The sequence below is a fragment of the Flavobacterium sp. GSA192 genome, from assembly GCF_006386525.1.
GTDB classification, from domain to species: Bacteria; Bacteroidota; Bacteroidia; order Flavobacteriales; family Flavobacteriaceae; genus Flavobacterium; species Flavobacterium commune.
The window spans coordinates 1-57,671 of record NZ_VAHC01000006.1; the positions used below are offsets into that span (position 1 = coordinate 1).

General features: G+C 34.4%; 49 protein-coding genes and 1 tRNA gene (1 of these 50 running past the window's edge). 15 read left to right on the top strand and 35 right to left on the bottom strand.

The annotated features are described in order from the left end of the window. Window positions 1-397: 397 nt before the first annotated feature. Window positions 398-1,075 carry a DUF4294 domain-containing protein gene (locus FDM27_RS12765; protein WP_071185609.1) on the bottom strand — a complete coding sequence of 226 codons (678 nt, stop codon included), beginning with the start codon at window positions 1,073-1,075 and terminating at the stop codon, window positions 398-400. Window positions 1,076-1,157: 82 nt separating this feature from the next. On the opposite strand from FDM27_RS12765, the gene FDM27_RS12770 reads away from it, so the two are divergent. Further along, window positions 1,158-2,246 (top strand): M42 family metallopeptidase, encoded by a 1,089-nt coding sequence (locus tag FDM27_RS12770; protein ID WP_140486980.1) that lies wholly within the window; start codon window positions 1,158-1,160, stop codon window positions 2,244-2,246. An 82-nt stretch (window positions 2,247-2,328) separates the two neighbouring features. Here the strand turns inward: FDM27_RS12770 and FDM27_RS12775 are convergent, their stop codons facing one another. The 7 genes from FDM27_RS12775 to FDM27_RS12805 all read right to left on the bottom strand — a co-directional run bounded on the left by FDM27_RS12775 (window position 2,329) and on the right by FDM27_RS12805 (window position 17,629). Continuing rightward, window positions 2,329-3,285, bottom strand: coding sequence for a phosphoribosylaminoimidazolesuccinocarboxamide synthase (locus FDM27_RS12775; RefSeq protein WP_140486982.1), 957 nt, complete (start codon window positions 3,283-3,285; stop codon window positions 2,329-2,331). Between the two features lie 345 nt (window positions 3,286-3,630). Beyond that, window positions 3,631-4,461, bottom strand: coding sequence for an HAD family hydrolase (locus FDM27_RS12780; protein ID WP_140486984.1), 831 nt, complete (start codon window positions 4,459-4,461; stop codon window positions 3,631-3,633). A gap of 189 nt (window positions 4,462-4,650) precedes the next feature. Next, window positions 4,651-7,554: a sugar-binding domain-containing protein gene (locus FDM27_RS12785; protein WP_140486986.1), complete on the bottom strand. Its 2,904-nt coding sequence runs from the start codon at window positions 7,552-7,554 to the stop codon at window positions 4,651-4,653. 159 nt (window positions 7,555-7,713) lie between these two features. After that, window positions 7,714-10,062, bottom strand: coding sequence for a beta-galactosidase (locus FDM27_RS12790; RefSeq protein ID WP_140486989.1), 2,349 nt, complete (start codon window positions 10,060-10,062; stop codon window positions 7,714-7,716). A gap of 313 nt (window positions 10,063-10,375) precedes the next feature. After that, window positions 10,376-12,805: a beta-galactosidase gene (locus FDM27_RS12795; RefSeq protein WP_140486991.1), complete on the bottom strand. Its 2,430-nt coding sequence runs from the start codon at window positions 12,803-12,805 to the stop codon at window positions 10,376-10,378. A gap of 31 nt (window positions 12,806-12,836) precedes the next feature. Continuing rightward, window positions 12,837-16,136: a DUF5107 domain-containing protein gene (locus FDM27_RS12800; RefSeq protein WP_140486994.1), complete on the bottom strand. Its 3,300-nt coding sequence runs from the start codon at window positions 16,134-16,136 to the stop codon at window positions 12,837-12,839. A 44-nt stretch (window positions 16,137-16,180) separates the two neighbouring features. After that, window positions 16,181-17,629 carry a sugar porter family MFS transporter gene (locus tag FDM27_RS12805; protein WP_317133613.1) on the bottom strand — a complete coding sequence of 483 codons (1,449 nt, stop codon included), beginning with the start codon at window positions 17,627-17,629 and terminating at the stop codon, window positions 16,181-16,183. 83 nt (window positions 17,630-17,712) lie between these two features. Between FDM27_RS12805 and FDM27_RS12810 the strand changes: the two genes are divergently transcribed. Then, entirely contained in the window at window positions 17,713-18,591 is an 879-nt protein-coding gene (locus tag FDM27_RS12810; protein ID WP_140486998.1) for an AraC family transcriptional regulator, read from the top strand. A 143-nt stretch (window positions 18,592-18,734) separates the two neighbouring features. On the opposite strand, the gene FDM27_RS12815 is transcribed toward FDM27_RS12810, so the two are convergent. From FDM27_RS12815 to FDM27_RS12820, 3 genes are all read right to left on the bottom strand, one after another. Next, window positions 18,735-21,017, bottom strand: coding sequence for an NADP-dependent malic enzyme (locus tag FDM27_RS12815; protein ID WP_140487000.1), 2,283 nt, complete (start codon window positions 21,015-21,017; stop codon window positions 18,735-18,737). A 128-nt stretch (window positions 21,018-21,145) separates the two neighbouring features. Further along, window positions 21,146-21,304 carry a hypothetical protein gene (locus FDM27_RS16085; RefSeq protein ID WP_181161679.1) on the bottom strand — a complete coding sequence of 53 codons (159 nt, stop codon included), beginning with the start codon at window positions 21,302-21,304 and terminating at the stop codon, window positions 21,146-21,148. A 19-nt stretch (window positions 21,305-21,323) separates the two neighbouring features. Then, window positions 21,324-21,494 carry an IS3 family transposase gene (locus tag FDM27_RS12820; RefSeq protein ID WP_140487002.1) on the bottom strand — a complete coding sequence of 57 codons (171 nt, stop codon included), beginning with the start codon at window positions 21,492-21,494 and terminating at the stop codon, window positions 21,324-21,326. Window positions 21,495-22,069: 575 nt separating this feature from the next. Between FDM27_RS12820 and FDM27_RS12825 the strand changes: the two genes are divergently transcribed. Further along, window positions 22,070-22,154: transfer RNA gene (locus tag FDM27_RS12825), tRNA-Ser, on the top strand. 280 nt (window positions 22,155-22,434) lie between these two features. Further along, window positions 22,435-23,745, top strand: a complete 1,311-nt coding sequence (locus FDM27_RS12830; RefSeq protein ID WP_140487005.1) for a site-specific integrase — start codon at window positions 22,435-22,437, stop codon at window positions 23,743-23,745. Between the two features lie 47 nt (window positions 23,746-23,792). On the opposite strand, the gene FDM27_RS12835 is transcribed toward FDM27_RS12830, so the two are convergent. Then, window positions 23,793-24,110: a hypothetical protein gene (locus tag FDM27_RS12835; RefSeq protein WP_255510535.1), complete on the bottom strand. Its 318-nt coding sequence runs from the start codon at window positions 24,108-24,110 to the stop codon at window positions 23,793-23,795. Then, entirely contained in the window at window positions 24,094-24,372 is a 279-nt protein-coding gene (locus FDM27_RS12840) for a DNA-binding protein (protein WP_140487007.1), read from the bottom strand. Before FDM27_RS12840 ends, FDM27_RS12835 begins: the two co-directional genes overlap by 17 nt. A 764-nt stretch (window positions 24,373-25,136) precedes the next feature. On the opposite strand from FDM27_RS12840, the gene FDM27_RS12845 reads away from it, so the two are divergent. From FDM27_RS12845 to FDM27_RS12880, 8 genes are read left to right on the top strand one after another with little or no spacing between them, the layout of a single operon-like run. Beyond that, window positions 25,137-25,529 (top strand): single-stranded DNA-binding protein, encoded by a 393-nt coding sequence (locus FDM27_RS12845; protein ID WP_140487009.1) that lies wholly within the window; start codon window positions 25,137-25,139, stop codon window positions 25,527-25,529. A 42-nt stretch (window positions 25,530-25,571) separates the two neighbouring features. Continuing rightward, entirely contained in the window at window positions 25,572-26,666 is a 1,095-nt protein-coding gene (locus tag FDM27_RS12850) for a DUF932 domain-containing protein (RefSeq protein ID WP_140487012.1), read from the top strand. Further along, a complete protein-coding gene (locus tag FDM27_RS12855) occupies window positions 26,653-26,856 on the top strand; it encodes a hypothetical protein (RefSeq protein WP_140487013.1) in 204 nt (67 codons plus the stop codon). The genes FDM27_RS12850 and FDM27_RS12855 overlap by 14 nt, the downstream gene beginning before the upstream one ends. A 3-nt stretch (window positions 26,857-26,859) precedes the next feature. Then, complete coding sequence (locus FDM27_RS12860; protein ID WP_026713445.1) at window positions 26,860-27,396, top strand: PRTRC system protein E; 537 nt, start codon at window positions 26,860-26,862, stop codon at window positions 27,394-27,396. A gap of 16 nt (window positions 27,397-27,412) precedes the next feature. Further along, window positions 27,413-27,631 carry a PRTRC system protein C gene (locus FDM27_RS12865; RefSeq protein ID WP_026713446.1) on the top strand — a complete coding sequence of 73 codons (219 nt, stop codon included), beginning with the start codon at window positions 27,413-27,415 and terminating at the stop codon, window positions 27,629-27,631. A 17-nt stretch (window positions 27,632-27,648) separates the two neighbouring features. Beyond that, on the top strand, window positions 27,649-28,809 hold the full coding sequence (locus tag FDM27_RS12870) for a hypothetical protein (RefSeq protein ID WP_140487015.1): 1,161 nt from the start codon (window positions 27,649-27,651) through the stop codon (window positions 28,807-28,809). 10 nt (window positions 28,810-28,819) lie between these two features. Continuing rightward, window positions 28,820-29,533: a PRTRC system protein B gene (locus FDM27_RS12875; protein WP_140487017.1), complete on the top strand. Its 714-nt coding sequence runs from the start codon at window positions 28,820-28,822 to the stop codon at window positions 29,531-29,533. Continuing rightward, window positions 29,530-30,336 carry a PRTRC system ThiF family protein gene (locus FDM27_RS12880; protein ID WP_140487019.1) on the top strand — a complete coding sequence of 269 codons (807 nt, stop codon included), beginning with the start codon at window positions 29,530-29,532 and terminating at the stop codon, window positions 30,334-30,336. The genes FDM27_RS12875 and FDM27_RS12880 overlap by 4 nt, the downstream gene beginning before the upstream one ends. Window positions 30,337-30,784: 448 nt before the next feature. Here the strand turns inward: FDM27_RS12880 and FDM27_RS12885 are convergent, their stop codons facing one another. From FDM27_RS12885 to FDM27_RS12980, 20 genes are all read right to left on the bottom strand, one after another. After that, window positions 30,785-31,060: a molybdenum ABC transporter permease gene (locus FDM27_RS12885; RefSeq protein WP_140487021.1), complete on the bottom strand. Its 276-nt coding sequence runs from the start codon at window positions 31,058-31,060 to the stop codon at window positions 30,785-30,787. 158 nt (window positions 31,061-31,218) lie between these two features. After that, complete coding sequence (gene traN / locus FDM27_RS12890; protein ID WP_140487408.1) at window positions 31,219-32,112, bottom strand: conjugative transposon protein TraN; 894 nt, start codon at window positions 32,110-32,112, stop codon at window positions 31,219-31,221. A 40-nt stretch (window positions 32,113-32,152) separates the two neighbouring features. Further along, entirely contained in the window at window positions 32,153-33,472 is a 1,320-nt protein-coding gene (gene traM, locus FDM27_RS12895) for a conjugative transposon protein TraM (RefSeq protein ID WP_140487023.1), read from the bottom strand. Then, on the bottom strand, window positions 33,459-33,746 hold the full coding sequence (locus FDM27_RS12900) for a nitrogen regulatory IIA protein (RefSeq protein WP_140487026.1): 288 nt from the start codon (window positions 33,744-33,746) through the stop codon (window positions 33,459-33,461). Before FDM27_RS12900 ends, traM begins: the two co-directional genes overlap by 14 nt. A 20-nt stretch (window positions 33,747-33,766) precedes the next feature. Further along, window positions 33,767-34,204, bottom strand: a complete 438-nt coding sequence (locus FDM27_RS12905; RefSeq protein ID WP_140487028.1) for a hypothetical protein — start codon at window positions 34,202-34,204, stop codon at window positions 33,767-33,769. A gap of 11 nt (window positions 34,205-34,215) precedes the next feature. Then, complete coding sequence (gene traK / locus FDM27_RS12910; RefSeq protein WP_140487030.1) at window positions 34,216-34,839, bottom strand: conjugative transposon protein TraK; 624 nt, start codon at window positions 34,837-34,839, stop codon at window positions 34,216-34,218. A 20-nt stretch (window positions 34,840-34,859) separates the two neighbouring features. After that, a complete protein-coding gene (traJ, locus tag FDM27_RS12915; protein ID WP_140487032.1) occupies window positions 34,860-35,852 on the bottom strand; it encodes a conjugative transposon protein TraJ in 993 nt (330 codons plus the stop codon). 2 nt (window positions 35,853-35,854) lie between these two features. Continuing rightward, entirely contained in the window at window positions 35,855-36,487 is a 633-nt protein-coding gene (locus FDM27_RS12920; protein ID WP_140487035.1) for a DUF4141 domain-containing protein, read from the bottom strand. Between the two features lie 24 nt (window positions 36,488-36,511). After that, the gene (locus FDM27_RS12925) at window positions 36,512-39,010 is read right to left on the bottom strand and encodes a TraG family conjugative transposon ATPase (protein ID WP_140487037.1); all 2,499 of its coding nucleotides are present in this window, start codon (window positions 39,008-39,010) and stop codon (window positions 36,512-36,514) included. Then, on the bottom strand, window positions 39,007-39,339 hold the full coding sequence (locus tag FDM27_RS12930; RefSeq protein WP_140487039.1) for a DUF4133 domain-containing protein: 333 nt from the start codon (window positions 39,337-39,339) through the stop codon (window positions 39,007-39,009). Before FDM27_RS12930 ends, FDM27_RS12925 begins: the two co-directional genes overlap by 4 nt. Window positions 39,340-39,350: 11 nt before the next feature. Further along, on the bottom strand, window positions 39,351-39,656 hold the full coding sequence (locus FDM27_RS12935) for a DUF4134 domain-containing protein (protein ID WP_140487042.1): 306 nt from the start codon (window positions 39,654-39,656) through the stop codon (window positions 39,351-39,353). A gap of 405 nt (window positions 39,657-40,061) precedes the next feature. Beyond that, window positions 40,062-41,966, bottom strand: a complete 1,905-nt coding sequence (locus tag FDM27_RS12940; protein WP_140487044.1) for a class I SAM-dependent DNA methyltransferase — start codon at window positions 41,964-41,966, stop codon at window positions 40,062-40,064. A gap of 3 nt (window positions 41,967-41,969) precedes the next feature. Then, the gene (locus tag FDM27_RS12945) at window positions 41,970-42,680 is read right to left on the bottom strand and encodes a hypothetical protein (protein ID WP_140487046.1); all 711 of its coding nucleotides are present in this window, start codon (window positions 42,678-42,680) and stop codon (window positions 41,970-41,972) included. A gap of 3 nt (window positions 42,681-42,683) precedes the next feature. After that, a complete protein-coding gene (locus FDM27_RS12950) occupies window positions 42,684-43,736 on the bottom strand; it encodes a hypothetical protein (protein WP_140487048.1) in 1,053 nt (350 codons plus the stop codon). After that, window positions 43,726-46,044 carry a sensor histidine kinase gene (locus tag FDM27_RS12955; protein WP_140487050.1) on the bottom strand — a complete coding sequence of 773 codons (2,319 nt, stop codon included), beginning with the start codon at window positions 46,042-46,044 and terminating at the stop codon, window positions 43,726-43,728. The genes FDM27_RS12950 and FDM27_RS12955 overlap by 11 nt, the downstream gene beginning before the upstream one ends. Before the next feature lie 27 nt (window positions 46,045-46,071). Next, window positions 46,072-46,851 (bottom strand): nucleotidyl transferase AbiEii/AbiGii toxin family protein, encoded by a 780-nt coding sequence (locus tag FDM27_RS12960; RefSeq protein ID WP_140487052.1) that lies wholly within the window; start codon window positions 46,849-46,851, stop codon window positions 46,072-46,074. Further along, window positions 46,848-47,657 (bottom strand): type IV toxin-antitoxin system AbiEi family antitoxin, encoded by an 810-nt coding sequence (locus tag FDM27_RS12965; protein ID WP_140487054.1) that lies wholly within the window; start codon window positions 47,655-47,657, stop codon window positions 46,848-46,850. Before FDM27_RS12965 ends, FDM27_RS12960 begins: the two co-directional genes overlap by 4 nt. 195 nt (window positions 47,658-47,852) lie before the next feature. After that, window positions 47,853-48,485: a conjugal transfer protein TraD gene (locus tag FDM27_RS12970; protein ID WP_140487056.1), complete on the bottom strand. Its 633-nt coding sequence runs from the start codon at window positions 48,483-48,485 to the stop codon at window positions 47,853-47,855. Between the two features lie 3 nt (window positions 48,486-48,488). Next, a complete protein-coding gene (locus FDM27_RS12975) occupies window positions 48,489-48,926 on the bottom strand; it encodes a DUF3408 domain-containing protein (protein WP_140487058.1) in 438 nt (145 codons plus the stop codon). 3 nt (window positions 48,927-48,929) lie between these two features. Then, window positions 48,930-49,697, bottom strand: coding sequence for a ParA family protein (locus FDM27_RS12980; RefSeq protein WP_140487061.1), 768 nt, complete (start codon window positions 49,695-49,697; stop codon window positions 48,930-48,932). Between the two features lie 645 nt (window positions 49,698-50,342). On the opposite strand from FDM27_RS12980, the gene mobA reads away from it, so the two are divergent. Then, a complete protein-coding gene (mobA, locus tag FDM27_RS12985; protein WP_410503847.1) occupies window positions 50,343-50,810 on the top strand; it encodes a conjugal transfer protein MobA in 468 nt (155 codons plus the stop codon). A 154-nt stretch (window positions 50,811-50,964) separates the two neighbouring features. Here the strand turns inward: mobA and FDM27_RS12990 are convergent, their stop codons facing one another. Beyond that, window positions 50,965-53,391 (bottom strand): DEAD/DEAH box helicase family protein, encoded by a 2,427-nt coding sequence (locus tag FDM27_RS12990; protein WP_140487063.1) that lies wholly within the window; start codon window positions 53,389-53,391, stop codon window positions 50,965-50,967. 6 nt (window positions 53,392-53,397) lie between these two features. Then, window positions 53,398-54,132: a hypothetical protein gene (locus FDM27_RS12995; RefSeq protein ID WP_140487065.1), complete on the bottom strand. Its 735-nt coding sequence runs from the start codon at window positions 54,130-54,132 to the stop codon at window positions 53,398-53,400. A gap of 275 nt (window positions 54,133-54,407) precedes the next feature. Here FDM27_RS12995 and mobB point away from each other — a divergent pair, with 275 nt between their 5' ends. Further along, complete coding sequence (gene mobB, locus FDM27_RS13000) at window positions 54,408-55,718, top strand: conjugal transfer protein MobB (protein ID WP_140487068.1); 1,311 nt, start codon at window positions 54,408-54,410, stop codon at window positions 55,716-55,718. A gap of 116 nt (window positions 55,719-55,834) precedes the next feature. Continuing rightward, window positions 55,835-57,671, top strand: the 5' portion of a protein-coding gene (gene mobC / locus FDM27_RS13005) for a conjugal transfer protein MobC (protein ID WP_140487070.1). 164 nt of this gene lie beyond the right edge of the window; the window shows 1,837 of its 2,001 coding nt (coding positions 1-1,837); it begins with the start codon at window positions 55,835-55,837; its stop codon lies off the right edge, out of view.

A 57,671-nucleotide genomic window follows, 5' to 3' on the forward strand; every position in this document is an offset into this window, starting at 1 on the left:
ATTTTAAAGAACGTCTGCGCTGTTGCGGGTGCAAAAGTAGAACCTTTATTCGTTTTGACAATAACTTTTCGAAACTATTTTGAAAGTATTTTTTAATCAACTGAAAACGTGGTTTTTATTTTTTAGCTTTTGTAGGATTTTGGAGTTTATCAGAAGTTGTTTCGCAGAGATACTCAAAGAAAACACAGAGATTCGCTAAGAGCTTTATCTAACAATTATAGCAACCAATATCATTTTAACCGCACAACCCTAGCCCCGATAGCAGCGGCATCCTCTTGTGGTAGCGACAGCGGACACAAGAGATATAGCGGATAGCGGGAAAGAGCTTCAAAATAAAAAAGCTTACACTGTAATATAAATATAGTGTAAGCTTCTTATATAAGGTATGATTAGATTTTTAAGGTTTAGCAGACAATTTAGATTCCCAATACTCATTTAACTTATCCACATCTACAGGAGTTGCTGCCGGCTGGTTTGGTAATCGACCGGTTTCAAAGGCTTCTTTGAGAATATTTTCTATTAAATAATCCTCGTTAGATTCAAAAGGTGCATATTCAGATTTCAAATTGATATCAAACATACTCGCTGCTGTATTAGACCAGAAAGCTTTCCAGCCACTTTTCAATTTCTTAATCAATTCATAAGTCGTTGTTCCTGTCTGGCGATGGATTAGCTTTACTAAAATTCGTCCCTGACTACGAGACAATTTTTTAAGCCTAGCTTCAAACTCATTAGTAAGATAGTCTTCAACTATTTTAAAATACCTTTTCTTTTCTCTTTCAGATGTAAGACGATCCATCCCTTTATTCAAATTCACCAGTCTATCAGCAGCTAATTTAGCATAAGGATAGGTTCTGTAAACACGACTTTGCAAAATGAGGTATTGCTTTTTAGCTTCAGGATCGAGTTTTTCATTTGAAATAATAATCTCAGGCAGTCTTATTGTATCACTTAATACACTGTCTTTTTCGGTCAGCACATATCCCATAGCATTGGGGTCATAAGGTACTACTCCCTGACTAAAACCATAAAATGATACAAATAAAAAGAATATTAAAAAATAAACAGATTTCATAAAGACAATATTTTGATGTAAAATTATACAATATCTATGCAACTGTAATAGCAAATTTATATTTTAGCGAAAAAATATTTTTATGAGTACAAAATCAATACTGAACAATGATTCAATGGCTTTTTTAGAAAGCTACCTTAATAATGCTTCGCCAACAGGTTACGAAAGCAGTGGACAAAAGATATGGATGAAATATCTTAAGCCGTATGTTGATACTTTTATGACCGACACCTACGGAACAGCTGTAGGAATCATCAACCCGGACGCTCCTTTTAAAGTTGTAATTGAAGGTCACGCCGATGAAATTTCCTGGTATGTAAATTATATTACCGAAGACGGTTTGATATACGTAATTAGAAACGGAGGTTCTGATCACCAAATTGCACCTTCAAAACGTGTAAACATTCATACTAAAAATGGTATTGTAAAAGGTGTTTTCGGTTGGCCAGCTATACACACCCGAAACAGAGACAAGGAAGAAAATCCAAAAATCAGCAATATCTTTATTGATTTAGGTTGCGAAACTAAAGAACAGGTTGAAAAACTAGGTGTTCATGTGGGGTGTGTGATTACTTATCCCGACGAATTTATAGTTTTAAACGAAAACAAATTAGTTTGTCGAGCTATCGATAATCGCATGGGTGGTTTTATGATTGCTGAAGTTGCCCGACTTTTGCATGAAAACAAAGTAAAATTACCTTTTGGATTGTATATTACCAATGCCGTTCAGGAAGAAGTAGGTTTGCGTGGTGCCGAAATGATTACACAAACCATAAAACCAAATGTTGCCATTATTACTGATGTGTGCCACGATTCTACTACTCCAATGATTGATAAGAAAATCGAAGGCGAAACAAAAATTGGTAAAGGCCCGGTTATTACTTATGCTCCGGCTGTACAAAACAATTTGAGAGACTTAATTATTACTACTGCCGAAGAAAAAGAAATTCCTTTTCAACGTCTGGCTTCTTCACGCGTTACAGGAACCGATACTGATGCTTTTGCCTACAGTAATGGCGGAGTGGCTTCGGCTTTGATTTCTCTTCCGTTGCGTTACATGCACACCACAGTCGAAATGGTACATAAAGAAGATGTTGAAAACGTAATCAAATTGATTTATGAAACGATACTTAAAATAGAGAACAATGAAACTTTCTCTTATTTTAAATAATACCGTTTCTAACAATTCATAAAAAAAGTCGCAATTTTCTATTTTTGAAATTGCGACTTTTGATTTTTAATTCTTTTCGAAATTATTTTTGGCCTGATAAATAAGCCAAAACATTCTTTTCGATTCTTTCATTGATGTTCGAAATATCAGCTTTTACAAATTTTTCTCCAATGATATTTTCATATAATTCAATATATCTGTCCGAAACCGTTTCGATATAAGCATCCGTCATTTCAGGAATTTGTTGTCCTTCTTGTCCTTGGAAACCATTTTCAATTAACCAACGACGTACAAATTCTTTCGATAATTGTTTTTGCTCTTGTCCGTTGTCTTGTCTTTCCTGATAACCTTCGGCATAAAAATAACGGGAAGAATCCGGAGTATGGATTTCGTCAATCAATACAATTTTTCCTTCTTTTGTTTTTCCAAATTCATATTTAGTATCCACTAAAATCAATCCGCGGCTGGCAGCAATTTCAGTTCCTCTTTGAAACAAAGCTCTGGTATATTTTTCTAAAACTAAATAATCTTCTTCACTTACGATTCCTTTAGAAAGAATGTCTTCTCTGGAAATATCAGCATCGTGTTCTCCATTATCGGCTTTTGTAGTTGGTGTGATAATTGGCTCCGGAAATTTATCATTTTCTTTTAGACCTTCGGCCATCGCTACTCCACAAATTTGCCTTTTTCCAGCAGCATATTCGCGTGAAGCATGACCTGATAAATAACCTCTAATAACCATTTCTACCTTGAAAGGCTCACATAAATGACCTACAGCAACACTTGGATCCGGAGTAGCAATCAACCAGTTTGGAACAATATCCTGAGTCAACTCCATGAATTTAGTAGCAATTTGGTTTAGGATTTGTCCTTTATACGGAATTCCTTTTGGTAAAACAACATCAAAAGCCGAAAGCCTGTCGGTTGCCACCATTACTAATAATTCGTCATTAATATTATAAACTTCTCTTACTTTTCCTCTGTAAACTGATTTTTGCCCTGGAAAATTAAAATTAGTAGTAGTGATTGTATTGCTCATTTAGATACGTATTTCGTTGATTTTATAAGAATGCAAATTTAGGATTATTTTAGACAGAAAAACAAAGAAAGTGATGTTTACTTTTGTGGCTTTTTTTGCCACAGATTAACACGGATTTTACAGATTTAAAATTCTGTTTTTCTAAATAATTTAACCACAAAAGTCACAAAGTTTTTTAACCGCAAAGAGCACTAAGGTTTCGCTAAGTTCACAAATAAAAAATTTGTATTAATCTATAGTTAAACAACTTAACTAAAAGATTCACAAAGCTTTGCGGTCTTTGCGCTGAAGAAAACACAAATCTCTGTATTCTTTGCGGTTAAAAAAACAATCATTACTTCATGTTTATTTAGACAGCAAACTCACATTATTCAATATTTTGTCAGCCAAATAATTAGCAACACCATCTTCATGATTTTTTAAAATTACTTCAAGGTGAGACAATTTATTTTTCAAACTATCAGGAGCATTACCCATCAATAAACCTTTAGCTGTAGAGGTTAGCATTCTTTCGTCATTATAACCATCTCCAAAAGAAACTGACTGATGAAATTGATAGTTTTCCATTTCTAAAATACGGGCAATTGCCACACTTTTATCAACTGATTTATCCATAAATTCCAAACAATGCGGCAAACTAAAAGCATGACTAAAAATATCAGGATGTTTCTCCAGAATCATTTCTCTTAACTCAATTAATTTCCCATGACTTTCGTGAGTAAAAAATATTTTAATTACGTCAAAATCGGTTACTTCTTTATAGTTTACCAATTCAGGAACATAATTCAGTTCTGTTTGAAATTCTAATAATTTATCATTGTGTTTATTGGTTTGCCAAACATTTTCTTTAAAAAGAACGGTAGTAAATTCGGCAGGAATATCCATTTCCAAAACCGATTTCACAGCCTCACTTTCCATGTTAGTGGCAAAAAGCAATTCTTTATTTGGTGCATGAATTCGGGCTCCGTTAGAAGTTACTAAATAAATAGGGAAACCTAAAGTTTCAATTATAGGCATGGCGTCTAAATGATGACGACCTGTAGCAACAATAATTAAATAATTCTGATTGTATAATTCTCTAAAAACCTCTTTGGTGTAATCTGAAATTCGGTGGTCACTGTTTAATAATGTTCCGTCTAAATCACTAATGATTACTTTTATATTTTCTTTTATCATATTCTCTTTCACTCTAATGTATTGCAAAAATATTGAAAATACACGGAAAACTCCCCCTAAACCAATTGAAATAACAGCAAATTAACGTATTACTAATTTTGACTTGACTGACTTTCCTTAAAATTTTCCATAAAAAAACTACGACTTAAAGTTAAAGTCGTAGTCCTTTATATTGCTATTGCTATTGTTTTACTTCACCTTATTCTGATTCGAATTGGGCTTCAACTCATCAGGGCTATCTTTTGTATAAGTTTGAAATTGTTCTTTGGATGGACTGACAAAAATATCCTGTATCACATCAAGAGTCAATTGATTTTTAGGGTTGAATTGATCTGAATTCATATAGTTTTGCAGTGAGAAAAACAATTCTCTCGAAGCGGGTTTATCTTGAACATCCGGTCCTAAATTAGCACTGCTCACTATAATTTTTCCTTTTCCCACTTGTGCTTCAAATACCAAAGCCAGTCTTCGGTTCATAAACCAGGTATCAATAGGTTGAATCAACGGACGAAAATCAGCCGGAAAATCTTCTAAATTCATCACCTGAGCACGGTTTTGAATATCCCACCACTGTAAATCACTATGGAAACTAGTTGGAAAATCAGCAAAAGCGGGACTTTTATCCTGAATTAGCATTCCTGTAACATGCGGCGGACGCATTTTAAACCAGGACGTATTCCAGAAAACGGGTAGAAAATGCATTTCTACTTCTTTCCCTTTCACCACTTTTCCTGATGCATTCAAAAACACCTTTCCACCATTATTCAGCACTTCTTTTGCTTTCGCATCTAACACATTTGTATAATAAACAGAAGAAGATATTTCAGGTTTTCTATTTGGATACACCCAAAAATCCCAATCGTTAGCAAAATCAGTACCATCTACTTTTACTTCTAATTTTAGTTGGGAAGCTGCTGTTATTTCGCTTAAAGCAAAATCAATATTGCCTGCAAAAATTCCATTTCCATTTTCGAATGTTTTAGGATCGAATTTTCCGGAAGAAACAGTTGCTCCTTTTTCGTTTTTAATGGTCCAACTAATTACTGCATTTTGCAATGGCGTTTTACCCGAGTGAAAAAGAACAATTTCAGCCTTAAAAGTTTCTCCATTATTGTAAACAAATTTTGGAATCTTAGCCAAGGGGACAGTTGAATTAGTAAATCTCGAATATTCTTTAGCTGTAACATATCCTTTTTCCTGAAAAAAAGCATCCAGCACTCCTACAAGAGCTGTTCCCTGACCTGGAAAATCCTGTAAACCTAAGGCTTGAAAACCTGCATAACCCGGCGTTCTTAACATTTTTTCGATTTCGCCTTTATAACATAAAACCTGTAATTTTCCGGAAGCATTTAGGAAATCTTGAGACTGATCGGCCATATTATGATCAGCTAAATCCTGACGGAACATCTCAAAGTTTTTAGCTCTGTAAACTCCTGTATATTTTTGAATTTCTTCGAAATTTGGAAAAACACAATACTGACCAATTTCATGTGCTACAAAAGGAACTTTAAACGGTGCAATTCCGGCACTAAAATCTGATTCGGTTTCCGGCATTTTTTTCCATTCTAAACCTCTTACACCACCACGCGACTGATATTCAGCATTAGGAACTACAGGCCAGCTTCCGCCTACTGACATTCCCGTATAGACTCTTCTGCTATCTTTTGCTTTCCAAAAATCAACAAAAGCATTCAGATATTTCACCTGATTTCCTGCTGGCTCATTTCCAGCTGATAACATCGTAAATGAAGCGTAATTACCATATTCTTTAGCCATTCTGGTTGTTTCATCATACAAAAACTGATCAATTGGCTGCCCCAACCCTATTTTAGGTCCGTGATTAGGCCAACTTGGTCCTTCCGGCTGTAAATAAATCCCAACCACATCAGCTGCTATAAAAGCCGCTTCCGGTGGACACCACGAATGAAAACGAACGTGATTTAACCCATAGGATTTGATTTTTCGAAAAATTTTATCCCAGGCATCTACTGTAGTTGCGGGATAACCCGTCAACGGAAATTCACAGTTATGCAAAGTTCCTCTCAAAAAAACAGGATTTCCATTGATTAAAAATCGGTTTCCTTCAATTTTGAATTCACGCATTCCAAACTGAACTTCTTTATTGTTTTCTATTCCTTTTCCAACCAAATTTACATCCAAATGATACAAGGCAGGATCAAATTCGTCCCAGCTCAGCATCCCTTTTCCAAAAGGTAATTCGATTTCAATAGTTTTAGCATCTGATTGAGCTACGACTATTTTACTCTCTATTTCCTTCGTTTTATCCGATTTAGAACTGTTGAAACTCTTTGCTGAAATAGCTATTTTTCCGCTAAAAATAGTTGGAGTACTATTATTGATTGTAATTTTTACTCGCGCTTTTCTGTTTTTTACATCCGGATAAATTTGTACATCATCTATATAAACGGGAGCAATTGCTTCCAAAGCTATTTTACCAATAATCCCGTTCCAGTTTCCCTGTGTATGATCAGTAATACTGTGCGAATCAGGTCCTACATTTAGTTCTTTGATGCTGTTGTTTATTCGAATAGAAATACGCTGTTTTCCTTCGGTCAAATAAGACGTTAAATCATACACATGCGGTGCCACTAAAGAGTTTTGCAATCCTACTTCTTTATCATTTACCCAAACTCTGGTTTCAATATGTGTTCTTTCTAAATGAAGAATAATGCGTTTGCCTTTCCATTTGGCAGGAATGTTCACTTCTTTTTGGTACCAGGCAGCTCCAACATAATGTTTTGCCGGTGTCAGCCAAAAAGGAATATGGATATTTCCCGGTTGACGGTATTTTTTTAAACTCGGTCTGAAATAAAAGGAACTATCATAAATAGATCCTGTCCACTTCGTTTTTAAAGTGATTTCGTCTCCTTTTAAAAATTCAGCCATCGAACCCGGTAACTTGATATTATCCGAAAGATTTCTGTTGTACCATTTTCCGGTAATTCCTTCGTCATTTCGATCAATTTCAAAATGCCAATTGCCATCCAAATTGATTACTTCGTCTTTTCCTTTAAAACTGCTTAAAGAAAATAGAATTGCCAAAAAGAAACAGACGTAATTTAATTTTTTCATAGTATTGTGTATTATTTTTAGTGCTACAATTAATCTTGTGAACATTTATTTTTTTAAACCATTAAGAAATTTAAGAAGGTTAAAAACACTGTAACTCTTCATTTACTTAATGAACTTAATGGTTTAAATCTTTTTATTTCATACAAATTTTATAGAACCTTATTTTTTAATTGTAAATGAGCTTGGTTTAATATAAAAACGATAGGTTTTTACATTTCCATTGGTACTTTTATCAGTTCGCGGCAGGTATTTAAATCCTTTAATTTTAACGCTTTCTTCCATGTTTACAACAAGCTGATGCGGATGTGGCGTTTTTGAAACCGTCCAGGCAGTCGACCAAAAAGTAGATTCTTGTTGGTCAAATATTTTTTCAGCCGAATAATTTCCTACCGAGACTTCTTCGCTATCTGCATAGGCAATTTTCCATTTAGAACGATTGACCGGCAAACCATCAGTGCCAATTAATTCCATTTCAGCAATACTGCTGCTGGTATCTTTAGGATTGTGAGAATTTAAGGCTTCAAAACAAAAATACTGCCCTTCGAATTCTTTTTCGAAAATGACTTCTTTCCAACCCTGACCACTGCTTAACTCTCCTTCGTTAACAGGTGTTTCAGCAGATAAATCCAAAGTTTCTCCTTTTTTACGGTGCAAAAGTGATTCGTCTACAACTATTTTGTCTAAAACAGGAACCGTTACTCCTGTAACCTGAGCTTGTTTTGGAGTTTCTAAATCAAGAATGATAATCTCATTTTTTCCTTTTTTCAACCAACATCCAGGCATAAACAAGGTTTGTTGTGGTCCAATTTTCCAATAACGACCAATATTATATCCGTTTACCCAAACCATTCCTTTGCCCCAAGAACTCATATCGATATAAGTATCGCCTACAGCATTCAATTCGAAAGTAGCTTTGTACCAGGCCGGACCATTAGCTTTGGCTTTTTTGAATTTCATTTTCTTCTGAAAATCATAATCTACCGGAAAATTAAAAACTTCCCAATTAGTCAGATTAGTAGCGGTTGAGCCGACTAGCATTTCTACTTTTTCAGTAATTCCTTTGCGGTCAATAATCGTTTTTCCATAATTAACCCGCCCTAAAGCATCTACTAAAATATCCAGAACATCGCCTTTTTTTGCTGCAGGTATTTTTAGGATGTTCTGATCTTTACGACGATCTAAATTTCCTATCAGTTTTCCATTGATATAAATAGCTGCCCAATCATGCAAATCACTAATTTTTATATCAAATGAAGTAGCACTTTCTGGCAATTTGGTACGATACAAAATGCGTCCCCAACCCTGATCAAAATTTTCCATTGGTTGGATTAATTCCGATTTATTGGCTTTTGGAAGATTTTCAAAAAGCGATGCCGATTCATTAAATGTAATTTTAGGAATCGAAATCATCGGATAATTAGCTGGTGGTTCCGGAATGGTTTCACCCGGATTCAGATAATTTTTCATTAAATCACGCACCGCATAAAACTTGTCTGTAGGTTGTCCTGCTTCATTAATGGGAGCATTGTAATCATAAGAAGAAACCATCGCACCAAAAGGAGGTGAATTTGCTCCGCCCCATTGCCCAAACGAAGTTCCACCATGCGCCATATACAAACTAAAGGATATATTGCGATCCAGCATGTCTTTTAAACTGCCTATAAAACTGCTGATGGAGCGGGTTTCATGCGCTCTACCCCAGTAATCAAACCAACCTGTCCAATATTCGCTGCACATGAGCGGCGCTTTCGGATAAATTTCTTTATACTTTTCAAACTGTTTGTCAATATTCGAACCAGCACCAAAATTCAATGCCGTATAAACTCCCTCGACATCGTATTTGAAGAAATTAGAACTCCAGTCGCAACGGAACAATTGAACCTTGTCAAATCCTGAAGCACGTACAGCATCTTTAATTTGATTCATATAACCCATATCATTCCCAAAAACACCATATTCATTTTCGACCTGAACCATGATGATATTTCCGCCATTTTGAATTTGGTACGGAGCCAATTGTTTCCCTACTTCTTTCAAATATTTTAAAGAACGTTCCATAAAATAGGAATCATTAGACGTTCGCACCTGAAGATCTTTCTTTTTCAATAACCACCAAGGCAAACCGCCCATATCCCATTCTGCACAAACATAAGGTCCGGGACGAACCACACAATACATTCCGTTTTTTTGAACGAATCGCACAAATTCGGCTACGTCTTTTTGTCCTGTAAAATCAAATTGATCCGGTTGTTGCTCGTGAAAATTCCAAAAAAGATAAATACAAATGGTATTCATCCCCATGGCTTTACACATTTGAATGCGTTGTTCCCAATATTCACGCGGAATTCGGGGAAAATGGATTTCACCAGCACGCACTAGAAATGGTTTTCCGTTTAATAGAAATGTTTTTTCTCCAGCCTCAAAAGTTCCGGCTTTTCCAGCAGTTTGCGCTTGAGTTGCCAAGGTCATTAAAAAAGCAATAGCAAGAATTATTTTTGATATTTTCATATATTAATAGTAATCTTTTTTTTTCAAAAATACATTTAGCAACTATCAAACCAAAATTAAAGATGAGTTAATTTTTGATTGTATTTATTTGATTCAACCCTATATAACATTTGGAACATAATACTGATGTTGGAAATTAACAGTTCGCTCCTCTGGAGCTTGTTTAGCTTACTCAATTTTGCTACAAACAGTAAGTCCCGATGGGACTAAAACAGCTCCGTTAACAGTAAACGGTTTGTAGCAGATAGCATTTTTTAAATAAAGTTCCAAAGGAGTGAGCTGTTTTTTACTTATGATCAGACAATAACAATTTCTATTTTAACTCAACATCTACCTTATATTCAACTGAAATTTGAGGCTGTTTTACTTCCAGAAAGCTTTTTTTATCACTAAAATCAGGCAATACTTTTTTGTCCAGATAACTCAAATAGGGAGCGTCTTTTTGCATGGGCATAAAATAAAAATACATGTCGGTTGTTTTTAAAGCTTCCTGATATCTTTTTAAACCTATTGTCCAGGGCTTGCTGGTATAAAGATCGTCTGTTTGCAACTCACCGTTCATCATACAAATTCCGCGATCACCACGGTAATCAAAAGTGATGAAAACATCATTTATTTTCGATAAATCAAGACTGCCTGCTTTTAACACAAAATGACTGTTATCAGCCTGAATCAATTGAATACCGGCAGCTACTTTAGGTACACTCACTTGCCAGGCACTGATATTTTTAATTGCTGATTTTCCTTTGGTCACTTTTCCATCCACCGAAGTAACATTGGCGGAAGCCGGAAAAGTATAAAAATCAATTTGTTCCTGATTATTACTAACCAACGTTATTTTTCCGGTATTATCTAATACTACTGCCTCACTTACCACTAATTTTTGATTATTATTTTCACCAATCAAATATGCTTTTTCTGCTTCACTTTTGGGTAAAACTAAAAAGGAAACGCCGTTTATTTCGAAAGTATTTGTTTTTCCAGCTGTACAAACTATAACTGTGTTTCCATTCCTGGTTAAGGTTTTAATTCCATTTACCTTTACTTTACCTTTAAGTACAATTTCAGGAGCAATACCATCAACAGAAACCATCATATTGTACTTTTTATTCGTATTTGTAAAACTACAAAATGGCTGTACCATTGCCATACGAATCGCAATTCCGTCATAATTAACATTAAAAGGAAAAATCGCCGAACTGCCCGATTTTAATGTAAAAGTTCCTGTCTGAGGAAAAGTTATTGCACCGGATTGGGTAGTAATATCAATTTTTAAATCTTTTAAATCTTTCGTTTCTAAATGATCCTGAAAATTATGCATGAACAAATAACCTTTGTCGCCATCTCCCCTTACCACATAACGCAAAGTACTGGTATCAGTTGCTTTGATACTGTCATTAGTCGAAGGCAATATTGGGTATAAAGGTGCTAAATCGTTACCATAGCTTTTCAAAAAGTAATTCATCAATTTTAAAGGGTAATAGCCGCTGCTTACATTTCCAAATTCGCCAATTGGAGCCTGATAATCATACGATTTATTATGAAGTCCCGCACCTTCGGTAAAAAAATAATTCCCAATAGAAGGTGTAGTTCCCCCATGATACATGTAAAACCCAAGTCCGTTAGTGCCACTTCCCACCGTACGAACCATCATAGGAAGAAAACTTTCACCCGGAACACGTGGACGTCGTGAATAAGTAACCGCCATTCCGGTTCCTAATTCGGCTGCCATAGATGGATATAAATTTACATCGTAACTCACTGGAGAATAATCGGGCTTTTGATGTATATTTTTAAACAAATAAAATGGCGACGGACTATTTCCAGCTGTCCAAAACGGATAAGCATAACCCGCCATAACCGGAATAGACCCTTTTTCGACAATAGTAGCATAACCCCAACCTGTAGCCGTATAAATAGGTGCTATTAAACCCGCATCAATGGCCAGTTTTTTTAGTGTTTTCATGTGGTCACGCCCTACATCGGCAAATTCATTCCCCATGGTATTGATACCTACTCCATCCTGAATAATCTTTTTATCACGTCCTGCAACAGTGCGCTCTTTAGGAGCATCCTGATAAGTAAATCCCCAAGGAGCTGTAGAATGCTGGTATTCATTTTCTAATTGCACACCAATAATAGGACCTCCGTCTTTAAACATAAGTCCTTTTAACTGTTTGCCTATTTCCTGATACAAGCGGTTGGTATAAAACAAATAGACCTGATCATTGCTTCTTACATCAATAGGACGACCGTACAACCAATCCGGTAAACCGCCATTACGAATTTCGCCATGAGCGAAAGGGCCAACACGCATGAGCACTTCCAAACCATTTTTGGCACACAATTCCGTAAATCGACGAACATCGAGATCTCCACTCCAGTTGAAAGTACCTTCCTTGAATTCATGCATGTTCCAAAACACATAAGTAGCTACAACGGTGATCCCACCGGCTTTCATTTTCTTTAGCTGCTCGTCCCAATATTGATGCGGATAACGACTAAAATGAAACTCCCCAATAACCGGAATAAAAGGTTTTCCATTACGTTCCAGATAAAAACTGTTTACGTCGATTTTATCACCTTTAGCATTACTTCCACCCAAATCAAGATGACCGCGCTTTACTTCGGTATTCACTTTAGTAATATCAATCGAATAATTCGTTTGTGCCGATATCGAAAAAGTACCTAAAACAACATAAGCAATACTCAATAGTGATTTCGAAATTTTATTTTTTTTCATAAATAGGAAATTAAATGTATTTGCCAAATTCTTATGCAATTTCTGAATTAATTACTGTACATTCATTAACTATTGACAAATGCTGTTGAACTCCCTGATGGTTTACATCCATTTTCGCTGCTTCGTTCAGATGTATTTTTGTTTTAGCTATTTCGCCTAATCCAAAATTACCTAAACCAAGCATGTAATGACAATGGATTTTATTGCGGAAAGTTAAATCATCCTCCCAAATCAATAAGTCAGGCAATGATACTGCAAAATAATCCAGTTTGATAATTTCGTTCAAATGTTTTGTTCCAAAAGCAATCAATTTGTCAAATCTCGTATTCGCTTCTTCAACTAATCCTAATTTTAATAATGCCAATCCCTGATAAAATATTTTATCCGGTTTTTGATCGTTATAGAAAATGGCTGCGGCTGGTTCTGTATTTCCGTCTTTAGCCAGCTCCCAATATTTTTTAGCTTCATCTATTTGTTCCAAAGCTTCATAAGCACAGCCCAACCAATAATGAAAATCATTTTCCTGAGCACCATATAATTTTCCTTCACCCAAATTGTGTGGATACTCCAGACATTCGTCCAATAATTTTATAGCACTACCAAATTCTTTTTTTGCCAATAATTGTTTGGCTAATTCTACTCTTGCCAATTGGTATTGCGCCGGAACTTTTCCTTCGCCACCTTCCCAAGGATGAAAAATACGATTGTCAATTAATGCAATCGCTTTTGCATAATCCCCTAATTGGTTACACAAAGTAACGTATTCCAAATAAACATCATCACGTTGTTCTACCAGACTGAAATATTTTTCCAAAAAGGCCAATCGCTCTGCGTGTGGTTTGCAAAGACGCTTGTACAATTGATCCAACTCCATCAGGATACGGGAATCAGTCGTATCTAATGAAAAAGCTTTTTCCAGATATTGAAGTGCTTTTTCTTCCTGTTGCAATTTATTAAAATAAGCCAAAGAAAGATTTCTCACCACCGTAGGGAATGTACCGTCAATTTCAACAGACTTTTCCCAACTTGCAATAGCTTCAGAATATTGACGTTTGTCATACCATAAATTCCCTAAATAATAAGGTGCTTTGGAGTCAGTTGGATTTACTTTTTGTGCTGTTTCCAATGCTGAAATTGCTTCCAGACGATTAGGAAAACAATATTCAGGTGCATGATTGGCGGCTGTTTCAAATGCTGCTTTAGCATCTTTGTTGGCTAAATGCAACGCCCAACCAATATAGTAATAGGTCATTGGAGTTGTTGGACATACTTTGATTCCTTCTTCCAATAATTGAACAGCTTCATCATACATTCCTGCAGCAATATAATCCAATGCCACCACTTCATAATTATGAATTTCGCCACGCATTAACTTATTCATTTCTTCCAAAGTAGCAGCCGAATTTGAAATAAGGTATTCTTCGAAACGACATCCAAAATTGAATAAGTCAATTTTCAACGAATCTTCTATCAGTGACAAGGCTTCTTTTACGTTTCCTAACTTTCGTAAAATTGCCGTTTTTAAGGTACGTGCTTTGTGGTTGTGCCAGTTGCGGGTTAAAGACTTATCAATTTCATATAATGCATCAGTCAGATTATCTTGAACACAAGAAATTTGTGCGCAACCAAAATATCCGGCATCCTGCATGGCAGCATTCCAACATGATTTATAAAATGCAGCGTAGGCTTCCTTGTTTTTTCCTTGGTACTGTAAAGCAAGCCCTAAATTATAGCGAGGTTCTCCATCATACGGATTTGGGTTTCGCTGTAATTGGGTATCTATGGCCGCCTGGAAATACTTTTCAGATTCAGCAAATTTCCCACGACGTAGCAACCAAAGTCCCATTGCATTATTATTTCTAACGTCAGAAGGATCTCGTTTCAAGGCTTCCTGATAATAATCGATAGCCAGATAAGTAGCATGACGGTATTGTTCTAAATGCAATCCTGTAAGATACAACTGCTCACAAGTAGGCGTTTCTTCAGGAGAAAAAGCAGCTTTTGCCGCTTCAGGAGTTGCTGTCGCTTCTTGTTCTTCTGCTTTTATACTTAACAATTCTCTGCCTTTTTCAGAATAAACGACTAACTTTAAATCGATAAGAGCAATGTCACCAACTGAAATTTCACGTTCAAAAACATGCTCTGGACTCAAGTCTAAAGTTTCTTCAAAAAAAGCTTCTAGTACTACCTTTGCATTTTTCTGTAATGAAGTAGCAAAAATCTTTACAATGGCTTTGTCTCCTGCTTTATCAATATTTAAAAGCAAATCCTGAGAGGCATTTTTCACTACACCCAGTTCGCGATAAGGCAGGAAATATTGAGTAAAAGTTTTTTCTTCATAAGGTTGCATCCAAGTAAAATCTGGCTGATTATCAGTATAAACCCCTGCCATCAATTCGATATAAGGTCCGTCTTCATCGGTAAGATTTCTGTCCCAGGCTTTTCCAAAATCACCATTCCCCCAAGTCCATTGTTTTTTTCCCGGTGAAATATGATGATTGGCCACATGAAGTACACCTGCCTGGGTATCATTCTCATAACCTCCTACAAAGTTAAAATCAGAGTTGATAGCCATATAAGAAGTCGGAACTGGAATATTTCTATAGTTTGAAATATCAACTCCAGCCGAATAATCTATTTTATAATAAGTTCCTGTTGCAATAGGGAATGTCGAAACATCACGTTTTCCATGGTCAAAAACCGCATGTACATCCGGTGGAAAAACCGACTGATAATGTTCGTTCACCGCCACAGCAGGATTTGCCCACCACAAGAACGTTTGCGGAACAGGTGTTGGATTGTATAATTTCCCTTTAATTTCTAAATAGGCTTTTCCCGGATGTAATGTAAATCCGGCCATCCCTTTTTGGTGGAACATTTTTTCGTTTTCACTCACCCAAACGGTAATACTACCATCGGCATTATTTTCAATAGTATGATCTACCGGTAAAAAAGTACTCGGACGGTGGTGTTGCGGCCAGTTGAATTCGATTCCTCCTGAAATCCATGGTCCTGTAAGCCCCACCAAAGCAGGCTTAATCACCTGATTGTAATAAATAAAATGGCGTTTTTTGATTTTGTCATAAGCCATTTGCACACGACCACCCAACTCGGGTAATATCATCACCTTGATATATTCATTTTCTAAATAAACGGCTTGATAGCTTTTATCTTTTTTCTCATCTTCAATTTTCTCCACCACAGGATACGGATAAACTACTCCGCTACTTCCCTGATATACTCTTTTTTCAAGAAAAATAGGATTCTTTTCTGCTTTCCCAATTTCATAAGTAGGAATAATTACCTCCTCTTGCCAAGCTTTAACACTCATCTTTTATATTTTTATAATTACTTAATTTTATTTTTTGCCATAAATTACTTCACCAATTCACTTTCAATTTCTTCCAATGTTTTTCCTTTTGTTTCCGGTAATTTTACCAAAATGAACAAAAATCCAAGAACACAAATTCCTGCATACACCCAGAAAGTACCGGCTGCACCGAGCGATTCATTAAGTAACGGAAAAGTATAAGTAAGAATAAAACAGGCTATCCACAAGGCAAAAGTTGCCAAAGCCATAGCTGCTCCACGCACACGATTAGGAAAAATTTCAGAAAGAATAACCCAGGTAATAGGTGCCAATGACATCGCATAAATAGCAATGGCTACTACAACCAACGAAAGAACAGCCACACCTTTCAATTCAAAATAAAACGCAGAACCTAAAAGTAAATAAGTAATCGCCAAGCCCGATGCCCCTAGAACCATCAGTTTTTTTCTTCCCCATTTGTCCACTGTAAACATAGCAACCAAGGTAAATACCAGATTTACCGTTCCGGTAATCACAATATTGAACAAGGTATCGCTTACGCCATAACCTGCAGCTGTAAAGATTTCTTCGGCATAATTAAAAACGGTATTGATTCCACACCATTGCTGGAAAACAGCCACCACAATTCCAATCAGTAATACATCTCTGAATTTAGGATTGAAAAGTGCCTTAAAATCAACTTTTTCAGTAATATCATCTATAGTTGCCTTTATATTAGTCATTTCTTCTCGGGCATACTCTTCACCGCCAATTTTATTCAGCGTTGGGAAAGCCTTATCCTCTTTTCCTGCTTTCATCAACCAACGGGGACTTTCGGGAAGCGTAAATACCAATAGAAAAAACACTACCGAAGGTACTGCACAGGCAAAAAACATCCATCGCCAACCCATTTGTCCGTTCCATGAATCACGAATAAATGCATCACTCACTCCTGCTGGAACTTTATCGGCAATCAACAGATTGACAATTTGCGCTGCAAGAATACCTATTACAAGTGTCATTTGGTTTAAAGAAACAAAACGTCCCCTTAGATGAGATGGAGCCACTTCGGCAATATACATCGGTGAAAGTGCTGACGCCAGACCAATTCCCACACCACCAATTATTCGAAAAATAACAAATACCCAATAAGTCGATGCTAATCCTGTTCCTAATGAAGCTACTGTAAACAAGAAAGCCGAAAGTAATAGCGGCCATTTTCGACCAAACTTATCACTAATTACTCCAGATACTACCGCTCCAACAATACAACCAATCAAAGCCGAACTCATAGCCCAGGCTTGTAAATTAGCCGATGTGGTAATATCAAAAAAGCGTTCATAAAAAGGTTTGGCTCCGCCTATAACAACCCAGTCGTAACCAAAAAGTAATCCTCCCATTGCCGAAACCATAGATATTGCAAACAAATAGGAATTATTAAATTGCTTATTTTTATTTATCATAAAATTATATTGTGATTGAATTAATACTAAAACAAAAATACATTTACGAATTCATCTACAAATGGATTATTTATTGAAATAAATGGATTATCTTACGACCATGTTTCAATATACATAGAAATACCAATTTTATAATGAACAATCTACCGAAAACAAAAATTAAAGAAGGCTTCTTAGGACAAACCATGGTGGTCCTCTCTCCGGAACAAAAAGAAAAAGCACAACAACAGCCTTTTTTCCAAAATCTGTTTCCTGATGCTATTGGTTATTTTCCTAATGCCAAACATCATAATCGCTCCAGAAAAAATGGTATCGAAGAATACATTTTTTTATACTGTCTTGAGGGAGAAGGCTGGGTTAGAATCAATAAAAAAACAATTACATTAACTCCTAATACCGCATTTATTATTCCAAAAAACACAGCACACAAGTACGGAAGTTCATCAAAAGATGCCTGGAGTATCTATTGGATTCATTTTTCGGGAAATTATGCAGCCACACTGTATAAGCGTTTTTCGGTATCTAACCAGGAAGCCGTCAAAATTGCATTCGATGAAAATCGAATTATAGTATTGAACGAAATAATAAAACTATTAGAAAATGATTTTGATGATGAAAAAATTGAACTCACACACTTCAAATTAATTGGTCTCTTAAGTTCTTTGTGCTATACAAACACTCTGGAAAACAATATTGATGATGCAATAAGTCACTCTATTATTTTTATGAAAAAAAATTTGAACGAAATACTAACTATTGAAGCATTAGCTAATCAGGCTTGTTACTCCATTTCCAGGTATTCGGAACTGTTCAAACAAAAAACTGGATATTCTCCTATTCAATATTTCATTAGATTAAAAATACAAAAGTCCTGCGAATACCTTCATTTCACCAATCTTAATATTAAAGAAATAGCTAAAGAAGTAGGCTTTGATGATCCTTATTATTTTTCACGTTCCTTTAAAAACCAAATTGGCTTATCTCCTATGCAGTATAAAAAACTGAACTATTAAAAAGCAAAAGGCTGTCCGAAAATAACTTTCAGGACAGCCTCTCCAAATCTGATTAAGCAAAAATTGAGATTTGAAAAAAGAGCAATAATACGACAAAATGAAGCTTTTTTCGAAAGCTATTTTTTTTGTGAATAGCCATGTTATTAAGCTTTTCTTGTTTTTTCACGCTCCTGGGCATCAACTACAGCTACAGCAGTCATATTCACGATTTCGTTCACGCTTGCACCTAATTGAAGAATATGAACCGGCTCATTTAATCCCATCATAATAGGTCCAATGGATTCGGATTTATTCAATTCCTTCATCAGTTTATAAGTGATATTAGCCGATTCTAAATTTGGAAAAACAAGCGTATTTACTTTTTTACCTGCTAATTTTGAAAAAGGAAAAGTCTTTTCTAACAATTCGGTATTCAAGGCAAAATCAGTTTGAATGTCTCCATCCACTACTAATTCAGGATTGTTTTCATGCAAAATGCTTACTGCTTTTCTAACTTTAGCAGAATTAGGATGAGTTGATGAACCAAAATTAGAATACGAAAGCATTGCAATAACAGAATCAAAACCAAAAGTGGTCGCAACATTTGCCGTCATTTGGGCAATATCGGCTAATTCTTCTGCTGTTGGTTCGATATTAATAGCTGTATCAGCTAAAAACATTGGTCCTCTTTCGGTTGCCAAAATATTAACCGTAGCTACTTTTTTCACATTAGCAGCTCTTCCAATCACTTCAAAAATAGGTTTTACAACTGTTGGATAGGCTCTGGTATAACCCGAAATCATTCCGTCAGCGTCACCTTCAAGAACCATCATAGCCCCAAAATAGTTGCGCTCTCTCATTTTTGACTGAGAACTGTATAAAGTGGCTCCGCTTCTTTTTCTGTTGTTCCAATATTTCTCAGCATATTGTGTTCTTTTGTCCTTAGATTCAGCATCTTTAGAATCAATAATCACAACATCGGCATTAAAATCCAACTCTTTTTTAAGCTCTACAATAGTTTCTTTATTACCTAATAAAATAGGAATAGCAATTCCTTCTTCATAGACAATTTGGGCTGCTTTTAAAACATCTAATTGATCTGCTTCGGCAAATACAATCTTTTTAGGATTTGTTTTTGCTCTATTGTGAAGCATACGAACTACCTTATTATCATTACCTGAACGCAATAACAATTCTTCTTTGTAATTATCCCAATCTTCAATAGCAATTCGGGCTACACCTGAATCCATTGCCGCTTTAGCAACAGCCGGAGGAACTGAATAAATTAATCTTGGGTCAAAAGGTTTAGGGATGATGTAATCTCTACCAAAAGCCAGACGCGTTTCGCCATAAGCAATATTCACCTGCTCAGGAACAGATTCTTTTGCTAATTCGGCCAAAGCTTTAACGGCAGCCATTTTCATAGCCTCGTTAATTTTTGTTGCTCTGACATCCAAAGCACCTCTAAAAATATATGGGAATCCCAAAACGTTATTCACCTGATTAGGATGATCTGAACGTCCTGTTGCCATGATAATGTCTTTTCTGGTTTGCACCGCCAGTTCATAAGCAATCTCAGGATCTGGATTTGCCATAGCAAAAACAATCGGATCTTTTGCCATAGACAACAACATCTCCGGATTAACAACATCAGCAATAGATAGACCTATGAAAACATCGGCATCGACCATAGCTTCTTCCAAAGTATCAATCTTTCTGTCTGAAGCAAATTCTAATTTCTCCCCAGATAAATTTTCTCTGTCACTTCTAATTACCCCTTTACTGTCTAACATCACAATGTTTTCAGCACGGGCACCAAAAGCTTTATATAATTTAGTACAAGAAACAGCGGCAGCTCCAGCTCCACTGACTACAATACGTACTTCTTCTATTTTTTTATTGGTAATTTCCAAGGCATTCAATAAGGCAGCAGCCGATATAATTGCGGTTCCATGCTGATCGTCATGCATTACAGGAATATCCAATTCTTCTTTAAGTCTTCTTTCGATTTCAAATGCTTCCGGCGCTTTAATGTCTTCCAAATTAATTCCTCCAAAAGTAGGCGCCATGATTTTTACCGTTTCAATGAATTTATCCACATCCTTGGTATCTAATTCAATGTCGATACTGTCAATGTCAGCAAAAATTTTAAACAATAACGACTTTCCTTCCATTACGGGTTTAGAAGCTTCCGGACCAATATCTCCCAATCCCAAAACAGCAGTTCCGTTAGATATTACTGCAACTAAGTTTCCTTTAGCGGTATATTTATAGACGTTATTGACATCAGCAGCAATTTCTAAACAAGGCTCGGCTACTCCCGGAGAATAAGCCAATCCTAAATCACGTTGTGTGGCATAAGGTTTTGTAGGTACTATTTTGATTTTTCCAGGTTGTGGTTCTGAATGGTATAATAAGGCGTCTCTTCTTAATTTTTCTTTACTCATAAATTCAATTATAAAATTTAATAAATCTTAATTCTAATTTGTCTTTTGATTGTGTAATAATTATTAACTCGTATAAAAATAACTATTTTAAAAATGCCTCCCAACATTTAAAAAATAGTTTCTCTAATTTAGAACAATACCGGTTCTAATGTTGGTCCGGAAGCCACTAAACGTTTTCCTTCTTCGGTATCCGTATAGCGTTCAAAATTCTGGATGTAACGGGAAGCCAAATCTTTTGCTTTTTCTTCCCATTCATCAACATTAGTATAAGAATCTATGATATGCAAATAAAAACTGCATATTAAATTAAGCTACATTTTTGTAATTAATTTGATTGTTAAATTCTTCGATTTTTTTGTAATTCAAAACAGAATGTCTTCTTTTTCGATTGTACCAAATTTCAATGTATACAAAGATTTCTAGTTTCATTTGTTCTTTAAAAATCAGTCTGTTTCCATAAATCAATTCCGTTTTCAAAGATTTAAAGAAGCTTTCAGCTACAGCATTATCCTAACAATTTCCTTTACGGCTCATACTGCGGTTTATTTTTTTATAAGAATCAAGAACATTTACAAACTTTTTGCTGGCATATTGAACACTCTGTCTGAATGAAAAATCAAACCTCTCCAATATTCGGTTTTTAACTGCCATTTTCCAAGCTTTAAGAGAGGGTTCCTTTTTACTCATTCCATCGCTCAAACTCCAACGTATAATTTTTCTGTCATATAAATAAATCCACAATAGTAGTCAAATATAGAAATCCTTCTTTAGTTTGGATGTCATGTCTATAGTTTAATTTTTTCCAATCCAACAATTTCTCTAGCTATCACCATTATTCTAAAACAATAAAAGAGTACAAGTCTTTATATTTCAAAAAAAAACAAATTAATTTTATTAGGTTTTTCTACTAGTTTTCAACCAGTTAAAACTCAATTAAAAAATTACAGTCCTTTTTTAGAAGAATAAGTTCTTAGGTAATCATTAAATATTTTTTTTATCAATAAAAACCTCCTATATTTGCACTCGCAATCACAAAATGATAGCAACATACAGGAGAAATGGCAGAGCGGTCGAATGCGGCAGTCTTGAAAACTGTTGACTGTAACAGGTCCGGGGGTTCGAATCCCTCTTTCTCCGCTGAAGGCTAAAAAAGAGACTTTTCAAAGTTTTCAAAAAAGCCTAAAAAAGCGGTAAACCCTGCAAATCAAACGATTTGCAGGGTTTTTTCTTTTATACCACTTTTCAATATTTATAAAATCACGCAAAATCTATATGGCACATTCGTGGCACAGCGTGAAATTTTAAAATTGTGCCACAAAATTTCATCTTATGTCCCGTTATCATAGGGGTTAAGCTGGTTTACATCTTGTCTAAATTAAGTTATAATTCTACATTTACTAATCTAATAAGTTGAATTATGCTAGAGAAAAGCTTTGGGCTAATTTTCTTTTTGAAAGTACCCCGCCATGAAAGTAACATTAGAACCGTTTATTTCAGGATTACCGTTGACGGTATCCCAAAAGAAGCATCAACCAGACGCCAATGGGACATTGAGCGCTGGAACCAGAAAACAGAGAGAGCAATAGGAACAAAAGAAGATGCAAAATCGCTGAATTTTTTTCTGGATTCACTCACTACGAAAATCCATGAAATCAAAACAGAAATTATGTATACAGGAAAACCCATAACCTCTCAAAAGATTATGGATCATGTTATGGGAAGAATAACACCCAGAGCTCGGGTGCTGGAAGAATTTCAAAAACACAATGATGAAATGAAAGCGCTAATTGGTAACGGATATACAGAAGCCACACTAGAGAGATTCAATATCACTAAAAACCACGTTACAGCTTTCATTAAATTAAAATATAATGCCAGTGATTTTGAATTTGCTGATTTAAATTTTGAATTTATAAAAGATTTTGAGTTCTATCTCCGTACAGTTAGGAAATGCGCAAATAATACCACACTTAAATACATTTCCAACTTCAAAAAAATTGTAATACGAGCCATCGATAAAGAAATCATTATTAAAGATCCATTTAAGAGTTTTAAAGGAAAGAAAACTAAAATTATAAAGAAGCCTATTTCTGCTAAAGAATTAGCTGAACTTGAGAGACATCAATTTTCAACAGACAGACTTAATACTGTGCGTGATATTTTTGTTTTCCAATGCTATACGGGACTTGCTTACATTGATGCTTTTCAGCTTCAGAGAGCCGACATAAAAGATGGTGTTGACGGAAATCAATGGATTTTATATGAAAGACAGAAAACAAATTCTACGGCAAGAATTCCGCTTCTTCCAAAGGCTATCAAAATTCTTGAAAAATATAAAGATCATCCCTTATGCCTTAAGCGCGGAACCGTACTACCTGTTTCTTCAAATCAGAAAATGAATGAATACCTTAAAGAAATTGCTGAATTATGCGGTTTTCCCTTCACGCTCAATACGCATATGGCACGCAGAACATTTGGAAGTACAGTAACATTAAATAATAACGTCCCTATTAATGTTGTAAAGGAAATGTTAGGGCATTCATCAGTGAAACAGACGGAAGCTTACGCTATCACAGAACAAGCTACTATAGGTCGGGAAATGACACTTCTGAATAAAAAACTAAAGCTTGAAAAAACTGAAATATCACAGGAAGATTTAACTACACTGAACAGATTGGAGAATGAAATAGAATTAATTAAAGAGAAATATAATATTTCATCCTTCTAAACATAGAACCAATAAAATTTGACACTATACTAAAAAAAGGAAAGAGGTTATCTATCAGATAACCTCTTTTGATTTAATTCAACTTCACTTCTATAACCTGGGTGGTAGGAAGGTTTATATTTAATATACCCCAACTCCTGAAGCTGTTTAAAATATTTATGATAAGTTGGAATTGTACTAATATGTGACAATAACATAATTTTACGTCGGCTGACTCTAATCCTATGTCTTTCCTTCTGCCTATATCCCAAACTTAAAATTGCTGTTAAAATAGCTAAATGCCAAACATTTAGCTGCGGATCATCCATATAAATAGATAATTGATCTATTATTTGGTCTTCTGTTTTACTATTTGTTTGATTCATCTTTAAAAAGTTTTAGCAGATCATTTTTATTGTAGTAATAGGAGCCAAGAACTTTTTTAAATCGGACTTTCTGCGTCATCCTTAAATTCTGTACTGAACCTGCAGAAATATCCAGAAGCTTTCTCACAGCCTTACTTTTCAGCCATTCAAGCTCTAATATTTCGGTTTTATCATTATTATTTTCTTGGATAATAGTTCGCATACTATCAATTAATAATATACCAAACTGCCTTAAATCTTCTTTAGTTACAATCTCCCCCATAACACTATCTATTGTTTTTATTTTTTATTTTTTGGAACAATAGCTTTTTTATCAGCCATTCATATAGCTAATGTAATAGAGTAACAAATAAATAATCGATATGGTGTTCTGAATGGAGTTTTTTGGCTTTAACTGACTCCTACGATAATGTATATCCAACATATAAACATCAAATCCTCAAAGCACATTTACTCATCCGCTACTCTACTTCATAAAAGAGCTTAATCGGATGCCTAATAAAAGCATCTTGAAAAAATCCAAATCTTCTCCCAAACAGTATTTTTCAAGATCCTTTTATAGGGCTTTCATAGCCAAATATTTAGAAAATAATGACACTTAAAGTTTTTAGAAATTCTATCTCATTAATTCATTTTTTTTAAATCACATTGAACCATTTACTCAATGCCTTTTTAATCACTTCCACGGCTTTTTTTATTCAAGAGCCAGTATGCTGTTTTGTCCCATTTCAAGAGCAAAGGTATACTAGTGTTCTTAACGCAGAAACAAGGTCATGCCCTACGGGTTTGTCAAAAAATCTCCACCCATTCGGGTTGTATTTATTTGACAATACCTTGCTCCTGCTAAACACTAACCTTTTATGCTCCTGAAACGAAACAAAGCATACTCCGGCTCTTTAGACGAATAAAAAAATGTCAATTATGGAAAACAAAAGCATTAGAAATGGTAATAGAATGAAACGAAACAGCTCCTCCTCTCATTGCCGAATAAATAAAATAAAAATTTAACTCTAAAAATTAAAGATTATGAACATCATCGGAAGACTGACAAGGGATGCGGAAGTACGCACAACGTTAAAAGAAAAACAAGTAGTGAACTTTTCAATAGCTACAAATGACAGTTATCGCAACAAACAGGGCGAACGCATAGAACAAACTACCTATTTCGACTGCTCTTACTGGATAAGCCCAAATGTAGCGAAGATACTCACGAAAGGTACTTTGGTAGAGCTTACAGGTAGAGTTAGCACAAGACCGTGGACAGCCAATAATGGAGAATTAAGAGCAAGTTTAAATTTCCATACTTCAACTATCAAATTGCATGGAGGCGGTAAGAAAATAGAAAACGCTCAGACAAGCACCAACGAACAGAAAACCAAAACTCCAAATCAAGATACTGGAGACGATTTACCATTCTAACACAATTCATTTAATCTTTTCAAATTTTAAAATCTCAATATCATGGCACATAATTTAAATTTCAACGAAGAAACTGGACGTTATTCTTTTTTAAGCGTTCAGGAAAAAGCATGGCACGGTTTAGGACAAATTGTACAAGATTATCCCACAAGTGCAGAAGCAATCCGACACGCAGGACTGGATTATGAAGTAATCAAAAGGCTGCTATACACAAAAGGCTCTAATATCATTCAAAATACAAATAGTATAGAAATTAGAGACAACGAACTAAACGTGCCTAATTATTTTGCTACTATGCGCACTGACAACAACAGCGTTTTGGGTGTGGTAGGTAAAGACTACCATATTGTGCAAAATCGGGAGGCTTTTAGTTTTTTTGATGCTATTGTTGGAGGAACTGACGGAATCTTATACGAGACCGCAGGGGCTTTAGGTAATGGGGAACGCATTTTCATAACTGCAAAACTGCCTGATTATATCCGTGTGGGTAATGGCGATGATGTAACAGAAAAATATATTTTCCTTACCACTTCTCACGATGGTAGCGGAAGTATTACCGCAGCCTTTACCCCTGTTCGAATTGTTTGCCAAAATACGCTTAACGCTTCACTTCGCAATATGAGTAACGTGGTACGCATCCGCCATACTTCGGGAGCTAAACAACGTTTGGACAATGCCCACAAAGTAATGGGATTGGCAAACGAGTTTAGCAACCAATTAGAAAACATCTTCAATGACTGGGCGAAAGTAAAAGTAAGTGATAAGGAGGTAGAAAAATTGATACAGTTGGCACTTTGTCCCAATAAAGAAACCCTAGAGCATATCAAAAAAGGGAATGAAGACGAAATATCCACCGTGTTCAAAAACACCGTTGAAAGTGTTTATGCTTATGCTATGACTAATGATACCCAACAGATGGAAACCACAAAAGGGACATTATTTGGGGCTTATAACGCTGTGACTGGCTACTACCAAAATGTACGCAATTATAAAGATGATGAAGCCAAATTACAATCCATTGTATTAGGAGGTACGGCACAAATAAAGTCTCAAAAAGCATTCGAACTATGTAGTTCATTTGCAAAAATTGGTGCGAACGCTATCAACATAAATTTTTTGATGAATGGAAGTAATTGATTTGAACGGTTGCACTATTGAGGTATCCGACCTTGATGAAGCCATCAAAATAACGGCAGAATACAAAGACTATCAACAGGAGGGTAACGATTTTTCAGATTTCAATGAAAGACAAAAAGCCTATTGGATGGATATGTACAAAAAATTAACGGCAATTAAAAACGGATTAAATAACACTTTAAAAATTTAAGAGATGAACACTAATTTTTTCAATCAGATAGCACAATTAGAAATCACAGGCAATTTACAGCTAACCATATCAAGAGGTGCAGAAAACAAACTGGTTGTTTCTATTCTAATCCAAAACGAACAATGTGGAGACAATGCCAAACAACTAATCCCCCCTCTTAATCTTAGAGGGACAGCAGAAGAACTAGACGAGGGATTTTTTGAAAGTATTGCAGTACCCTTACAAACTGCCTCGGGTTTAATGGTCAACATGGAAGCATACATGAAGCAATTGGAAAACGCCCAAAAGCAATCGGCAATGGAAAAAGAAAAAACCGATAAGGAGAAAAAAGCGAAGGACGAAAAAGAAAAGAAATACAAAGAAGCTATGGCAAAGGCTGATGAATTGGACAACGATGGCAAACCCCGTGATGCCTGGATGAAAGTACCTAATCCTAACGATTATCCTGAATATGCCGAAGCAATACACAAACGTAAAAAGGAACTATCCGATAAATTCGCTTCGCCTAGTCTTTTCGCAGCAGAGCAAGAAAATGTTTAATCTAAATTGAATCATTATGTTATTAGCCACGCAATTAGAAAGAGTATTTCTGTTTAACGATAAAGGACAAGAAATCAAACTCACAGATCCCGAACCAAAATGGAGTGTACAAGCGGTATTAAATTTTTATTCCAATACTTATCCCATACTTACAACCGCAAAAATTGGCGCACCTACAATAAAGGATGATACAGTACAATACCGCTTTGAAAGTGCTATAGGTACGAAAGGTTAAACCTAAAACAATAAAACATGACTTATGCAATCACATATCATAGCGGGTATGATACAGCTACCCAAAGAATCCAAACAAAAGCAATTACACCGCCAATTAGGAGAGTTCGCAAACTGGATGAAACGAACAAAGGACGCAAACGAAATTCGCAAGGACAAACAACAGTCCGTACCAGTACCCATGTTGCCAATGGTTTTTTAAGAACTTCATTCCTGCCAGTTTTGGCAGAAACGAAAACGGTAAAGGCTTGTAAGAAAACAGCAAAAACGGAAAGAGATTTTTACCAATCTCTTTCCCAACTTGCAACGCATTATAACATTAACCCCATACATACCCAATCTTTTGGTTTTCCATATAATATCGCTTTGGCTTTATGGGACACCAAAGAAAAACTAAAAGATAAAGTTAAGGATTGGGAAGAAATCAAACTCGTAAAGGATAGTAAAAAAACCTTTTTTACAAGTGAAGAACGATACAATACTAACTCTACACTATATTATATTCCTGTAGTACCACTGTACAGATTACTGAAAAACAGAAAACAAAAATACAGTGCACAGCTTTTATTATCAGTTTGTAGTTATCTCTATCATAGTGTAAACATCCCTTATTACAGACAGGAAAATAGTTTTCTGTATTATCAATACGAGATGTTAAAAGAATGGCAACTAACTGATGATGATTCCGATGAAACATCCATTTATTTGAGTGAATTCGAACAAGCGGAATGTATTGGTGACAAAATGGAACAAAAAATCTTCAATACTGCCAATTTAACTTTTTTCAAAAAACGATTGAACCACTTTAAATGTACGAACATTTTTGAACAGGATTGTTTAAAATTAGCTCAAGAAACCTATATCCTTTTAGAACAATATCCAAATGAAAATGTATTTCGAAATGCAAGACCCAGCGATGAAGCAGACGAAAACGAAGAAGAAACAGATAACATTTTAACAATGGATTACTACATATCTTTTTATGCTGATGGAAAAGGTTGGCTAAATGAAAATATTATTCAATGCGTAAATAACGAATTACAAGAATACGGACAAATTGAAGAGCCTAGTATCGTTAAGCGTTTCGATGGAAGTGACATCACAGCAAACAATCTTGATTTTGAGAATAGATTGTTTGCCCTTATCGGAGAATTAATTTACCTATTAAACAATTTTTAAAACAATAGTGATGAAAGACATTACAGAAAATTTTGGAACACTGTATCATCCTAAATCTGCATTAGTATTCTACCAGACTAAAGGAATGAATTCTGATACCTATGTAGAATATTTTGACATGGATAAAAATGGGAATCCTATTAATGCCCATCCATTAACTGTAAGAGAAGCAAACCAACTGGCAAAGGCATTGAAAACAGCCAAAGAAGAAAAAGAACCTTGTTTAAAATCAGAAGGAATAATAAGCAATGCTATTTTACATATTGACCCTACCCAAAATAAAGTAATCTGGTTTACCAAAGCCATGCAAAGAGAAATGTGTTTTACAGAAAATTTAGGAATCCCAAAAGGCTTGGTAAATGTACCTCCTATGTTATGGATTGCCAACAAAAACAGTCTTTCTGTTTTTGCTTTGGGAAGTAATCGCAGACCTAAAGAAAACACAAAATTGTACAATGCTCCTTTTTTTAATGTATATGAAAATGCCAATGTTTGCATGGGAACGGTAGATGTTCAGATGAAGAAAATTGCTTCATTAGAAGAATTTACAATTGCATGGGAAAATTATTTTTTCAACAGCTATTTCAGTCATTTGATGCCAGACTACAATCCGATAGAAGGAAACTGTGTAACACTTTGGGAAAGTCTTGTCAATACAAACACCACTTTTCCTAAAGAAGTATTAAAAAAGAATGGTAAAACCTTAAAAGATGTATTGTCATGAATATCGAAAAAACAAAAGTCCATTTTACGGATAACTATTTAATGAATCCCACAAATCCAATAACGGTAAATCTTATCGGTGCTGGTGGTACAGGTTCAAAAGTACTAACTTCCCTAATTGAAATGAATCATAGCCTAATTGCTTTAGGTCATGCAGGTTTGAGCGTTCGCTTGTGGGATGATGATAGTATAACGGAAGCCAATTTGGGCAGACAACGATTTGCAGATTCTGAAACAGGACTGTACAAATCGGTCGCACTGATAAACCGTGCCAACCGTTGGTCGGGTACAAACTGGAAAGCGGAAACCATAAAATTTGAAAAAGACAGTTTGGATATATTACCCGAAAATGCGGGAGCAAGTATTTTTATTAGCTGTGTGGATAGCGTGAAAGCTCGTTTTGAAATTGCTGACATTTTAAAACTACTTAATAACAGTAGAGCTTATGCTAATCGCCCACGTTATTGGATGGATTTTGGCAATAGCCAACACACAGGACAGGTTATACTATCCTCTATAGGTACTATTAAACAGCCTAATTCAGAGAAATACGATACTGTTTGTAACTTGCCATTTGTAACCGAAGAATTTCCAGAACTGCTGAAACAGTCCGAAATTATAGATGATACTCCAAGTTGTTCCCTTGCAGAAGCCTTAGAAAGACAAGATTTATATATCAATTCTGCACTTGCACAAATGGGAAGTTCTCTTTTATGGGCTTTATTTCGCAACGGACTTACCCAATACAGAGGCTTTTTTCTGAATTTGAAAGATTTTAGGTCACAACCCATTCCAGTTGGCTAAGCTCAAAATCGGGCTGCAAAAAGACACTCCCTTCCGATGGTCGGGAAAGTCTTTTTGCAAGAAAGGATACAAGCACTTTGGCAAAATGTGAATCCTCCCATTTTACCGAAAAGCTTGTGAGTTTTGCATGAGGATATTCGTTATCCTCATTATTTATTTTCAAACTTCTTTTCTTTCCACATAAGCGACCAAAGAAAAGAAGCAAAAGAACGTCGCTTTATTATTTATGATGAAATCAGAGTAAAAAGACACTCCCTTACGATGGTCGGGAAAGTCTTTTTACTAAAAAAAGGTACAAGCACTTTAGTAAAATGTGAATCCTCCCATTTTACCAAAAAGCTTGCGGGTTTTGCATGAGAATATTCATTATCCTCTTTATTGATTTGGTTTAACTTCTTTTCTTTCTACATCAGCGACCAAAGAAAAGAAGCAAAAGAATGCCGCTTGATTATTTTGGATTTTGTGTTTCAATTATAACCACTTCTTCTTTTTCTTTCTTTTGTCTTGAATAACTCCAGAAGAACAAAAGTCCAAAAACAATCAAAATAAAAGCAATCCATTTCCCTGTACGCTCCAGAAAAGAAATCAATACTGATTTTTCATAACTCGAAAAACCTTCCGCTCCCATTGGGCTTCTTCTATAAAATTTTCTTCTGTTAATCCAGTAACGAAGACCAAAACCACTTAACAAAGCTAAGATGCTTAAAAACAATGTTGGATTCATAATGTGTACGTTTATATTTCACTCTTTTAATTTAAAAAAAACGTTTCTTGCCTATAACTTATTGTTTTTAAAAGGTTAAGAAATAAATATATTCAACAAATAGCAAGAGGCTGCCTCACCAATTGTGAAACAACCCCTTTTTATGTTTTTTATTAAAATCAATTAATCTTTAACTTCATATCCTTGATAAGTTTTGCTTTAACCAAATCAGAATTTTCTATTTTTAATAGCTGATGTCTGCCACCATTCTTTTCGAAAATCTCTATAAGGAGTACTTTGTCATTGGCAATAGTAAATAGATCCAACAGAAATACATTTCGCTCTACTGTATTACCTGTAATTTCATCTAGCGGTTTATATATTCGTAATGGAGTTATCGTTCTTTCTTGTATCACAGTACGTTTAGCGAGCTTTTTATCTACTACTTTGAAATCAATAAAATCGATTCGAAACGGCACATTGGTAAGATTAAGAACCTCGGTATGGAAATAGAATTTATCGTCGTGGATATAGATCCCTTTTAATAAAAATTGAATTCCAAAACTTTTAGTTTCAATATTTCTTATAAGCTGCTTGTCTTTTTTATAAATCGTTTCCATTAACTCTCCCACTAATGATGGAGCATTTTTACCTAATTCTTCAAAAAGGACATCATTAGCATTCTCCCTACTTATCCCCTTTTGCATTTCCAGAAGATTGTAATTCAGAGTAACGGGAAAAGAGTTGTAAAGCACATTGAAATTATAGAAACGTCCATCCTCGGTAATTACCGAAAAGTTGGTTTCTTCATCAAAATCGCGAACAGCTGCCTTTACTCGTAATACATTTTCTGCATCTTCCGCCCTGGCTGCAACCAGATAATCACTTCCTAAATCAACGTAGCGGATAGCAGCAGGAAATATCAAATGCGAAGTTTTACTGTAAGTTACTTCTATCTTATACGGTTCTATTTTTCCCAAGTCCAGCTTTTTGATATTATGAACAGTCTGTTGTGCCTGAAATGGCGTAGCATAGCCTAATACTAAGATTAATGCTATTAATATGTTTTTCATTATTGTTTTCATGTTGTATAAAGTTTAAAGAATTGAATGTTTATTTTTTAGAAACAAGAAATACTTGATGTCCTGCTTTGAGTGTTACTTTTGGAGTTCTCATTTTTTTAGAAAAATATCCAGAAACACCTTGTACCAATCCACGGCTCAAATCTCCTGCTATTTGTTGTCCGGCAGAATTGGTCATCATAATACTGCTTCCTGAAGTCTGTCCCATATTAGCCGCCATTTCTTTAAAAGCACTCATTTCGGGAGAATAAGGTACAAACAAACCTTCTTGCCCATCCAGTCCAAACACTATAATGTTAACCGGAATAATATCGCCTTGCTGTTCTATCGAACTAATTTTCATTTGGACACGTCCTTGTTGGAATTTTGAATTGGCTGTCAATACTGTCCCTGCCGGAATAATATGAGTTCCTATTTTGGCAGGTTCTAATAAGCGTAAATGAACACTACTCTCCTCCGTTACAAGCTGTGTTTGTTGCACAACAGCACGGATACTATTTTTGGGCTGTATTTGTTGCTCGGTTTTACCTACTGTATAAAATCCGCTGTTCCGTTTTTCACTCCAATTAGCGATAAACGTACTATCAGGGAGTGCTCGCTGTAAAGAAGAAACCACATTTTTATGGGTAGGAATAAATGCTACAAAAGTTTCTTTTTGATTTGATGAACCAGAAAGTACTGTTTTTTGTTCCTTTGGCTGTCCCCCTAAAACCGCATTTGTTGGAAGATATTTTGCCGCCATCTGATACGATTTCTCCATTAATTCCAATTGACTTTCCACAGGATCAATTGGTGTCTCATTTTTTTTAGCCAATTGTTCTTTTAGTTCATCCAATTGTTTACGCAGTTGCAATGTCTCCGAATTATCATTCTGATAAAAAGTACCTATTGCATTTTGTGCATTACGATAACTATCTAAAGAAGGATTTGAGTTTCCTACAATATTATTAGAAGCTTCATTCCTATCTTCAGAAATAACTGGAGTTGTACTATCAATATCGTCTTCTTTCCAATAATCAGAAAGAGACAATAGTGATTTTCGTTTTTCCAGATTCTTTTGCTCCAATATTGCCTCCTCATAGGCTTTTTCCTTATCATCCTGTAAGCCGTTATCAGTAGCTTCAGGAACCGAATCATTGAGACCTATATCTTCTGTCACTTTGCTATTCTCAGATGATTTAAATATCAAATACATACATCCCAGAAATACAATCCCCATCAACGCAAAGATGATTGGCTTTTTAAATTTATCGCCTTTATTCAGACTACTTTCTAATATTACATCCGAAGCTTTATTTTGAGTACCATCTGTAACAAAGACGGTATTTTTTTTATTTTCATTTTCTTTCATGTCTTCTATTTTTTTTATTTTTCAACAATGAATCCTGCGACAATACAGCTGATTCTTTCTTTTTAACAACTGGATTTTCAATATGCTCAATAACCACTCTATGATTGGATTTTCCTGTATCATACCAAACCTTTAGAATAACAGCTATAGTTAGAATCAGATAAACCAGGAAACAATACAAGAGGTACTTGTACTGTTTTCGCAAGGGTAATGCTCGCCAACGATCATCCACTTTATCAAAATAGCTATCCATATTTGCTCTTATTTTTTTCATACTTTAATGTTTATCGGGTTTCACAGTTTAAATCGCCTGCTTCTTGAAGACAACTGTTGTTTAAGTTTATCTGATACTTGAGCAATAGCTTCTTTTGCTGTCGGAACTGAACTTGCGGTCAGAGTGGTCAGTTTAGATTGCTTCAATAATTGCCCGTAACGGTCTATACTTCTTATATACATTTCTGCTTCCTGTAAATCGAATTTCCCGTTCTCATATCTTACGCACATATTGCACTTAATCGTTGGTTTGTCTTCACCATTCCATTGGAGGTAAGTAGATAAATGCAGATGATTTTCTAACAATGGAACTTCTTTACCATTGTCCCAAGCTTCCAAAAACTCACTGATGCTATCCTTCAGTTTGCCTGCACAACAACCCTCCGTATGGAAATAACCGTCATACCCTTTATCAGTAAGGATTTTTGAGAATGCGTCTAAATCAAATTGCTGTTCCATATTCTTTGACTTTAACGTTCCATAATTTCTATATCATTATTGGCTACTACATTGAACTTTTCTATATTGAAGCCTTGTGGATTATTATCCGATCGAACAGAATTCACGAGGTAACAAGATGTCACTAGATTACGCTTGGTTACATTACTGGATCTAATAATAAATTGCCCAGCATAAGTTCTCACAGCATACGGATAACTATCGAAGTTGCATACCACACTATCTATTTCGATACGCTGTTGCACATTTCCTGAAATAATACGATTGTAATATCCTTTTTCAGACAAGTCTTTATAGTAATCGAAAGCACTTTTGTCTGCGAGATTGAACGCACGTTTCATATTACTTTCGATAGCATTCTTGTCGGGTGCCAGTGTGAAGAAAAGTTCATGAAAACGTCTGACGTGTTCCCTGGCTTCCACCGGACGATTGATAGAAGCATCCTGAGCCAAAGCCAGCATTAAGGATTTACCATTATCCAACACATACACCTTTTGACGTTGCAGTTCTGCAAAGTGATACGATTGCCAAACCGCATATCCGGTTACTCCGATACAGAACAATGCAAACACAATGGCATACAATCTGATTTGCCTGAAACTATTTTCAATATTTCTTAAGGTTTTAAATTCCATTTTACTGCTATTTAATATTATTACTTCATTAGTCTGCCTCCGATATTGCCTACAACTGCTCCTGTACCAGCCCCTACAATATTTCCTGTTTTTGTGGTGGTTTGGTTTACATTTCGCATAAAATTACCTGCTCCCCCAGCCTGTATAATCCAACCCGTTACGGTAGGAATAGTGAAGTATCCAATGATGCCAATAATCATAAAAATGATATACAACGTATTGGATGAATCAGGAATAAAATTAGGATCTGATAAACTTTCGATATCCTTCTGTAGTATCAAGGATTGTATCTTAGACAACATCGCACTAAAAAGATCGGCAACAGGCAACCAGAGATACACACTGATGTATCGGGTTAACCATTGCGTTAGTGTGGACTGAAATCCATCCCATACTGAAATAGCAAAAGCTATCGGTCCTAATATGGACAAGACTATCAGGAAGAAAGTCCTTATCGTATCAATGACCAGCGCAGCCGACTGAAACAGTATTTCCAAAAACTCCCGAAAACCATCACGAATTTCCTTTTTGACTCCGTACATTTCTCTTTCCATGTACATTCCTGACATGGTAACCAAATCTGCAGGTGACCAACCTAATTCAGCAAGTTTCTTATCAAACTCTTCATCTGAAACCAAGTAGGCGGTTTCAGGATTACGAAGCATTGCTTCTCTTTCCAATTGGTCTTTCTGTTGCTGTAGCGCATTCAAGTCTAAAACTTGATTTTCTAAGATACTATGTGTCCCTTTTACTACTGGACTAAGAATTGCATTGAGTGTCCCCAATACCATAGTTGGAAAAAACATAATACAGAGTCCCAAAGCAAATGGTCTGAGTAGCGGATAGACATCTATTGGTTCTGCGCTACTAAGTGCCTGCCATACCTTTAATGCCACATAAAATAAAGCTCCTAATCCTGCCAGACTTTTAGCTACCGCTGCCATATCAGCTGACAATGGCATCATCTCATCATAGAGCGAGTGTAGTACTTCATGAAGATTGTTAAATTCCATGGTTACCAGTATTTTTGGTCAGCTGTTCCGTAAAGTTCCAATACCCTTTTGCTGTTATTGGCTTTTTTAGCTCTGAGATAGCTGACCGAAATGTTTTTGTTGGTGAAATAACGAACCAAATTGTGGTATTCCTTAACTTCCTTATATACACCGTCGATAATATCCATACGCTCTTTATCATTCAATGATAAAGTGGAAGCATTTACAATTTGTTTGAGCTCTTTCAGAAGTGATACACTCTCATTCAATAAGACAGAGTATCCATTAGCAATTGCTGACAGTTCCTGTGCATTGAAATTAGGATCATTCATCATTTTTCCAAAATTCTTTACATAAATCTCAGAAACATCACCTACAAGCAATACGGTCTGTTGTACTTTTCGGGCATCCTTTACCAGATTATTTACTGCCTTTAGCTTGTCATAATATTCTTTTCCCTGATTATACACTTTTTGTACTTCCTTAAAGTTGTTAATCATATTGGTCGCTGTGGTAGAAGTCTGTACAATTTGTCTCGCAGTATTGACAATACCCTGAGCCAAATTAGAAGGATCTGGTACCACCCATTGTGCCTTAGCAGACGGTATTACAGCAAATAGTAACACTGTACACACCATAAACATTAACTTTTTCATTGTTTTAAATTTTTAAAATGATTATTATTTGTTTTCTTTTCTCTGAAGAACTATCCGTTTGATAGCCTGTTCTACATTTCCATCCAGATTTTTAGCTAACGCCATCACTTCCATCTTTTCAGTTTCTTCTGTCGTATAAGCCAAATACTCCTCCAAACTCACTTCTGTGGCATATACTGCCGAATGAGTCCCTCCCAACCCAATCCAAACTTCTTTGTATAAGCGTCTGGGATCGTTATTCATGTTGATGGAAAGTACCTGTGCTTTTTCTTTTTCAGTGAGACCAAGCATGGCTTGTATATCATCAAATTTGTTCATGTATTTACGCTGATCCAACAGTATTTTACAATCTGAATTATTGATGATACTTTCCTTTACAATGGGTGATTGAATAATATCATCTACCTCTTGGGTTACTACAATAGCTTCTCCAAAAAACTTTCTTACCGTTTTAAAAAGGTATTTGATATACTCAGCCATTCCTTCTTTTGCAATAGCTTTCCAGGCTTCTTCGATAAGGATTAACTTTCGTACTCCTTTCAAACGACGCATTTTATTGATAAAAACCTCCATTATGATGATGGTTACAATCGGGAAAAGGATTTTATGATCCTTGATAGCATCAATTTCAAATACAATAAATCGTTTAGAAAGCAAGTCCAATTGCTTGTCGGAATTCAACAAATAATCGTATTCGCCTCCTTTGTAATAGGGTTCTAGTACATTGAGAAAGTTGGCAAGATCAAAGTCTTTTTCCCTTACCTGCTTTTCTTCCAACACCTTTCTGTAATCAACTTTCACGTATTCATAAAATCCATTAAAAGAAGGAGATTCATCCTCTTGTTTAATCCGTTCGATGTAACCACTCACGGCATTAGACAATGCCACTTCTTCGGAACGGGTTGGCGGTTCGTCATCCCTTTTCCATAAGGTTAATATCAAGGTTTTGATACTTTCTCTTTTCTCAATGTCGAAAACACCATCATCGGTATAGAAAGGGTTAAAGGCTATAGGATTGTCTTCTGTATAAGTGAAGTAAACTCCATCCTCTCCTTTTGTTTTTCCTTTAATGAGTTCGCACAATCCCTGATACGAGTTCCCTGTATCCACCAGCAACACATGAGCACCTTGTTCATAGTATTGTCTGACCATGTGATTGGTAAAGAATGACTTTCCTGAACCTGAAGGACCAAGAATAAACTTGTTTCTATTAGTGATAATGCCTCGCTTCATTGGCAAATCGGAGATATCCAAATGAATGGGTTTCCCTGTAAGCCGGTCAGCCATCTTAATCCCGAAAGGTGACGGAGAACTTTGATAGTTGGTTTCCTCAGTAAAAAAACAGAGTGCGGGTTCTATGAAAGTATAAAAACTTTCTTCACTCGGAAAATCTCCTGCATTCCCGGGCATTGCTGCCCAGTAAAGCGTGGCCACATCTGTGGTATTGTGCCTAGGCTTGCATTCCATTAGTGCTAAAGCACTACCGGTATCATTCTTTATCTGTTTTAGTTCGGCAGGATCTTCCGACCAAGCCATTACATTAAAATGAGCCCGAATGGAAGAAAGCCCAAAAGAATGTGCTTCGTTTAGGTAGCGTTCTATCCATTCCTTGTTGATTTGGTTCGCTCTACTATAACGTGCCAACGAGTGCATATTTCTTGCTGATTTCTCAAACTTACGCAGGTTGTCTTCGCTGTTATCCAGAAACAAATACTGATTGTAAATGTGATTACAGCTTAACAACAATCCAACTGGAGCGGCAAAAGACAAAAGGCAATCACTCCTGTCTGTAGATAGTTTTTCATAACGAGTATCTGCCGAAACCGTTCCAGGTAAATCATCTGTATCTGACAAGGTATGCAGGCAAAGTCTTTTGTTACCAATGCGAACCTCTTCTGCACCTAGGGCAATGTCTTGCATGGGTGTTCCTGCTTCCGTTGAAAGTGTCAGGTATTGTTCCAATATTCCTTGCTTGTCATCTGTTCCAATAATATCCTCTTCACTTAATCGTTCCAGTTTTACAAAACCACTGTCATTTACTATTCGTTCAAACTGTGTAACCGCTTCCATAAAACGATGGATTGTTTCTTTATCCCTTATTTCTTTTGGAATAAGTACCCCTTTGCAAAGCGAAGAGAAATTGCTCTGCATTCGCATACGCTCTTTAGTAGTTTTGGTTAGAAATAAGTAGCAATAGTGATTCAGAAACGGACGTTCATTAAAATGTTGCTGATAGGATTTTGCTAAAAAACTTAAATCTTCCTGAGCAATATCCGGAGCATAATTTTCCTTGATATACCAATCCTGTTTATGTATAACAGTAAAATCAGGTAAAGTCTTAATAGCCTTATGCCAAGCAGAATGAATCGCTTCATATTCCGCAGAAGCAACTGTAAAAAGTTCCGGAAGTTCCACCCGAAAACAGGCTGTGATATCCGCATCCTTTGAGATAATGCAATTATTTTCTACCGCTAGCAATGGAAACTTACTTTCCAAGGTAGTCGCTTTTGATTTATTTCTCATAGCTGCCTGAATTTAGTTTTGAACTTGAAATAACGGCGTACCCGCTTGCGACAGATGATGTAATGAGGATGGCGTTTCTGGGCACTTATTTTCATTAAACCATGTTCTCCATGCTTTTTGTTCAATGAGAATGTCTGCCCTACAATTAACAAAGCACCACCAGCTCCCAGAAATAGACAGACAAAGGAATTGACCCCGACCATGTACAAAATCATTACCATAATAAGAATCCCAAGCAATCCTCCTGTGAAAATGAACAGGTATTGTGATTTTAAACCTCTAAACTCTACCGTTCTCCCAATGCCTTTGTTAATATTGTAACTACTCATCAGCCAAAAGATTAAAGGAAGAACGAACGTAAAATTGTAGCCGATACAATCAGGAAGATACAGGCTCCAAACCAGCTCGCTGCTGTCTTACTGGTATCAGGATCACCACTACTGAACTTATTATACACCTTAACACCTCCTATTAGACCAACTACCGCTCCGATGGCGTAGATAAGTTTTGTCGCAGGATCAAAATAAGAGGTTACCATTTGAGTCGCCTCATTGATTCCTGCCGAGCCATTTCCTTGTGCGAACGCACCAATTCCTGACAGTATAGCCAAGACTGACAGCCAAAGTTTTTTTCTTTGTTTTTCCATGATTTGAATAATTTATTTGTTCTTATTCCTGCTCGTTGCAGGATTTTGGAACAAATTTGTCACGGAAATCAAAAAGTCATAATGAAATAGCTTTTAGAGGAATTATTTGGCAGTGAATGGCGGTTAAATCAATTTAACACCCGTAAAAAAGCTGATATAATTACATGAGATGATTAGTAAAAACCTTTATATATCCTGATTTTTACTGCATTTTATGCGACAGACTCTTACCCACTTTAGAAAGTAGAAAAGAGTTAATAACAACTTAGTATCTATGATAAAACAGTGTAATTGTTAGAGGCAATACTGCCTTATGAAAAGGAAAAATTTCTACTGAGTGGTTACACAAAGTAGAAACTTTTAATATATTTAACGTTTAAAAAGCTGAATTAGATTATGTTTAGACTATAATTCAATATCAGTAATATTATATTTATCAAGCAAAAATCTATTAATAGCTCCTTTACTTTTCAAATTCATAAAAGATTTCTTCTCTTTTAATGTAAATAAAGGAATACTAAAATTTTTGATATAGTTTTTTGCTAAGGCAAAATAATTATTTGCATAAGGCTTACTTGTACATTTAATATAATACCAAAACACCTCTGTTTTTAATATTTTTTGAATGAACATCAAATCTTCTTGAGAATTAGAAACTAATGAATATCCATTATAAAATAGTAATTCTGTATTATTTGTATATACGAAGTAAGGCGTATCAGATATGTAAGGAAAAAGCAATTTTAGCCCTACAATATTTAAAGCTTGATTTCTTCCATAAGCATACCATGTTTCATATTCTCTTTTTCCTTTATCTCTTTTAGCTAACTCATTTTTTTGAGATTTAAGATAATTATATGCATTCGGAAAATCTCTTTGAAAAATTTCTTCTTTTATAATTCTTACTAAACGATTAGATTGATTTTGAAATAAATTACTATTATTTAAATCAAAAACATTGTACGGAAAAATAATTTTCTCCATTAACCTTTCTAAATCTGACTCCTCTTTTAAAATATTAGGTTTTATTGCATCGCGACAAATTTTTCTCTCTATCTGGAATCGTTGACCTTCTTTTTCTAAATAAAAAAAATCTTCATCTTCTTCTAAAGGCGTAAACAAATAAATATTATTCCTTAGAGTTGCAAAGCCGTTCCTAATATTAAACAAATCGCCTAATTTTTCTCCTGCATTTTCTAATTTTTGTAAATTAAGCTGTGTTTTAGCATCTTCCAACTGCCAACCATCAACATTGTTCAATTGTTCATAATTGAAAGTAATAAAATCTTTTTTTGTTAAAGAATTAATACTTTGAGGTGTAGTATTTGTATAAAGCAAATTCCCACGTGTCTTCTTTATTTGGCAAATACAGGTATATGTCAATCTTGATTTAAAAACCTGTTCACTTCCAAAATCTATAAGCCTAAATGAATAACTATTTTCAGAAAAGAAATTTCTTAAAGCCCGTCCATTTAAACTACGATAAAAATTATTTACAGTTATATATCCTAATATACCTGTTTCATTTAGCCATCTCAATCCAATTTGAAAAAATGGAATATACAAATCCAGTTTACCCGTTGAAGAAACTGACCAATTTTTCATAAGTGCTTTTGTGTGTTCATCTAAATTTGAAGAACCAACATAAGGAGGATTACCCACAACTGCATCAAGTCCATTGTTATTTTGTATAACTAAAACCTGATTCCAATCAAACTCTAAAGCATCTCCCTGGAACAGATTAAAGTTAAATTTTTGCCTATCTTCGCCATTAATGATAGCGTGAAGCGTTAATAATATTTCAGTTCTAACAATACTATATTTTTGAATATCTAAGCCAAAAATATTCTCATTGTAAATATCAAAATAACTTTTACCTAACTTAACTCTATATTCTTCTGCAATAGTTTTAAAAAAACCTCCACATCCACAAGCAATATCTCCCAATTTTAAATTATCAATATCTCTATCTTGCTTTTCAAATTCTTTTAAAATTTGTTTGACAATATACTCTCTAATAAATTTAGGAGTAAAAACAGCCCCATTAACTTCCTTATCTTCGGGAGAGATAACAAACTCAAATAACTCAAGTAAAAACTCAATATCGAATTTTGAATCAAAAAATGCTATAAACTTTTCTAACTGTTTACTTTCTACTTCATCTTGATTTTCAATAATAAAGCCCTTTATAAACTCGTTATTTACTTCTTCAATATTATTAACTCGAATAAACGAAGAAACTAACAATCTGTTTATATCCTGCTCTTTATATGAATATTCTCTGAGATATTTTAAAATATTTTGATTCATTGATTAATTATACAGTGGAAATAATCTAATTAGTTTGTAATCATCGTGATTATAATCTAAAGCAAATCCATTAAAATATGATTCCCATAATCTCTTTTTCGAATTATTAAGTATTCTCAGGTACCTTGCATCTATTAAAATCTTGTCTACATAATTATGTTTTTTCCTATCAATAAAATTATTAATTACAAAATGAAATGCTAAAATTATATCCATTGGAGGATGTGGGATTCTTGGACTACTTAATATTGCCATATCTGAATCTAAAAATTCGTGTTTTTTACCTCCAAATTGAATATGATAATAAGGATGAACATAAGAAAAATCTAATTCTCTTTCTTCTTTATCAAGATGCCAAGTACAACAATATTCTTTTGTTTGATCTTGCTCTGACTTAAATAAACTTATCTTCAAATCCAAAGTATATTTAAAAAGAGGATCTATTTTATCATTTAGACTGTCTTTTAAAGCAAGTCTATTCTCTAAATCGATTTTACAATAATGCATTTCATTTGGCTTTGCTCCTGCAATTGCTCCTTTCAAATAAATGCTAAAATTATCCAATCTATAATCAACCAAATCTACTTGATTATTTTCTATTGATTCAATTACATTATTCAGACCTGTAAAATCTCCTAGTATATTATTTTCAGAGATTATTTCTAAAAGGAATTTCACATCTTTTATATAACTTATTCTATTCCATATTTCCATAAACTAAGAATATTTACGCATCTCTTTTCTATCTATTTCACTAACAATTTTGCTATATTTATCAATATTAGCTAAATATCCATCAATAGAAACATAATCTTTATCTTGCCATGGCTTAAACTCTTCTTCCAGTAGTTCAATACCATCAAATGGATCCAAAGGAAGCTTTGTCTGTTTACAAATAGTCCAATAATTAGAACTCAAATTTTTATCACTAGAGATAACGATATCTAAGTCTAAAACAAACTTTTCTCTAAGTATTCTTATTCTTTCTTCGGCATTGTAATGCCTTAATGTATGCTTTTCCTTTATAGAATCTAACCACCATGAATCAATCCTAGACATCCACCATCTATTATATACATCCGAAAAAACACCTGTATATTTATAATCAGAAAATTGCTCTTTTAACTTTCCCCAATCTGGCGAATCTTTGCTAACTCCTAATCTAGCTGATAAAATATCTTCACCAATCAGTAAGCCAGAACATCTGATTAAATGTTCAAAAATGAATCTACTATACTCGTAAACTGATTTTACATCTTTGTTTAAATGAATTCTTATTCTTGAGTGGATTAAATTAACATCTCCTTTGAGACTTAATATTTGATCTAAATCAAATTTATTTTGTGTAATATTGGTATAAGAATTTAAGAATGATAAACATTTTTTTCTAAAACGTTCCGGGTTTTCTAATGCCTTTTCTTTACTTATTGCATAATCAAACAAATCATGACTTGTATAATCTTTTCGATATATATTAACGATATTATCAAGTGTTGATATTAACACAATAGGCCTCTCTTTTATTCCATCATTATATTTTGATCTTAAAGTTGATGCTATTGTTGGAGCATCACAATATGATAGCTGACTGCCTTCCGTCAGCTTATAATCCATCAAAATTATATCTGGATTTTCGTCACTAATTTTTTGTATAATATCATCAATCTTAACATCTGGTTTAAATGAAATTATTTCGAAATTTTCACTCCTAAGAGTTTCTATTCGGCTTTCAGGATCCAAATCCTCTATATAAAAAATTTTATAAGTCATATTTATCTAAGTCTTTATCGTTTGCTTTAGGTACTTCAATATAAATTGTAGTTGAAAATCCATCTTTAGGTTCATCAACATAAATCTTACCTCTATAACTTGAGAGGATATCTTTTACTATTTTCAATCCTAATCCAGTTCCTGTTACTTCATTACTTGAGTTTAAACTATCTAAAGTATTAGGTGATGATGTTGTAAAAAATTCTTCAAAAATACGATCTTTTATCTCTTCATTAATTCCGTCACCAGTATCAGAAAATTTTAAAAAAACTCTATTATCTATTTTTCCACACTCAATATCTAATTCTCCTTTATTTTTAGATCTCTTAATTGCCTTTTTTGCATTTGTATATAAATTAAACAAAATTGAAGACCATTCTGATGGATGCATCGGTGTAGTAAACAAATAATACCCATTTCTAATTGGTTTATTGAATTTTATATTACCCTTTTTAGCATCATTTTGAGTATTCTCCCAAAATTCTTCTACTTTATTTTGTAACTCTATTGGAATTAAACTACGAACTACATTTTGAGAAATAACTGTATCAAAATATGAAGTATATGATTTGAAGGTTTCTACATTTGATTGAAGTATTATTAATCGTTTAAATGTCTGCTCTTCTGATTTTAACTTTTCCAATAAAAAATTTATATCAGAGTTCATATTCAAAACATAGTCTTTCACTTCATGAATAAATAAAGCAATTGTTAAGCCTACACTACTTAGTACACGAAGCATTGATCTTTCTTTGAGATATTGTTCTTTTTCTTCTTCTTGAGCTTTTTGCAACTCTGCAATTTCTTTTTGAACTTGTTGTAGTTTTTTCTTTCTTCGTCTTTTGATTTCTACATTTCCAGAATCTTTCTCTAATTCTCTGTCAAGCTCTTCAAGTGTAAAAGCAATATTTTTAATTCTCACCTCAACAGATTCATAGATTTCATTTTGCATTGTTTGCCCAGATACAATCTTCACATTTCTAACTTCTGCAATCTTTATTACTGCTGTCATTAATGTTCTATAAACAAAGTTTTTCAACTGAATAAGTGCTTCATTTTCAATTAATCCTTCACGACTTGAAGTTTCATAAAATTCATTATTACTATCTAGTAATTCTACGAACCCAAAAAAATTGATATTAGCATGAACAGGTAAAATTGAACGTCTAACAGTTGATGCATCTAACCCTAACCAATCATTGTTTGGTTCGCCATAAGGCAAAACTCTGAAACCATTTCTATACAACCGAATTCCTCCTTGGGTTCTTGCAAGCTTTCTAATATTAGACTCCTGTAATTTAGGAACCAAATCTGCATTATATATATAATAATATGCTCTAAATCTAACGTTTTTTAATTTAGTAAAAGGAATATCCTCATTATCAGGATCACTACTTATATATCCAATTTCATTGATATTTAATTTCTTACTATCAAGAGAGAATAATCCCACGCCATTTGCATCTACTGTACCTTCAATTACTGCTGTAGCATGATTGTAAACCATTGTTTTTTCATCCGCAATATTTATTTTCTTGCCATTAATTACTTTAGAAAAATAAACTTTAAATCCCGGATCATCAATAATTTCTTCTCCGTCATTTTTAATCTCTTCGATTTCCGATAAGGGAAAAGGTTGTAATATATCTCCAACATAATTATATATTCTTCTTATAGATGCTTCAGACCATTTATCCTTTAAAAGCTCTATTTTGAGAGTTGTACCAGATTCTCTACTTTTGTTTGTTTTAGTATTAATTTTATTATTAACTGAAAATAAATCAATATCATTTGAATAATCATTCCAATTTATTGTAACAACTAACGCTTCATCACTATCCATTGTTTGAGTAGTAATTGTAAGTTTTTCTCCTAATCTTTGAACAGCAAATCTACCTATACCTTTTTGTCCTGCCCTTTTACGTTTATAAGTATCCGATAATGGATTATGAACCTTGGATGTTGAGGAAATTCTCATAAAACCTTTTATTAATTGATCTCTAGTCATTCCAGTACCATTATCTTCGATATACAGAGTGCCACCAATATTATCTGAATTTTCAAATTTTATATCAACTTTCGTTGCGTCTGCATCGTAAGCATTTTTTACTAGTTCTGAAACAGCTGTTTCTTGTCTTGCGACAAGCTCTCTACCTAATCTATCTATGACACCGGCATCTACACTAAAACGAATATTATCATTATCAAAGCCTGATAACTTTGTAGATAATTTTAAAATTTTACCATAATCATTCGGTTCTTCTTTTAAAACTCTTTCAAGTTCTTGCCTTATTACTTTTTCATCCATAATTAAAAGCTTTATGAGTGCTCTATCTTAAATCTTTTCCAAAAGATTTATTTTCACAAATTCGTATGCTTCATTTATATTGTAGTCAATACCACTCCTGAGCAATCCGTTCATATCTCCTCTAAAATCCAGATCTTCAATTTTCTTGTCCATATTATCGAGAAACTCTTTTTGCGTAACATGATTCCCTTCTTCTGTTATATAGTGTTTGAATGCTTCAATAAGCTTATCTACATTGACATCTGCATGATTAAAAGCATACCACAAATCAAACAGATCACGTCCTTTCTTTCGTTGATATAAAGCTCGAAGTTTGGTGGCTAATAATTCATCCAATCCATAAGTGGGTACTAATACTTCGCCGTTATCCCATTCGGAATCCAATTTTACAGGAATATCCTGTAAGCCATATACTGAAAAATGTTCTCTGGTATTGACTTCAATTTTTAATTTTATTGGTACATCATCTTCGGACTGAATGCTATACACAATAGTGTTATTGTGTTCTTTTTGCTTAATACGGGGCTTTCCTAAAAATGAAAGCTGCTCCCGTATGCTGTCAATAATTGTCCCGAATGGTTCTGCTTTTACCTGAACCAGATCAATATCTTCCGAATATCTTGCAGCCGGAGCTAAAAACAGTTTATGCAATGCCGTTCCTCCTCGAAAAGCCAATCGTTCTCTAATAAATTCATTACTGAATAAAGCAATCAAAGCCCGTTGTATAATTAAATCTTGTTCAACCTGATAATTTTCCTGCCAGGGAGCCTGCTTTCGCCACGCTGTTATGTACGACTGTGGTATCATATATCTGCTTCTATTTCTATATTAGGCACAATTTTCCATTTGTTGCCAGTTATCTTATTTTCGGGTTTCTTTTTTTGAGGACGCAATAAAGTTGGGTAAAATCCTATTGGTTCAAGATAGTTGTACAAGGCATCACTTAATAAATGTTCTTCTAAAACGTAATCCAGCAAATATCCCAGACGTTGCACCACCGCTATATCCCCATATTGTTTTGCGGTTTCTACCAATTGATCAGACTGCATTACTTCTTTCAATTCTTCCAATACAGTAGCCACCCGATTAAACCCACCCACTTCATTGAAATAGTTGACTAAATCCAATGCAGTTAACTCAGGAGACGAAATATTGATATATCCTGTATCTACTTTCTTCTTTACAACATCCTTTTTATTCCAGGATTTTTTAATATAAAAATCAATACCCACTTTATCATTTTTAATCGATCTCAAAGCAATCCCTTCAGTGATGATAGCATAATTTTGGGGTTGCTGGTGAGCTGCTCCGTGATAGGCAGCTGCATTTAACAAGCCCACATAATAATCCCGATTGAGAAACTTCATCAAATCATTTACATAAAAACTGGTTGGGATAATACCTTTGATACTATACTCTGGCGGAACAATCACATAAAAGCCTTTACGTACCATTTCTACCGCTCCCTGACCTTTAAGCCGTTGCAGTGATTTCTTCAAAGCATTTTCAGAAACATCCAATTGCTCATACAGACCCTCAGTAATAAAACTATACTTACCGTTTGCCCTTTGTTCATTAATAAAGGAGTCTAAATATTTGTATTGCTCTGCCATTATTTAGTTCATAATTGCGATAGGGGTATAATTTCAACCCCTTATGCAAACACAAACTTATATTTTTATAATATCAAAACCAAGATTTTACTTAAATATTTTACGACAACCATTAAGTCCTAATTTGCAATTAGCTACTAATTCTAACCCTTTTCGCAATCAAAAACTTAAAAATCAAAAAAAAAAGGAGTCTGCTCACACAAACTCCCCAATATCAAAATCTTCGAAATCATTTTTCCGCAAAATGGAAGAACTGCTTTCTGTTTCAAAAGAAAGGCTACTATCTAATAGCTCGGCTATTTTACGTGAAGCACTTTCCATAGAATTTTCCAGTAGGTCAAATAATTCGGTTCCTTGTATTTTCTGAACTATGCCAATTGCTTTTTCCTTTTGAGAAGGCTCCAAATTATCTTTTTGCAGCAGCATCCCAACGGAGCTTAGTTCTTCAAAGGTAACGCCTTGGGCAAAACCGTTATCAACATTGGATATTCCATAACTATTCCATTCTTCTGCCTCGTCCTCAAAATCAGATATATTTCTGAAAACTTCGTCCAGCTCTTCCTGCGGAATTTGACTCTCGTTATCTTGATCATCAATTTCAATATCAAAATTATCCGTTTTATCTTCCTGCTTTTTCTTTTGGCTTTCATTGGCATTGTTTGACACTGAAAGACTTCTCAGTGTTTTGGACTGCCCCATAATATCGGCTAGCTTTGGTTTTTGTTTTTTCTTAGTTGGCTTTTGCTCCACCCCTATCTTGATAACAATCTTATCCTGCAAAAGCAGAGCAATTACAATCAGTAAACATATCACAATTACTATTTCCATGGCTTATAAAATAGGTTTGTATTTATCGTTAAAACTCTTGGTTATCTGCTCTCCAAATTCCTGAAAATGGTAATTCAACAAATTATCTAAATAAGCATAAATAGTTATCTTGTCTTCGCCAATCACCTGAACAATACGGGATAGTTTTTCGTGAAAATCAGGTCGGATATACACCGTTTTTCCATCACGGGCATTCGTATCAGGTCTTTTAAAAAAAATGCTTTCATAATCCGGTTCACTAGTCTTTTTGATTTTGGTCTTTTCTTTAATTTCTGATTTCGTAGGTGATAATTCTTTAGGCTTAGGAACTTCCTTTTGTGATTCTTCAATCTGTTCTGGTGGCAACTGTAAACCTTCCTTTTTTATGCCATCCACCATCAGGTTCATCATCAACTCCTCGTTAATTTCAGGAGCCACTTTTCTCTTATTATCTTTCTCCATAAATTATAATTGAATGATTTTTAAAAATTCGTTTACAAATAAATCCAGCTGACAAGCTTTCATTAAACGTTCATCCGGAGGCATAACGGTAGAGCGAAATACAGTTTTGCTATTCTCTTCGCTTTCTTTACGAAAACGAGTGCTATTTTTGATTTGGCTTTGCATCAGGCTTAACCCCAATTGTTCTATAAGTTGGTTATAAACGTTATATAAGGGAGTGCTTTCCCTGCCATCCACCTGATTCCAAAACAGATTAATGGTTTCTATGGAAGTCGTCCCTTTTTTCATAATCACATCCTTTAAAAGCTGTGTAAATACAAGCGTACTCTCCATCACCAAACGATCTGCCGTAATAGGCGTAAAAATGTGGTGCATTCCAGCCAATGCTTTGAGTATACCGGGAGTGTTAACCGTTCCTGGAAGGTCGAAAAATACAACATCAATAGGAACTGAAGAGGTATTCAAAAATTCATGAGCTGCTTCCAATACACTTTCTGCCTTGTGTTGCATAATGGGATAGGCTTTTTTGTTAATGGTTGTAAATTGTTTGTATGCCAACTTTTTTAAATGCTCATTTTCCATTACCATAGCCAGATCACGGGATTTCATTTTCATTAAACTGTGTTGTGGAAAATCGGCATCAAACACTGCAACATTGTAGCCCAATCGATAGTGCATCGTACTGGCAATAAGTGTTGTAAATGTACTTTTTCCGACACCGCCCTTTTGAGAAGAAAAGGCGATAAATACTGTTTTGTGTTTTGCATTCATATTTCAACGGTTTTAATTATTTATACATTCAATTAGTTATTTATGTATTTCCACAGTTATTTACTAATTACTGTATATAGGTTTATCTCTCTGTACAACATTATTTAGTTAGGCAAGTACTTATCAAACTGTTTAGCTATCTAAATATGTCTTTATGTCCGTAAGCAGAAAAGTAACGACTTACTCATTTATCTATTTAAATTCATATAGCTGCACTTTTCTACATTTCTATTTGCGTAAGTACGTTGTTACTCAGATAGCTAACTATGTCCTTATATCTATTTATAAGTACAAAGAAATACAGCTATGTACTTGCTTTTACTCTCTTGGTAGTAATTGGCATTTACTGGCAATTCTTGGCTAGTCTTAACACTATAATGATTCTATATCCAATCGTTTACTTTGTATAAAACAGAAATCTGATCAATCGATGGAAAGATCAAATCAATATTTGGACAGCAACTGGAACGGCCTTAAGCCGTTTTTCCCTGCTTTATTAAATCCGGTTCCGCCGACAGGCGGACGGATTATCTGTTCGCCAGAACAGAGCAAGTTGTGTTTTGAGGCACTCGAAATGAATTCCGTGCCTCAAAACAACTTGTCCGCCGCGGCGGAGTTTAAAACACCCTCCGAAGTCGGGGTTTTATGAAATTTATAAATGGATTTATGATGGATGGACAACAAAGCAAAAAACAACATAAAGGCGGCAGGAATCCCAAAAAGAATCCCTGTATCCACCGTTATGTTTTTCGTTTGACTGACGAAGAAAATGCCAAATTTCTTTCCCTTTTTGAAGCTTCAGGAGCTGATAATAAAGCTCATTTTATTACTTCTGTTCTGTTTGAAAGACAAATAAAAACCGTAAAAATCGATATGGCAACTATGGATTACTACATGCGATTAACCACATTATATGGTCAGTTTCGTTCTGTTGGCGTTAATTACAATCAGATTGTGAAGATATTGTACCGTAATTTTTCAGAAAAGAAAGCAGCAGCTTATCTGTTTAAATTAGAAAAACAAACAACAGAATTAGCCAAATTATGCCGTGACATAATACAATTGACCGAGGAATTTGAAGCAAAACATTTGATTAAAAATGAGAAAAAATGATAGCTAAAATTAGTCGTGGAGCAAATATATTTAAAGCAATTTCCTGTAAAAACTCAAAATAGATAAAAGAAATGGTTACTTTTTCGCTAATATTTTTAGGAACCATTTTTTGTTTTATATTAATAATAGCCAAATCTTCCTTGAAATTAGTTGATTAATTTAAAAACCGTTCGATTTCAAATCTATAGAAGTCATTAACTGAGTTTTTGTATACTTCAAATTCAGGTCTTGATCTCAAATTATTATAATCATCGAAGTATAGATATTGCAATTGATTGTCAGTTTCGAGCCTGGAAATCAAGCTTACACTTAAACCAATTTTTGAAAGGTCGATTTTATATTGGTTAGTTGTCCCATAAATATATTTATTATAATCATCAAGTGAGATTAGTTTGTAATCATATAACATAATTATAAATTTATTAAGTTTAAAACTAATAAAATCGTCTTCCATTTTTAACTTGATGATTGCTAAATTGATCATTTCAGTATCAGTCTTTTTGCCAAGATTAACATAGAGTTTTGGTTCCTTTGGATCTTCCGTTCTGCCCACTTCACCATATGTTTTTCCAAAAAATGTCAATGGATTTCTATCTTTAATACGTTTTTTGAAATAATTGAACATATGATTGACGTTTTCCTTTAAAGCTTTTTTTTGGTTTACTATAATATGATAGTCATAATATGTGCGAGCTTGAGGATATTGAAGTCGTTTAAATTCGGCATCTTTTACATCAACATTATTTATGAATACATAATTAATCTTACCCAACATATCTAATGTATTCCAGACAGGGTTAATTTTTACGTTTTCTAACCGCTTGTCCAAGATTTGGCAAATTATGTCAAGATCCTCGTAAAAGTGTGATATCCCTGATTCGATAAGATATTGCTTAACTCTTTCAAAAGACGTTTGAGGAACTTTTGTTAGAAACGTTTCATCTTCTCTTACTTGATCATATAATAACTTTTTACGTTCCCGCTCACTCTTTGTCAATTTGTCCAAATCGAATGTATCGAGTGTAGGATTGCGAATTACATCTTTAAAAATGCGACTACGCAACAAGCCAATCTTTGCCGCCATCTTTCCATCTTTTCTATTAAAAAGTTCACTATTAACAAAATGAACTGTGGGCAGAAGTTTATTAAGATCATTCTTTGATGATGAAAAAATGGTATTGAGCCTGTTAACTCTACCAATAAGATTTGTTAATTCCTTTCCTCCCAACGAATATGTGTTTAAAATATAAAGATTGTCGATTGGTAAATTCATTCCTTCTAATATGACAGAATTTGCAATAATGTATTTTATTTCTACTAAATCTTTAAACTTACTTTCAAGATATTCTTTTATAAGGTCAGGAAGTTTACCGTGTAAATAAACAACTCCATGTTTTAAATAGTCTACAGCATAGAATTTTTCATGTACCTCTTGCTTCAAAATTTTAATCAATCGGTTTATAGCTTCTGAGTTACCAATTTCAGGCAAATGTTTTGCTAACTCTTTTGCAGCCAACTCGATACTTACAGGACGATAATTGTATAGAAAATTCTTTTTGGCAGTTGTTGAATTGATATAAACAAACATATCCCTAAATTGTCCGACGTGGTAATGTTCGTTAACGAACCTATTATATTTGGTTACATTTCCATCAGTACAAAACTCATATATTTCTGGTTCTTTGATATTAAACGGTATTTTATGTTGATTAATACTTTGCTCTTGTGCAATTTTTAAGCTATGAGCATCCTCAATAAGAGGTGATAAATAAACTACATTTTGATTGGGATTAAGCACACGGTTTTTCGCTAAAAGTCTCGAAAGCAAAATACTTCGAGGATCGTCTTTTAAGATATTATGTGCCTCGTCAATAAAAAGGACATTAAAATGAATGTTATTTTTACTCAAGAGTCGTAATGCCCGTTCTTGTGTAAAGATTGCTATAAAAGAATTTTGGCCTTGAAACATCTCATCGTGAATAATAATTTTTTTTCCAAGATTAGCATTTCTAATCATCCGGTATGTTTGCATCAACAACGATTTTGTTGGTACAATTATTCCAATTTTGCTGTTTAAACCGGTATATTTTTTTATGTAGTCCACAATTACCGAACTCTTACCAAATGATGTCGGAGCAATATAACTTACTTCCAAAGTCTGATCAGCAAGTAGCTGTCTTTTACTATTGAATTGATGTACAGTTTCTATATATTCCTCATGTCTATAGCGTTCCAATTCAATTCCAATACAACAATCTTCTAAGGATTCCTTACTTAAAAGAGAATCATCTAAAATAGCCTTAGCAACGGGGTAATAACCAAAATTGGTAGAAAAATCATAAAGGGGAACATAATCTTTATATTGTGTACTGTATTTTAGCACTATATAGTATGCGAACTCTGCATAGCTGGTGTATCTGTTGTCCTGCTCATAATGTTTTAAAAATATGATGGCACAGCCTAATATATAAACAATTTCCTCATGGATCAATTCACTACCAATCGTTAGTTTTTCCACTATAGTTTGGAAAGCCTCAATTTTATTGATATCTGTAAGTGCTGTTTTTTCTGTTTGATTCATAAATAACTAAGGGGTTGTCAAGTATTGCCAAAAAAGGTCTAGGGATTTTTTTGTCACGCAGACAATTTTGATTTTTTTAAAATTGAATTTCGAGATTGCTTCCTCAATCTCTATTTCTAAAGCGGTGGCATCGGTAGCATTCCAAGTTCCATTTAAGAAAATTGTAGAGCCTGGAATAATGTTAAAATCATCAATCTTATGATAAACTTTGTTATCAAATTCTGTGGTAAACTTTTTAATGTTAGCTCTGACGCCCACGTTGGCACCTACATCAATATGAGATGCATGGTTGTAAGCCTCTCGCCATGGATTATTCTTTACATCCCCAGCTAGTTTTGCTTTTAAATCATTGTAAGATTCTTTTACTTTTGAACTATGTGAAATTCCTGGTGTTGAAATTAAACCGGACTTGCTCTCTAGAATCCATTCCTCGGCATTATGAAAATAATAACCGTCAAAACCTTTTTTTATCGAATTTTCTTCTAAATTAAAAAATAGAAATTGTGGTTCAAAACCAACTTCATTTAAATATAAGTGGATAAAAAATTCTGCGATTGCTCCCATTTCAAGGGTCTTTCCTTTTTTTGGAGCGAGATAATTAACTACCCTTTGCTTTACTCCATTTAAATCAACTGAAACATTTCCTTCACATATTTTAATGAACTTATTATCTAAAACAGTTTTTAAAGTTGTATCGATATTTTCAATATCGATAACACATAAATCACTGCCACATTTCATTTTTTTAATAGTTGATTTCAATTCTGTAGCTGGATTAGAAATATTAGAAAGTTACTTAAGTCATTCGTAAAAATAGTAATAAAAATAACACAATCTATTTGTAACTAAATAAAAACAACATCTATCCAATTAAATCCATTCTATTATCAAGTATCTTTTGGACAAATAGAGTCATCAGATACATTATTAAATAGTAAAAAAATCTATTGCTTAACTTAAAAAAGTTTCTAAAAAAAGGTCGTAAAAACCGCCAAATAATTAAAAGACATTAAAAAATGATAGCTAAAATTGGTCGTGGAGCAAATATTATTGGAGCACTTTCTTATAATCAACTCAAAGTTGATAAGGAAAACGGCGAAATATTAACAACTCATAGAATAAGAGAAACAGGCAACGGGAATTATACCGTTGCCCAATTGTATCACTCATTTGAACCTTACTTAATCGCAAATAAACGAACCGAAAAACCCGTGTTACACATCTCACTCAACCCTGATCCAAGAGATAAAGTGAGCGATGAAAATTTCAAACAAATAGCAAAAGATTATATGGAACGTATGGGTTATGGAGATCAGCCTTATGTAGTTTTTAAACATACCGATATTGAACGAACTCATATTCACATTGTATCAACCTGTGTAGATCGTAGCGGTAAAAAATTAGCTGACAACTATGAAAAATTACGCTCCATGGATGCTTGTCGTGCATTGGAACAAAAATACAAACTAATAGCTGCAACTGAAAAAGCACGTAATCCGAAAGAAGAAATTTTCAGGCCGATTGACTACAGGGCAGCGAATGTAAAAAGCCAAATAGCCTCGGTAATTCGACATTTACCAAAGTATTACCAGTATCAAGGTTTAGGAACTTATAATGCCTTGCTTTCTCTTTTTAACATTACCGCAGAAGAAGTAAAAGGCGAATTTCACGGACAAGCTAAACAAGGATTAGTTTATTTCGCACTGAATGAGCAGGGAGAAAAAGCAAGTAATCCGTTTAAAGCATCTCGCTTTGGTAAACATGCAGGACTGGATGCTTTACAAAAACATTTCGAGCAATCGAAAGAAAAAATGAAAGTAGAACCAGCAAAAGAAATTCTAAAAAAAACAATAGAAATTGCAATCCACACCACTTCCAATGAAACCGAATTTAAGAAACAACTGCTTGAGCAAGGTATCAATACAGTTGTTCGTAGAAATCAGGAAAGACGTATTTACGGTATTTCTTTTATTGACCATGAATCCCGCAGTGTTTGGAATGGTTCACAATTGGGTAAAAACCTTTCTGCTAACATTTTTAACGATTGCTGGAATGAAAAAACAACTCAAAAGCAACAAGATGAGATACATGACAGTATGAAGATTTTATCTCAAGAAAGTATTAACAATGTAAAATTAGAAACAGAAAAACCACATGCTCTTTTTGATTTTCTTGATAAGAGTCAATCAACTCAATCTAATACTGATTTTGGTTTTATAGAAAACCTTGGTGGTTTATTACCAAAAACACAGGGAGAGGATTATGAAGAACTAACATTTGCTAACATAATGAAGAAGAAACGCAGAAGAAATGGTAATAAGAAATAGAATTCCAATTTAAGTTTTATATAGACAAATAATGCCAATAAAAGCCATTTGAAGACCGTTCGTTTTAAAGGTTTTACTTAACTCCTAAATTCTACCACACTTTTAATTATTCAAAAATGCAAGGAGAAGACGATTTAAGAGGACTAGCCAAAATAATGGCTTTTATGCGTGCAGTAAGCATCTTGTTGGTATTGATGCACTTTTACTGGTTTTGTTATAGCTTTTTTTTAGAACGAGGTTGGACATTACAAGTCATCAATAAGATATTAGCTAATTTCCAGCGAACAGCAAGTCTATTCTCTCATACATTTCACACCAAGATTTTTTCTTTGGTCTTGCTGGCATTAAGTTGTTTGGGAACAAAAGGTGTGAAAAATGAAAAAATTACCTGGTCTAAAATTTACATTTGCTTAATCATAGGTTTTATTTTTTTCTTTCTAAACACACCGTTGCTGCGATTGCCTACAGAAATGGCGACCTCATTATATATACTAACAACTTCGATAGGTTACATTGCTTTAATGATGACTGGGGTGTGGATTAGCCGTTTACTCCGTACAAATCTCATGGATGATGTATTTAATAACGAGAACGAAAGTTTCATGCAAGAAACTAAATTGATGGAAAATGAATATTCTGTTAATCTTCCCACGAAGTTCTATTATAAAGGAAAATGGAATGAGGGATGGATTAACGTAGTAAATCCATTCAGAGCATCGATAGTTTTGGGTACACCTGGTTCCGGTAAGAGTTATGCTATTATAAATAATTACATCAAGCAACATATCGAAAAGGGATTTTCGATGTACATCTATGATTTCAAATTTGATGATCTTTCGACCATTGCCTACAATCATTTATTGAAGCATACCGATAAATATAAGGTTAAGCCAAAATTCTATATCATTAATTTTGATGACCCAAGAAGAAGCCACCGTTGTAATCCCATTAATCCAGATTTCATGACAGACATCTCCGATGCTTATGAATCAGCCTATACTATTATGCTTAACCTCAACAGAAGTTGGATACAAAAGCAAGGAGATTTCTTTGTTGAATCTCCAATAATTCTGTTAGCGGCTATCATTTGGTTTTTGAAAATATACGATAATGGAAAATACTGTACATTTCCTCATGCCATTGAATTGCTCAACAAGAAATATGTAGATGTATTTACTATCCTTACTTCCTACCCGGATCTCGAAAACTACCTATCCCCTTTTATGGATGCCTGGCAAGGTGGCGCACAGGATCAATTGCAAGGGCAAATAGCTTCTGCTAAAATCCCTTTATCCAGAATGATTTCTCCTCAACTTTATTGGGTAATGACGGGTGATGATTTTTCATTGGACATCAATAATCCAAACGAACCTAAAATACTTTGCGTTGGAAATAATCCGGATAGACAAAATATCTATTCTGCAGCACTTGGTTTGTACAATTCGAGAATTATAAAACTAATCAATAAGAAAGGGAAATTAAAAAGTTCTGTTATTATTGATGAGTTGCCAACTATTTATTTCAGAGGATTGGATAATCTGATAGCTACTGCCAGAAGTAATAAGGTAGCGGTTTGTTTGGGCTTTCAAGATTATTCACAATTAACACGCGATTACGGTGACAAGGAAAGCAAGGTTATCCAAAACACTGTGGGTAATATCTTTAGTGGACAAGTGGCAGGAGAAACTGCTAAAAGCTTATCAGAGCGTTTTGGAAAAGTGCTACAGAAAAGACAAAGTATGACTATCAATAGAAACGACAAATCAACATCTATATCTACACAACTGGACAGCTTAATCCCAACTTCAAAAATTTCAACACTTACACAAGGAATGTTTGTAGGAGCAGTTTCTGATAACTTTGATGAGCGTATCGAACAGAAGATCTTTCATTCCGAAATTGTCGTGGATAATGAAAAAGTAGCTTCAGAAACTAAAGCTTATAAAAAGATAC

Excerpts from the sequence above, each read along its gene's own strand:
- FDM27_RS12845 (WP_140487009.1), top strand. The coding sequence starts at position 25,137 with ATGAACATCATCGGAAGACTGACAAGGGATGCGGAAGTACGCACAACG.
- mobA (WP_410503847.1), top strand. The coding sequence starts at position 50,343 with ATGAAATTTATAAATGGATTTATGATGGATGGACAACAAAGCAAAAAA.
- FDM27_RS12930 (WP_140487039.1), bottom strand. The coding sequence starts at position 39,339 with ATGAGTAGTTACAATATTAACAAAGGCATTGGGAGAACGGTAGAGTTT.
- FDM27_RS12880 (WP_140487019.1), top strand. The coding sequence starts at position 29,530 with ATGAATATCGAAAAAACAAAAGTCCATTTTACGGATAACTATTTAATG.
- FDM27_RS12785 (WP_140486986.1), bottom strand. The coding sequence starts at position 7,554 with ATGAAAAAATTAAATTACGTCTGTTTCTTTTTGGCAATTCTATTTTCT.
- FDM27_RS12950 (WP_140487048.1), bottom strand. The coding sequence starts at position 43,736 with ATGACTTATAAAATTTTTTATATAGAGGATTTGGATCCTGAAAGCCGA.
- FDM27_RS12860 (WP_026713445.1), top strand. The coding sequence starts at position 26,860 with ATGAACACTAATTTTTTCAATCAGATAGCACAATTAGAAATCACAGGC.
- FDM27_RS12970 (WP_140487056.1), bottom strand. The coding sequence starts at position 48,485 with ATGGAAATAGTAATTGTGATATGTTTACTGATTGTAATTGCTCTGCTT.
- FDM27_RS12980 (WP_140487061.1), bottom strand. The coding sequence starts at position 49,697 with ATGAATGCAAAACACAAAACAGTATTTATCGCCTTTTCTTCTCAAAAG.
- FDM27_RS12945 (WP_140487046.1), bottom strand. The coding sequence starts at position 42,680 with ATGGAAATATGGAATAGAATAAGTTATATAAAAGATGTGAAATTCCTT.
- traM (WP_140487023.1), bottom strand. The coding sequence starts at position 33,472 with ATGAAAGAAAATGAAAATAAAAAAAATACCGTCTTTGTTACAGATGGT.
- traN (WP_140487408.1), bottom strand. The coding sequence starts at position 32,112 with ATGAAAAACATATTAATAGCATTAATCTTAGTATTAGGCTATGCTACG.
- FDM27_RS12765 (WP_071185609.1), bottom strand. The coding sequence starts at position 1,075 with ATGAAATCTGTTTATTTTTTAATATTCTTTTTATTTGTATCATTTTAT.
- FDM27_RS12855 (WP_140487013.1), top strand. The coding sequence starts at position 26,653 with ATGGAAGTAATTGATTTGAACGGTTGCACTATTGAGGTATCCGACCTT.
- FDM27_RS12780 (WP_140486984.1), bottom strand. The coding sequence starts at position 4,461 with ATGATAAAAGAAAATATAAAAGTAATCATTAGTGATTTAGACGGAACA.
- FDM27_RS12775 (WP_140486982.1), bottom strand. The coding sequence starts at position 3,285 with ATGAGCAATACAATCACTACTACTAATTTTAATTTTCCAGGGCAAAAA.
- FDM27_RS12830 (WP_140487005.1), top strand. The coding sequence starts at position 22,435 with ATGCTAGAGAAAAGCTTTGGGCTAATTTTCTTTTTGAAAGTACCCCGC.
- FDM27_RS12965 (WP_140487054.1), bottom strand. The coding sequence starts at position 47,657 with ATGGCAGAGCAATACAAATATTTAGACTCCTTTATTAATGAACAAAGG.
- FDM27_RS12885 (WP_140487021.1), bottom strand. The coding sequence starts at position 31,060 with ATGAATCCAACATTGTTTTTAAGCATCTTAGCTTTGTTAAGTGGTTTT.
- FDM27_RS12975 (WP_140487058.1), bottom strand. The coding sequence starts at position 48,926 with ATGGAGAAAGATAATAAGAGAAAAGTGGCTCCTGAAATTAACGAGGAG.
- FDM27_RS12865 (WP_026713446.1), top strand. The coding sequence starts at position 27,413 with ATGTTATTAGCCACGCAATTAGAAAGAGTATTTCTGTTTAACGATAAA.
- FDM27_RS12795 (WP_140486991.1), bottom strand. The coding sequence starts at position 12,805 with ATGAAAAAAAATAAAATTTCGAAATCACTATTGAGTATTGCTTATGTT.
- FDM27_RS12990 (WP_140487063.1), bottom strand. The coding sequence starts at position 53,391 with ATGAATCAAACAGAAAAAACAGCACTTACAGATATCAATAAAATTGAG.
- FDM27_RS12835 (WP_255510535.1), bottom strand. The coding sequence starts at position 24,110 with ATGAATCAAACAAATAGTAAAACAGAAGACCAAATAATAGATCAATTA.
- FDM27_RS12925 (WP_140487037.1), bottom strand. The coding sequence starts at position 39,010 with ATGAGAAATAAATCAAAAGCGACTACCTTGGAAAGTAAGTTTCCATTG.
- FDM27_RS12920 (WP_140487035.1), bottom strand. The coding sequence starts at position 36,487 with ATGAAAAAGTTAATGTTTATGGTGTGTACAGTGTTACTATTTGCTGTA.
- mobB (WP_140487068.1), top strand. The coding sequence starts at position 54,408 with ATGATAGCTAAAATTGGTCGTGGAGCAAATATTATTGGAGCACTTTCT.
- traK (WP_140487030.1), bottom strand. The coding sequence starts at position 34,839 with ATGGAATTTAAAACCTTAAGAAATATTGAAAATAGTTTCAGGCAAATC.
- FDM27_RS12995 (WP_140487065.1), bottom strand. The coding sequence starts at position 54,132 with ATGAAATGTGGCAGTGATTTATGTGTTATCGATATTGAAAATATCGAT.
- FDM27_RS12840 (WP_140487007.1), bottom strand. The coding sequence starts at position 24,372 with ATGGGGGAGATTGTAACTAAAGAAGATTTAAGGCAGTTTGGTATATTA.
- FDM27_RS12770 (WP_140486980.1), top strand. The coding sequence starts at position 1,158 with ATGAGTACAAAATCAATACTGAACAATGATTCAATGGCTTTTTTAGAA.
- FDM27_RS12960 (WP_140487052.1), bottom strand. The coding sequence starts at position 46,851 with ATGATACCACAGTCGTACATAACAGCGTGGCGAAAGCAGGCTCCCTGG.
- FDM27_RS12955 (WP_140487050.1), bottom strand. The coding sequence starts at position 46,044 with ATGGATGAAAAAGTAATAAGGCAAGAACTTGAAAGAGTTTTAAAAGAA.
- FDM27_RS12905 (WP_140487028.1), bottom strand. The coding sequence starts at position 34,204 with ATGGAACAGCAATTTGATTTAGACGCATTCTCAAAAATCCTTACTGAT.
- traJ (WP_140487032.1), bottom strand. The coding sequence starts at position 35,852 with ATGGAATTTAACAATCTTCATGAAGTACTACACTCGCTCTATGATGAG.
- FDM27_RS12940 (WP_140487044.1), bottom strand. The coding sequence starts at position 41,966 with ATGAATCAAAATATTTTAAAATATCTCAGAGAATATTCATATAAAGAG.
- FDM27_RS12800 (WP_140486994.1), bottom strand. The coding sequence starts at position 16,136 with ATGAGTGTTAAAGCTTGGCAAGAGGAGGTAATTATTCCTACTTATGAA.
- FDM27_RS12875 (WP_140487017.1), top strand. The coding sequence starts at position 28,820 with ATGAAAGACATTACAGAAAATTTTGGAACACTGTATCATCCTAAATCT.
- FDM27_RS12900 (WP_140487026.1), bottom strand. The coding sequence starts at position 33,746 with ATGAAAAAAATAAGAGCAAATATGGATAGCTATTTTGATAAAGTGGAT.
- FDM27_RS12870 (WP_140487015.1), top strand. The coding sequence starts at position 27,649 with ATGACTTATGCAATCACATATCATAGCGGGTATGATACAGCTACCCAA.
- FDM27_RS12815 (WP_140487000.1), bottom strand. The coding sequence starts at position 21,017 with ATGAGTAAAGAAAAATTAAGAAGAGACGCCTTATTATACCATTCAGAA.
- FDM27_RS12935 (WP_140487042.1), bottom strand. The coding sequence starts at position 39,656 with ATGGAAAAACAAAGAAAAAAACTTTGGCTGTCAGTCTTGGCTATACTG.
- FDM27_RS12850 (WP_140487012.1), top strand. The coding sequence starts at position 25,572 with ATGGCACATAATTTAAATTTCAACGAAGAAACTGGACGTTATTCTTTT.
- FDM27_RS12790 (WP_140486989.1), bottom strand. The coding sequence starts at position 10,062 with ATGAAAATATCAAAAATAATTCTTGCTATTGCTTTTTTAATGACCTTG.
- FDM27_RS12810 (WP_140486998.1), top strand. The coding sequence starts at position 17,713 with ATGAACAATCTACCGAAAACAAAAATTAAAGAAGGCTTCTTAGGACAA.